57 protein-coding genes (2 of these 57 only partly in view) are annotated in these 54,949 nt (G+C 70.3%); 25 read left to right on the top strand and 32 right to left on the bottom strand.

What is annotated here, in order from left to right:
- On the top strand, positions 1–379 hold the 3' portion of the coding sequence (locus tag DEIMA_RS13065; protein WP_013557738.1) for a DHH family phosphoesterase. 647 nt of this gene lie to the left of the window's left edge; 379 of the gene's 1,026 nt are visible here — the last part of the coding sequence; its start codon lies beyond the left edge, outside the window; it ends in the stop codon at positions 377–379.
- Positions 380–437: 58 nt separating this feature from the next.
- Here DEIMA_RS13065 and DEIMA_RS13070 read toward each other — a convergent pair whose 3' ends face one another.
- The 4 genes from DEIMA_RS13070 to DEIMA_RS13080 all read right to left on the bottom strand — a co-directional run bounded on the left by DEIMA_RS13070 (position 438) and on the right by DEIMA_RS13080 (position 3,209).
- The gene (locus DEIMA_RS13070) at positions 438–1,070 is read right to left on the bottom strand and encodes a Crp/Fnr family transcriptional regulator (RefSeq protein ID WP_013557739.1); all 633 of its coding nucleotides are present in this window, start codon (positions 1,068–1,070) and stop codon (positions 438–440) included.
- Positions 1,071–1,291: 221 nt separating this feature from the next.
- Positions 1,292–2,191, bottom strand: a complete 900-nt coding sequence (locus tag DEIMA_RS13075) for a histone deacetylase family protein (protein WP_013557740.1) — start codon at positions 2,189–2,191, stop codon at positions 1,292–1,294.
- Between the two features lie 65 nt (positions 2,192–2,256).
- On the bottom strand, positions 2,257–2,430 hold the full coding sequence (locus DEIMA_RS18305; RefSeq protein ID WP_013557741.1) for a hypothetical protein: 174 nt from the start codon (positions 2,428–2,430) through the stop codon (positions 2,257–2,259).
- Positions 2,430–3,209, bottom strand: a complete 780-nt coding sequence (locus DEIMA_RS13080; RefSeq protein WP_013557742.1) for an inositol monophosphatase family protein — start codon at positions 3,207–3,209, stop codon at positions 2,430–2,432. Before DEIMA_RS13080 ends, DEIMA_RS18305 begins: the two co-directional genes overlap by 1 nt.
- Before the next feature lie 37 nt (positions 3,210–3,246).
- Between DEIMA_RS13080 and purB the strand changes: the two genes are divergently transcribed.
- The gene (purB, locus tag DEIMA_RS13085; RefSeq protein ID WP_013557743.1) at positions 3,247–4,554 is read left to right on the top strand and encodes an adenylosuccinate lyase; all 1,308 of its coding nucleotides are present in this window, start codon (positions 3,247–3,249) and stop codon (positions 4,552–4,554) included.
- Between the two features lie 74 nt (positions 4,555–4,628).
- On the opposite strand, the gene DEIMA_RS13090 is transcribed toward purB, so the two are convergent.
- On the bottom strand, positions 4,629–5,210 hold the full coding sequence (locus tag DEIMA_RS13090; protein WP_013557744.1) for a class I SAM-dependent methyltransferase: 582 nt from the start codon (positions 5,208–5,210) through the stop codon (positions 4,629–4,631).
- 138 nt (positions 5,211–5,348) lie between these two features.
- Between DEIMA_RS13090 and DEIMA_RS18440 the strand changes: the two genes are divergently transcribed.
- The 3 genes from DEIMA_RS18440 to DEIMA_RS13105 all read left to right on the top strand — a co-directional run bounded on the left by DEIMA_RS18440 (position 5,349) and on the right by DEIMA_RS13105 (position 7,733).
- A complete protein-coding gene (locus tag DEIMA_RS18440; protein WP_043816753.1) occupies positions 5,349–5,711 on the top strand; it encodes a phage holin family protein in 363 nt (120 codons plus the stop codon).
- Positions 5,708–6,556, top strand: a complete 849-nt coding sequence (gene panC, locus DEIMA_RS18445; RefSeq protein WP_013557746.1) for a pantoate--beta-alanine ligase — start codon at positions 5,708–5,710, stop codon at positions 6,554–6,556. The genes DEIMA_RS18440 and panC overlap by 4 nt, the downstream gene beginning before the upstream one ends.
- A gap of 100 nt (positions 6,557–6,656) precedes the next feature.
- Complete coding sequence (locus DEIMA_RS13105) at positions 6,657–7,733, top strand: PilT/PilU family type 4a pilus ATPase (protein ID WP_013557747.1); 1,077 nt, start codon at positions 6,657–6,659, stop codon at positions 7,731–7,733.
- Positions 7,734–7,831: 98 nt separating this feature from the next.
- Here the strand turns inward: DEIMA_RS13105 and DEIMA_RS13110 are convergent, their stop codons facing one another.
- The 4 genes from DEIMA_RS13110 to DEIMA_RS13125 all read right to left on the bottom strand — a co-directional run bounded on the left by DEIMA_RS13110 (position 7,832) and on the right by DEIMA_RS13125 (position 10,972).
- The gene (locus DEIMA_RS13110) at positions 7,832–8,632 is read right to left on the bottom strand and encodes a polyphosphate kinase 2 family protein (RefSeq protein WP_013557748.1); all 801 of its coding nucleotides are present in this window, start codon (positions 8,630–8,632) and stop codon (positions 7,832–7,834) included.
- Positions 8,629–9,813 (bottom strand): alanine--tRNA ligase-related protein, encoded by a 1,185-nt coding sequence (locus DEIMA_RS13115; protein WP_013557749.1) that lies wholly within the window; start codon positions 9,811–9,813, stop codon positions 8,629–8,631. Before DEIMA_RS13115 ends, DEIMA_RS13110 begins: the two co-directional genes overlap by 4 nt.
- 68 nt (positions 9,814–9,881) lie before the next feature.
- Positions 9,882–10,421, bottom strand: a complete 540-nt coding sequence (gene tsaB / locus DEIMA_RS13120; RefSeq protein ID WP_013557750.1) for a tRNA (adenosine(37)-N6)-threonylcarbamoyltransferase complex dimerization subunit type 1 TsaB — start codon at positions 10,419–10,421, stop codon at positions 9,882–9,884.
- A complete protein-coding gene (locus DEIMA_RS13125; RefSeq protein WP_043816757.1) occupies positions 10,418–10,972 on the bottom strand; it encodes a C39 family peptidase in 555 nt (184 codons plus the stop codon). Before DEIMA_RS13125 ends, tsaB begins: the two co-directional genes overlap by 4 nt.
- A 63-nt stretch (positions 10,973–11,035) precedes the next feature.
- Between DEIMA_RS13125 and DEIMA_RS13130 the strand changes: the two genes are divergently transcribed.
- Genes DEIMA_RS13130 through DEIMA_RS13145 form a run of 4 tightly spaced genes read left to right on the top strand, consistent with a single transcriptional unit; the run spans position 11,036 to position 15,159 of the window.
- A complete protein-coding gene (locus DEIMA_RS13130) occupies positions 11,036–13,369 on the top strand; it encodes a DUF4900 domain-containing protein (RefSeq protein WP_169311942.1) in 2,334 nt (777 codons plus the stop codon).
- Positions 13,366–13,845, top strand: a complete 480-nt coding sequence (locus DEIMA_RS13135) for a type II secretion system protein (RefSeq protein WP_013557753.1) — start codon at positions 13,366–13,368, stop codon at positions 13,843–13,845. The genes DEIMA_RS13130 and DEIMA_RS13135 overlap by 4 nt, the downstream gene beginning before the upstream one ends.
- On the top strand, positions 13,835–14,284 hold the full coding sequence (locus tag DEIMA_RS13140; protein ID WP_013557754.1) for a type IV pilus modification PilV family protein: 450 nt from the start codon (positions 13,835–13,837) through the stop codon (positions 14,282–14,284). Before DEIMA_RS13135 ends, DEIMA_RS13140 begins: the two co-directional genes overlap by 11 nt.
- Before the next feature lie 5 nt (positions 14,285–14,289).
- Entirely contained in the window at positions 14,290–15,159 is an 870-nt protein-coding gene (locus DEIMA_RS13145; protein WP_013557755.1) for a hypothetical protein, read from the top strand.
- Positions 15,160–15,260: 101 nt separating this feature from the next.
- On the opposite strand, the gene DEIMA_RS13150 is transcribed toward DEIMA_RS13145, so the two are convergent.
- The 7 genes from DEIMA_RS13150 to DEIMA_RS13185 form a co-directional block, all read right to left on the bottom strand.
- On the bottom strand, positions 15,261–17,045 hold the full coding sequence (locus DEIMA_RS13150; RefSeq protein ID WP_013557756.1) for an ABC transporter ATP-binding protein: 1,785 nt from the start codon (positions 17,043–17,045) through the stop codon (positions 15,261–15,263).
- 873 nt (positions 17,046–17,918) lie between these two features.
- Positions 17,919–19,490 carry an FAD-binding oxidoreductase gene (locus DEIMA_RS13160; protein WP_013557758.1) on the bottom strand — a complete coding sequence of 524 codons (1,572 nt, stop codon included), beginning with the start codon at positions 19,488–19,490 and terminating at the stop codon, positions 17,919–17,921.
- Between the two features lie 66 nt (positions 19,491–19,556).
- The gene (lepB, locus tag DEIMA_RS13165; RefSeq protein WP_013557759.1) at positions 19,557–20,279 is read right to left on the bottom strand and encodes a signal peptidase I; all 723 of its coding nucleotides are present in this window, start codon (positions 20,277–20,279) and stop codon (positions 19,557–19,559) included.
- Positions 20,276–20,578, bottom strand: a complete 303-nt coding sequence (locus tag DEIMA_RS13170; RefSeq protein WP_013557760.1) for a permease prefix domain 1-containing protein — start codon at positions 20,576–20,578, stop codon at positions 20,276–20,278. The genes lepB and DEIMA_RS13170 overlap by 4 nt, the downstream gene beginning before the upstream one ends.
- A gap of 5 nt (positions 20,579–20,583) precedes the next feature.
- A complete protein-coding gene (locus tag DEIMA_RS13175) occupies positions 20,584–20,904 on the bottom strand; it encodes a PadR family transcriptional regulator (protein WP_013557761.1) in 321 nt (106 codons plus the stop codon).
- A gap of 98 nt (positions 20,905–21,002) precedes the next feature.
- Complete coding sequence (locus DEIMA_RS18880; protein ID WP_013557762.1) at positions 21,003–21,755, bottom strand: LysM peptidoglycan-binding domain-containing protein; 753 nt, start codon at positions 21,753–21,755, stop codon at positions 21,003–21,005.
- Between the two features lie 79 nt (positions 21,756–21,834).
- Complete coding sequence (locus DEIMA_RS13185) at positions 21,835–22,623, bottom strand: enoyl-CoA hydratase-related protein (protein ID WP_013557763.1); 789 nt, start codon at positions 22,621–22,623, stop codon at positions 21,835–21,837.
- A 156-nt stretch (positions 22,624–22,779) separates the two neighbouring features.
- Between DEIMA_RS13185 and DEIMA_RS13190 the strand changes: the two genes are divergently transcribed.
- The 7 genes from DEIMA_RS13190 (at position 22,780) to DEIMA_RS13220 (ending at position 30,875) form a co-directional block, all read left to right on the top strand.
- Positions 22,780–24,708 carry a S9 family peptidase gene (locus DEIMA_RS13190; RefSeq protein ID WP_043816762.1) on the top strand — a complete coding sequence of 643 codons (1,929 nt, stop codon included), beginning with the start codon at positions 22,780–22,782 and terminating at the stop codon, positions 24,706–24,708.
- 7 nt (positions 24,709–24,715) lie between these two features.
- Positions 24,716–25,213 carry an endonuclease V gene (locus DEIMA_RS13195; RefSeq protein WP_280985086.1) on the top strand — a complete coding sequence of 166 codons (498 nt, stop codon included), beginning with the start codon at positions 24,716–24,718 and terminating at the stop codon, positions 25,211–25,213.
- 139 nt (positions 25,214–25,352) lie between these two features.
- Positions 25,353–25,793: a response regulator gene (locus DEIMA_RS13200; RefSeq protein WP_013557766.1), complete on the top strand. Its 441-nt coding sequence runs from the start codon at positions 25,353–25,355 to the stop codon at positions 25,791–25,793.
- Between the two features lie 73 nt (positions 25,794–25,866).
- On the top strand, positions 25,867–27,672 hold the full coding sequence (locus tag DEIMA_RS13205; RefSeq protein WP_013557767.1) for an ATP-binding protein: 1,806 nt from the start codon (positions 25,867–25,869) through the stop codon (positions 27,670–27,672).
- A 232-nt stretch (positions 27,673–27,904) separates the two neighbouring features.
- On the top strand, positions 27,905–29,578 hold the full coding sequence (locus DEIMA_RS13210) for a glycerol-3-phosphate acyltransferase (RefSeq protein WP_013557768.1): 1,674 nt from the start codon (positions 27,905–27,907) through the stop codon (positions 29,576–29,578).
- A 100-nt stretch (positions 29,579–29,678) separates the two neighbouring features.
- The gene (locus DEIMA_RS13215) at positions 29,679–30,209 is read left to right on the top strand and encodes a phosphoribosyltransferase family protein (RefSeq protein WP_043816764.1); all 531 of its coding nucleotides are present in this window, start codon (positions 29,679–29,681) and stop codon (positions 30,207–30,209) included.
- A gap of 126 nt (positions 30,210–30,335) precedes the next feature.
- The gene (locus DEIMA_RS13220; RefSeq protein ID WP_013557770.1) at positions 30,336–30,875 is read left to right on the top strand and encodes a phosphoribosyltransferase family protein; all 540 of its coding nucleotides are present in this window, start codon (positions 30,336–30,338) and stop codon (positions 30,873–30,875) included.
- Between the two features lie 52 nt (positions 30,876–30,927).
- Here the strand turns inward: DEIMA_RS13220 and DEIMA_RS13225 are convergent, their stop codons facing one another.
- From DEIMA_RS13225 to DEIMA_RS13240, 4 genes are all read right to left on the bottom strand, one after another.
- A complete protein-coding gene (locus tag DEIMA_RS13225) occupies positions 30,928–31,323 on the bottom strand; it encodes an inorganic diphosphatase (protein WP_013557771.1) in 396 nt (131 codons plus the stop codon).
- Positions 31,324–31,710 carry a hypothetical protein gene (locus tag DEIMA_RS13230; protein ID WP_013557772.1) on the bottom strand — a complete coding sequence of 129 codons (387 nt, stop codon included), beginning with the start codon at positions 31,708–31,710 and terminating at the stop codon, positions 31,324–31,326.
- A 64-nt stretch (positions 31,711–31,774) separates the two neighbouring features.
- The gene (locus tag DEIMA_RS13235) at positions 31,775–32,461 is read right to left on the bottom strand and encodes a 16S rRNA (uracil(1498)-N(3))-methyltransferase (protein WP_013557773.1); all 687 of its coding nucleotides are present in this window, start codon (positions 32,459–32,461) and stop codon (positions 31,775–31,777) included.
- A 13-nt stretch (positions 32,462–32,474) separates the two neighbouring features.
- Complete coding sequence (locus tag DEIMA_RS13240) at positions 32,475–33,251, bottom strand: 50S ribosomal protein L11 methyltransferase (protein ID WP_013557774.1); 777 nt, start codon at positions 33,249–33,251, stop codon at positions 32,475–32,477.
- An 89-nt stretch (positions 33,252–33,340) separates the two neighbouring features.
- On the opposite strand from DEIMA_RS13240, the gene DEIMA_RS17025 reads away from it, so the two are divergent.
- The 3 genes from DEIMA_RS17025 (at position 33,341) to DEIMA_RS13260 (ending at position 37,219) form a co-directional block, all read left to right on the top strand.
- A complete protein-coding gene (locus tag DEIMA_RS17025; protein WP_052303317.1) occupies positions 33,341–35,827 on the top strand; it encodes an HD domain-containing phosphohydrolase in 2,487 nt (828 codons plus the stop codon).
- Positions 35,828–35,888: 61 nt separating this feature from the next.
- The gene (gene proC, locus DEIMA_RS13255; protein WP_013557776.1) at positions 35,889–36,680 is read left to right on the top strand and encodes a pyrroline-5-carboxylate reductase; all 792 of its coding nucleotides are present in this window, start codon (positions 35,889–35,891) and stop codon (positions 36,678–36,680) included.
- Positions 36,677–37,219, top strand: a complete 543-nt coding sequence (locus tag DEIMA_RS13260) for a hypothetical protein (protein WP_013557777.1) — start codon at positions 36,677–36,679, stop codon at positions 37,217–37,219. Before proC ends, DEIMA_RS13260 begins: the two co-directional genes overlap by 4 nt.
- A 13-nt stretch (positions 37,220–37,232) precedes the next feature.
- On the opposite strand, the gene DEIMA_RS13265 is transcribed toward DEIMA_RS13260, so the two are convergent.
- Positions 37,233–37,895 carry a glycosyltransferase family 2 protein gene (locus tag DEIMA_RS13265; protein ID WP_013557778.1) on the bottom strand — a complete coding sequence of 221 codons (663 nt, stop codon included), beginning with the start codon at positions 37,893–37,895 and terminating at the stop codon, positions 37,233–37,235.
- Between the two features lie 182 nt (positions 37,896–38,077).
- On the opposite strand from DEIMA_RS13265, the gene DEIMA_RS13270 reads away from it, so the two are divergent.
- Positions 38,078–38,755 (top strand): phospholipase A2, encoded by a 678-nt coding sequence (locus DEIMA_RS13270; protein ID WP_013557779.1) that lies wholly within the window; start codon positions 38,078–38,080, stop codon positions 38,753–38,755.
- 97 nt (positions 38,756–38,852) lie between these two features.
- Here DEIMA_RS13270 and DEIMA_RS13275 read toward each other — a convergent pair whose 3' ends face one another.
- From DEIMA_RS13275 to DEIMA_RS13310, 8 genes are all read right to left on the bottom strand, one after another.
- Entirely contained in the window at positions 38,853–39,971 is a 1,119-nt protein-coding gene (locus tag DEIMA_RS13275; RefSeq protein ID WP_013557780.1) for a M50 family metallopeptidase, read from the bottom strand.
- Positions 39,968–41,128, bottom strand: a complete 1,161-nt coding sequence (dxr, locus tag DEIMA_RS13280) for a 1-deoxy-D-xylulose-5-phosphate reductoisomerase (RefSeq protein WP_013557781.1) — start codon at positions 41,126–41,128, stop codon at positions 39,968–39,970. The genes DEIMA_RS13275 and dxr overlap by 4 nt, the downstream gene beginning before the upstream one ends.
- Positions 41,129–41,335: 207 nt before the next feature.
- Positions 41,336–42,181: a phosphatidate cytidylyltransferase gene (locus tag DEIMA_RS13285; protein WP_013557782.1), complete on the bottom strand. Its 846-nt coding sequence runs from the start codon at positions 42,179–42,181 to the stop codon at positions 41,336–41,338.
- A gap of 82 nt (positions 42,182–42,263) precedes the next feature.
- On the bottom strand, positions 42,264–42,806 hold the full coding sequence (gene frr / locus DEIMA_RS13290; RefSeq protein ID WP_013557783.1) for a ribosome recycling factor: 543 nt from the start codon (positions 42,804–42,806) through the stop codon (positions 42,264–42,266).
- A 150-nt stretch (positions 42,807–42,956) separates the two neighbouring features.
- Positions 42,957–43,667, bottom strand: coding sequence for a UMP kinase (gene pyrH / locus DEIMA_RS13295; protein WP_013557784.1), 711 nt, complete (start codon positions 43,665–43,667; stop codon positions 42,957–42,959).
- Between the two features lie 132 nt (positions 43,668–43,799).
- Complete coding sequence (gene tsf, locus DEIMA_RS13300; protein ID WP_013557785.1) at positions 43,800–44,597, bottom strand: translation elongation factor Ts; 798 nt, start codon at positions 44,595–44,597, stop codon at positions 43,800–43,802.
- A gap of 90 nt (positions 44,598–44,687) precedes the next feature.
- Positions 44,688–45,458 (bottom strand): 30S ribosomal protein S2, encoded by a 771-nt coding sequence (gene rpsB, locus DEIMA_RS13305; protein WP_013557786.1) that lies wholly within the window; start codon positions 45,456–45,458, stop codon positions 44,688–44,690.
- A gap of 216 nt (positions 45,459–45,674) precedes the next feature.
- On the bottom strand, positions 45,675–46,832 hold the full coding sequence (locus DEIMA_RS13310; protein ID WP_013557787.1) for a tetratricopeptide repeat protein: 1,158 nt from the start codon (positions 46,830–46,832) through the stop codon (positions 45,675–45,677).
- A 285-nt stretch (positions 46,833–47,117) separates the two neighbouring features.
- On the opposite strand from DEIMA_RS13310, the gene coaE reads away from it, so the two are divergent.
- The gene (gene coaE, locus DEIMA_RS13315) at positions 47,118–47,738 is read left to right on the top strand and encodes a dephospho-CoA kinase (RefSeq protein WP_148234964.1); all 621 of its coding nucleotides are present in this window, start codon (positions 47,118–47,120) and stop codon (positions 47,736–47,738) included.
- Here coaE and trpS read toward each other — a convergent pair.
- Together trpS and DEIMA_RS13325 are read right to left on the bottom strand one after the other, a co-directional pair.
- Positions 47,675–48,724 carry a tryptophan--tRNA ligase gene (trpS, locus tag DEIMA_RS13320; protein ID WP_013557789.1) on the bottom strand — a complete coding sequence of 350 codons (1,050 nt, stop codon included), beginning with the start codon at positions 48,722–48,724 and terminating at the stop codon, positions 47,675–47,677. The two genes, coaE and trpS, sit on opposite strands and share 64 nt — an antisense overlap.
- Before the next feature lie 204 nt (positions 48,725–48,928).
- On the bottom strand, positions 48,929–50,545 hold the full coding sequence (locus DEIMA_RS13325) for a CTP synthase (RefSeq protein WP_013557790.1): 1,617 nt from the start codon (positions 50,543–50,545) through the stop codon (positions 48,929–48,931).
- Positions 50,546–50,690: 145 nt separating this feature from the next.
- Between DEIMA_RS13325 and DEIMA_RS13330 the strand changes: the two genes are divergently transcribed.
- The 4 genes from DEIMA_RS13330 to DEIMA_RS13345 all read left to right on the top strand — a co-directional run bounded on the left by DEIMA_RS13330 (position 50,691) and on the right by DEIMA_RS13345 (position 53,926).
- Positions 50,691–51,803, top strand: coding sequence for a serine hydrolase (locus DEIMA_RS13330; protein ID WP_013557791.1), 1,113 nt, complete (start codon positions 50,691–50,693; stop codon positions 51,801–51,803).
- A 122-nt stretch (positions 51,804–51,925) separates the two neighbouring features.
- The gene (locus tag DEIMA_RS13335) at positions 51,926–52,624 is read left to right on the top strand and encodes a CoA transferase subunit A (protein WP_013557792.1); all 699 of its coding nucleotides are present in this window, start codon (positions 51,926–51,928) and stop codon (positions 52,622–52,624) included.
- 61 nt (positions 52,625–52,685) lie between these two features.
- On the top strand, positions 52,686–53,156 hold the full coding sequence (locus tag DEIMA_RS13340; RefSeq protein ID WP_013557793.1) for a transcription elongation factor GreA: 471 nt from the start codon (positions 52,686–52,688) through the stop codon (positions 53,154–53,156).
- 95 nt (positions 53,157–53,251) lie between these two features.
- Positions 53,252–53,926, top strand: a complete 675-nt coding sequence (locus DEIMA_RS13345; RefSeq protein WP_013557794.1) for a 3-oxoacid CoA-transferase subunit B — start codon at positions 53,252–53,254, stop codon at positions 53,924–53,926.
- A 52-nt stretch (positions 53,927–53,978) separates the two neighbouring features.
- Here DEIMA_RS13345 and mnmA read toward each other — a convergent pair whose 3' ends face one another.
- Positions 53,979–54,949, bottom strand: the 3' portion of a protein-coding gene (gene mnmA, locus DEIMA_RS13350) for a tRNA 2-thiouridine(34) synthase MnmA (RefSeq protein WP_013557795.1). The gene runs 190 nt beyond the window's last position; the window shows 971 of its 1,161 coding nt (coding positions 191–1,161); the start codon falls outside the window, past its right edge; the stop codon is at positions 53,979–53,981.

Genomic DNA, 54,949 nt, shown 5'->3' on the forward strand with positions numbered 1-54,949 from the left:
GGAGGTGCTGGGCACTGTGGCGTTCCCCGCGAACCTGGGCGGGCTGGTTGTGACCGCCCGCGTGGACGACGCGATGCTGGCGCGCGCCGGGGCGGCCTGGGAGGACGTGGAGTCCATGGTGGGCCTGATCCGCTCGGCCGAAGGCACGGAGCTGGCCGCGCTGTTCAAGGATTACGGGGACCGCGTGAAGCTGAGCCTGCGTTCGCGCGGGCGGGTGAGTGCGCAGCGCATTGCGGTGGCGTGCGGCGGGGGCGGGCACGTGGCGGCGGCGGGCGCGACGGTGAATGCGCCGTTCGCGGAGGCGTACGCGCGCTTCGAGCAGGAGGCGCGCGGGGCGCTGAGCGCGGCGGGCTTCGATCCGGACGCGCCGCTGGCCTGAGCGGGCGTCCATGGGGAGGGCGCGCCGGTGGGTCACCGGCGCGCCCTCCCCGTTGGGGTTACTGGTCCTGCAGGCCGGCGAGGGCGCGTAGGGCGGGTTCGTTGATGAGGCTGATGCAGCGGTACGCGGGGCTCAGCAGGCCGTCGTCGCGCATTTCGCCGATGAGTTTGCTGACGCTTTCGCGCGTGGCGCCGGTGCCTTCGGCGATGAGTTCGTGGGTGGCACGCACGAAGCGGACGCCGTCGGCATGCTGCCCGCCGAGGCTGCTGGTGCTGAGGTTCAGGAGGTAGCGGGCGATGCGTTCGCGCAGTTCGCCGTCCTGAATGTGCACGCCGTCGTTCATGACGCGCTGGAGTTGCGCGCTGAGGCTGCGCGTGACGTTCCAGAGGTCCTCGGGCGTGAGGTGCTGGGTGTAGATAGGCGTGACGATGGCGTCGGTGAGCGCGACGACTTGGTGGCTGCGTTTGATGCCGTGCAGCGCTTCCTCGCCGAAGATGTCGCCGGGGTGGATGTGGCGGACGGTGAGGTTGCGGCCCTGCGGGGTGAGGCGGATGGCGCGCAGCAGGCCGCTTTCGAGGCGGTAGAGGCTCTGGCTGCCGTCGCCGGTGTAGTAGAGGGTGTCGCCGCGGCGGACGGGGCGGCCCTGCGCTTCGGAGAGGTGAGCGGTGGTGCGGGGGGTTTGCAGGGTCATGGAGCGCTCCTTCGGACCGGCGGGGCGAGGGGGGGCGCGCCGGGCGGCGCGCGGCATGCGAATACATCGCGAGTGTACAAGGCTTGTACAGGCCAAAAGCCGATGGAACCACAAATCCAAACGATTTAAAGCTCAGATGAAGGTACTTTCGCGCCAGACTCCCCTCAAAGGTTAGACAAAGCCATATCACTCCTGAACCGCAGGCCCGGAACCACCGCCCGTCAAGCTCTCGAGAACACCTCCAACCCCACCTCCACCACCGACGCGTGCCCCGCCACCGTCAGGTCCCGGTCCAGGTTGTACCCCCCCGCCATGGTGCTCACCACCGCCACGCCCGCCGCCCGGCACCACGCCAGCACCCGCCGGTTGCGTTCGCGTACGCCGTCCAGCGTCAACTGAAACCGCCCGAACCGGTCCCCGGCCAGCACGTCCGCCCCCGCCAGGTACACCACCACGTCCGGCCGGAACGCCTCCAGCGCCGGACGCACCCGCTCATCCAGCACCCGCAGGTACTCGGCGTCCGTCACGCCGTCCGGCAGGCCGATGTCCAGGTCGCTCGTCTGCTTCCGGAACGGGTAGTTGCGCTCCCCGTGCACACTCAGCGTGAACGTGTGCGGCACGCCGCCCAGCAGGTTGGCCGTTCCGTCCCCCTGGTGCACGTCCAAGTCGAGAATCAGCACGCGCCGCGCCAGGCCCTCGTCCAGGGCGTAGCGCGCGACCATCGCGGCGTCGTTGAGCAGGCAGAACCCGCCCGCGCGGTCCCGGAACGCGTGGTGCGTCCCGCCCGCCAGGTTGATGCCCCAGCCGACGCGCAGCGCGTCATGCAGCGCCGCGAACGTCCCGCCCGTCGCGCGGCGCGCCCGCTCCACCACGCCCTCGCTCCACGGCAACCCGAACTCGCGTTCCTCGCGGCGCTCCACCGCGCCCGTCCGCCAGCGCGTCAGGTACGCCGGGTCGTGCGTGCGCTCCGCCAGCGCCCACTCCACACCCGGCGTGTCCTCCACCGGCAGCAGGGGCGCCAGGCGCTCCGCCACGGCCGCGTACTTGTACGCAGGGAAGCGGTGCCCCTCGGGCAGCGGAAAGGTGTACTTCGCGGGCGTGAACGCGCGGTAGGGCGTCATGCGCGGCAGTGTACGCCGCGCGTAGGCGCGCGAACCGTCAGCGTCCGCGCGATGTGCCGCGCCGCTCAGCGGTCCCGGAGCTGGCGCAACAGCCAGAAGCTCACGGCGTCCAGCAAGGCCAGTTTCAGCAGGGTCTCCAGCGCGCCGCCCGCCGCGGCGCCCTTTGTGAGCGTCAGCGCGACGCTGAACAGCCCGCCGATGTTCACGAGCGCCAGGGCCAGCACCAGCAGCCAGTACATCAGCCGTTCAGGACGCCCAGCAGTTCCGCGTGCAGCTTCCCGTTCGTCGCGACGATCAGGGGCGCGTACGGCGTGCGCTCCCCCGCGCCGTCCGTGACGAGGCCGCCGGCCTCCTCCACGATCAGGCTCCCGGCCGCGCTGTCCCAGCGCTTGAGGCCCAGTTCCCAGTACGCGTCCATGCGGCCGCACGCGACGTTGCACAGGTCCAGCGCCGCCGCGCCTGGGCGGCGCACCGGGACGCCCACCGCGAGCAGCTTGCGCAGCAGCCCGAGGTTACGCTGGTCGCGGTCCACGTCATACGGGAACCCGGTGGACACCAGCGCGGGCGAACGCAGTTCCGGCGTGTCCGACACGCGGATCGGCCGGCCGTTGAGGTGCGCGCCGCCGCCGCGCGTGGCCGTGAACAGCTCGTCACGCGTCGGGTCGTACACGGCGCCCGCCACGCGCTCACCTCGCAGCTCCAGCGCGATGGACGCGCAGAACACCGGGTAGCCGTGCGCGTAGTTCACGGTGCCGTCCAAGGGGTCCACGACCCATAACGCGTCCGCGCCCTCCCCCACCAGGCCGCCCTCCTCACCGAGGATCGCGTGGTCCGGGTGGGCCTGCAGGATGAGGTCGCGGATGACGCGTTCCGCTTCGGCGTCCACCTCGGTCACGAGGTCACTGAAGGTCGTTTTGGTCTGCACGGCGTGGGTGCGGCCCAGGCCGGCGAGGTGCACGGCCCCCGCTGCGCGCGCCGCGCGCACGGCCACGTCGAGGAACGCCTGATCTTGGCTCATGCCACCAGTGTATAGGGGGTTTGTTAGGCTGCACTTCGTGATTGACCGTTACCTGACTCCGGAAATGCGCGCCCTGTGGAGCGAAGCCAACAAGTACCGCGCGTGGCTGAACGTGGAACTCGCCGCGATGGAGGCGCAGACGGCGCTCGGTGAGGTGCCCGAAGGGCCGCACGCGGACCTCGTGGCGCGCGCCGAAACCGACCCGCTCGATGAGGGGTTCGCGACGCGCGTCGCGGACATTGAGGCCGTCACGCGGCACGACATCGTCGCGTTCACGACCGCCCTCACGGAACGCTACGGTGAGAACGCCCGCTTCATTCACCACGGCCTGACCAGCACGGACGTCGTGGACACCGCCCAGAACCTCCTGCTCGACGAGGCGCTCAGCATCATCCTGAATGACGTGCGCGCCCTGCGGGACGTGTGCCGCGCGCAGGCCGTGCAGTACAAGCACACGCCCACCATCGGGCGGACGCACGGCATCCACGCCGAACCCATGACGTTCGGCCTGAAGTTCCTGAACTGGATGGCGACGCTGGACCGCGACCTGGAACGCCTTGAAGCGGCCCGGAAACGCATTCAGGTGGTCATGCTGAGCGGCTCGGTGGGCACGTACGCGCACGTCAGCCCCGAGGTGGAGGAGCGCGTCGCGGCGGCGTGGGGCTGGCAGGCCGCGCCGGTCACGAACCAGACGCTCGCCCGTGACCGGCACGCCGAGGTGCTTTCGGCACTCGCCATCTACGGCACAACCGTCGAGAAGATCGCGGTGGAAATCCGGCACCTGCAGCGCAGCGAGGTGCGCGAGGCGATGGAGCCGTTCGGGAAAGGGCAGAAGGGCAGCAGCAGCATGCCGCACAAGAAAAATCCCATCCTGACCGAGAACGTGACGGGCATGGCGCGGCTGCTGCGCGGGTACCTCACGACGGCGCTGGAGAACGTGCCGCTGTGGCACGAGCGGGACATCAGCCACAGCAGCGCTGAGCGCGTCATCTTCCCGGACGCAACGGCCATCGCCAGTTACGCCACGCGCCGCCTCACGGGCGTGCTGCGGGACCTCGTGGTGTTCCCGGAGCGCATGCTGCGCAACCTGAACGACCTGGGTGGGTTGGTGTTCAGCCAGCGCGTGCTGCACCTGCTGATCGACGAGCGGGGCATGGCGCGCGAGGCGGCGTACGCGGTCGTGCAGCGCAACAGCCTGCGCAGCTGGGAGACTGGCGAGGGCCTGCGCCACCTGCTCGCCGCCGATCCGGAGAACCCGCTGAGCGCCGAGGACCTCGACCGCGCGTTCGACCTGCAGTGGTACCTGCGGAACGTGGACCACACGTTCGCGCGTTTCGGCCTGTAACGACCGGAGAGGCCCGTGCCAGCGCGGCACGGGCCTCCGCTTTCAGGGGCGCGCCGCGATGCTGCACGTGGCGCCTAGGGCACACGGGGGTCGTGGACGGCGCCCGTCAGCACGAACCCGGCGCCGTGCCGCGCCGCGCCGAGGGCCTCGTCGGTATCCAGGCGGAGGCCCGGGGCGCCGTTCAGGGCGTGGGCGGGGTGATACCCGAGCAGCAGGTGCCCGCCCGGCCGGAGCACCCGCCGAAGTTCGCTGAGCGCGCCGTGCCGGTCCGCCCAGAAGTCCAGGGCGTCCACGGACAGCGCGGCATCGAACGTACCGTCCGGGTATGGCAGGGCGGCCAAGTTGCCCTGCCGTACGTCCACCCGCCCGGCGAGCACTGCGCAGCGGCAGCGGCGACGTGCCTGGGTGACCATCAGCGCCGAGTGGTCCACGCCCACCACGCAGTGGCGGGCCGAGTCGCGGGCGAGGCGCGCGAGGGTCCGGCCAGTCCCGAACCCCACTTCCAGCACGCGCTCCCCGGTGCCGCCCCGCAACTGGCGGCACACAAGGGCGTTCAGGTAGCGGTTCTCCCAGTCCATCAGGAGCCCGGTCAGGCGCTCCAGCAGGCCGGTCGGGTGGCTGAACGACGAACTGGCCCGCCGGTTCAGGTGGCGCACGGGGCGTTCTCCGGGCGCGCCGTGGCGGCTGAGCAGGCATGGCCTTCCACCTTACTTGCCGGGCAGAACAGGCGGCGGCGAACATCACCGGCGCGCCGAGGGCCCTCCTGGGCGGCGCGCATGCCGTACGCTGGGCGCATGGTGAATCTGCTCGTCAAGGTGGGCGTGAACGCGCTCGCCCTGTGGCTCACGACGCTGCTGTACAGCGGGGTGTACTTCGCGCGCGGCGGGAACCCCTGGGACGCCCTCGTGGCCGGGCTGGTGCTCGGCCTCGTGAACGCCCTGATCCGTCCGGTGCTGCTGCTGCTCAGCCTGCCCGTGAACGTCCTGACGCTCGGGCTGTTCACGCTCGTCGTGAACGGCGTGGTCCTGATGATCGTCTCGGGCCTCACGAGCCTGGAGGTCCGTGGGTTCGGCGCGGCCGTGGTGGGCGCGCTGATCCTCGCGGTGATCAGCTGGGCGCTGGACCTGGTGCTGCACCGCCGCGAGGGCCACAAGTGATCAAGGTCACGACCGTGGCGGCCCTGCGTGAGGCGCTGGCGGGTGCGCGCCGCGTGGGGTTCGTGCCCACCATGGGCTACCTGCACGAGGGGCACGCGACGCTGGTGCGCCGCGCGCGGGCCGAGTCGGACCGCGTGGTGGTGAGCGTGTTCGTGAACCCGCGGCAGTTCGGTGCGAACGAGGACCTGAGCCGCTACCCGCGCGATCTGGAGCGCGACACGCAGGTGGCGGCAGAGGCGGGCGCGGACGTGCTGTTCGTGCCGGACGTGGGTGAGGTGTACCCCCACGGGTACGTCACGAACGTGCAGGTGGGCGGCGTGAGCGCCGGGTTCGAGGGCGCCAGCCGGCCCGGCCACTTCGATGGGGTGGCCACGGTGGTCCTGAAGCTCCTGAACATGGTGCAGCCCGCGCGTGCGTATTTCGGCGAGAAGGACTGGCAGCAGCTCGCGGTGGTGCGCCGTATGGTTCGGGACCTGAACGTCCCGGTGGAGATCGTGGGGGTGCCGACCGTGCGCGCGGCGTCCGGCCTGGCCCTGAGCAGCCGCAACAGCTACTTCACGGACGAGGGGCGCGCGCAGGCGACGGCGTTGTCCGCGGCGCTGCGGGCGGTGCAGGCGGCGTACGCGAGCGGCACCCGGGACGGGGACGCGCTGCGCGAAGTGGGCGCGGCCGCCCTGGCGCGCGAGGCGGCCTTCACGCTTGATTACCTGGACGTCGTGGACCCGGACCTGCAGCCTGTCGGTGCCGTTACAGAGGAGGTCGCCGTGGGCGCGCGGATCGTCGCGGCGGCGCGGATTCATGGGGTGCGCCTGATCGACAACCTTCCGCTCGTTCCGCAGGACTGAGCGCCCCGCCGGAGCGGCATGGCGTGTGAGGCATCTCACACGCCATGCCGCTCTGGTCACATCGCCGCGCAAAGACACAACGTACACTGAAGGCCGACTCATGACCCTCGATGAACTTCTGCGGCAGATGGTCGCCAAACGCGCCAGCGACGTCCACATCCAGGCGGGCAGCCCCCCCATGGCCCGCATTGACGGCGTGCTCGTGCCGTTCGGCACGGAGCCGCTCATGCCTCCCGACACGCAGGTGCTCGCGCAGGCGCTGCTCACCACCGACCAGTGGGACGACTTCGAGTACCGCAACGAACTGGACTGCGCGTACTCGCTGAGCGGCGTCGCACGCTTCCGCTGCAACGTCTTCCGGCAGCGCGGCGCGGTCGGCATCGTCATGCGCATCGTCTCGGACGTTATCCCCAGCTTCGAGGCGCTCGGCCTGCCCGTCGAGACCATGCAGCACCTCGCCAGCCACGCGCGCGGCCTGATCCTCGTGACCGGCCCGACCGGCAGCGGCAAGAGCACCACCCTCGCCAGCCTCGTGGACCACCTGAACCGGTCGTTCCCGTACAACATCATCACCGTCGAGGACCCCATCGAGATCCTGCACCGCAACCGCAAGAGCATCGTGGTGCAGCGCGAGGTCGGCAGCGACACCCGCGACTTCCGCAGCGCCCTGAAGTACGCCATGCGCCAGGACCCGGACGTCATCATGATCGGCGAGATGCGCGACAAGGAAACCGTCGAGGCGGCCCTGACCGCCGCGCAGACCGGCCACCTGGTGCTCAGCACGCTGCACACGCAGGACGCCGTGCGCACTGTGAACCGCATCATCGACTTCTTCCAGCCGCACGAACGCGACCAGGTGCGGACGCTGTTCGCGGACTCGCTGGTGGGCATCATCAGCCAGCGCCTGCTGCGCCGCGCCGACGGTGTCGGCCGCGTGCTCGGCACGGAACTGCTGCTGAACACGCCCCTGATTCAGGACTACATCAAGGACGAGGACAAGACGCCGCTCATCAAGGACGCCCTCCTCGAAGACAACGTGCGCGGCATGCACACCTTCGACCAGAAGCTGGTGGAGCACTACAAGCACGGCCTGATCTCGCTGGATGAGGCGCTGGACGCCGCGACCAGCCCGCACGAACTGCGCCTGATGATCACCCGGCAGGGCGTCAGCTTCTGAGGCGCAAGGGAGGGGGCGCCGCGGCGTCCCCTCGCAGCGAGACTCAGTCGACCAACTGGCCCCCTGAGCGGGGCCGCCCCAGGGTGGCCCCGCTGGGTTCATTTCAGACGGATCTTGCTCGCGTCGAACGTGGGGGGCGGGAACTGCGGATCGAGGTCCTCCAGCGTATCCACCAGCAACTGCGACACGACCAGGTTCCGGTACCACTTGTGGTCCGAGGGGATGACGTACCACGGCGCGCGTTTCGTGCCGCTGCGCTCAATGACCGTTTCGTACACGGCCGTGTACTTGTCCCACAGCTCGCGCTCCGCGAGGTCCGCCGGGTCGAACTTCCAGTGCTTCTGCGGGTCGTCCAGGCGCGCCTGCAGACGCTGCCGCTGCTCTTCCTTGCTGATGTGCAGGTACGCCTTCACGACGCGCGTGCCGCTGTCATGCAGCAGGGCCTCAAACGCCACGAGGTGCTCCAGGCGGCGCCGCGCGCCGCGGCCGTCCAGCAGGCCGTGCACGCGCGGCACCAGCACGTCCTCGTAGTGGCTGCGATTAAACACGCCGATGAACCCGGCGGGCGGCGTCTGCGCGTGCACGCGCCACAGGAAGTCATGCGCGCGCTCCTGCAGGGTGGGCGCCTTGAAGCTCGTCACGCGCACGCCCTGCGGGTTCACGCCCGCGAACACGTGCTTCACAGTGCCGTCCTTCCCGCCCGCATCCCGCGCCTGCAGGACCAGCAGCACGCTGCGTTTCCCCTCGGCGTACAGGCGTTCCTGCAGCTCCGCGAGGCGCGCACCCAGCGTGACCATGCGCGCCTCGGCGTCCGCGCGGGTCAGGCCGCCGTCCGCGTCCGTGGGAATGTCCGCGAGGCTCACCTTACCGCCCGTGAACCGGTACGCTTTCAGGTTCATGCCTCACCGCCCAGGTGCGTGCGCGCGGCGCGCAGGAAGGCGTCCACGTCGGGCGTCTGCCCCTGCGCGCGGTCCGGTCGGCCGCCGCCGCGCCCGCCGCTCGCGCCGAGCGCGACCTTGAGGGCCTGCCCGGCTTGCACGTCAGCACGGGCGCTGCCGACGCCCACCCGGCCGTCCGGCGCGAACGCCACGACGACCTCCTGCGCGGGCGTGGCCTCCAGCACGTCCGGCAGCAACCGCGCGTCCGGCAGCGCCACGAAACGCACCGGCGCCCCATTCAGCGACTCCGGCGTGACCTGAAGGGTCAGGGCCGCGGCCAGCTGCGTGCGGGCCTGCTTCAACTCTGCGCTCAGGGCGTCACGTTCGGCACGCAGGGCCTCCACGCGCTCACTCAGGCCCTCTACGCCCGTACTGAAGGTGCCGGCCAGCGCGCGCGCGTCGCGGTACACGCCGCCCAGGTACGCCTGCGCCTCCTCGCCGGCCATGAACACCACACGCGTCAGGCCGCCCCGCACGCGTTCCGTGCGCAGCACCACCACTGGCGCGACCACCGCCGCGCGCGGCACGTGCGTCCCCCCACACGCGCTCACGTCGAACAGCTCACCCGCTTCATCGCGGAACATCACCAGGCGCACGTCCCCGCGCACCTGCGGGGGCCGCCGCAGCGGGTACGACCCCAGTTCCGATTCCGGGACCGTCACCGTCTCCAGCCGCAGGTCCCGGCGGATCACCTCCCGCAGGAGCGCCTCGGCCGCGCGCACCTCCGCCTCGGTAGGATCGCCCTCCAGGTCCAGGGTGCACTCGGCACTGCGCATACTCACGGCCGCCACCCTCAACCGCGGGTGAATCCGCACGAACGCCTGCGCGAGCAGGTGCTCACCGCTGTGCCGCTCCATGTGCCGCCAGCGGCGCCCCGCCTCCACGCGGCCCATGACCGCCTCCCCCACCGCCGGCGCCGGGCCGTCCACGCGGTGCCACACCACGCCCGCTTCGCGCTGCACGTCCACGACGCGCACCTCACCGCCCGCCCACGCGAGCGTGCCCGCGTCCGCATTCTGCCCGCCACCCTCAGGGTAGAAGCACGTGCCGTCCAGCGCCACGGCGCCATCCCGCACCTCCATGACGCGCGCATCGAACGTCAGGCGCGTCGGGTCGTCCCGGAACCACAATTCCGTCGTCATGCCCCAGACTGTACCGGAAGGCCACCCACACAACCGCCGCGCCGTTCAGGCAGCCCCCAAGCGCCCGCCTACAGGTACGACAACGCCCAATCCGTCACGCCATGCGCCGCGCCGTTCCACGCGAGCGCCACCGGATCCGGCGCGCCGTCCCGCACCCACACGCCCCCGCCAGCCACCTCTCCGAACGCCTCCAGCGCGAACTTCGCAGGTGGGACCGGCACGGCCCGCACCACGCCGCCCTCCACGTCATACACAGCGCCGTACACCTGCCCCTTGCGGGCATCGAGCGACACCGCCACGCGCCCCTCATGCCCCCCCACGAGGGCTTCCAACGTGCTCACGCCCCGCACCGGCACGCCCCACGCGCGCGCCACGCCCAACGCGTAACTCGCGCCGACCCGCACGCCCGTGTACGACCCCGGGCCCGTCCCGATCACCACGCCGTCCGCGCGCATCGGCACGCCCGCCTCCTCGAACGCGGCCTGCACCGCCCCCGCCAGGCGCTCCGCGTGCGCGCGCTCCACGCGCTCCACCCGCGCCACCCGCACACCCTCACCAACCAGCGCCACCGCCAGGAACGGCGTGGCCGTCTCCACCGCCAGAATCACGACGCGAACCCCAGCAGCGCGTCCACACGCGCCTCCCAACCCGCCGGGAACACCGGAATGAACTCCTGCCCGTACACGCCCCACAACCGCGCGAACTCCGCATAACTCACGACCACGTTCGCACCATACAGGGGATCATCCAGGTAGAACACGCCGCGCGCATCGTCGTACCCGCGCACCACCCGGAAATGCGGAATGCCGCCCACGCGGTCCAGCCACTGCAGCACGATCACCGGCACACCCGCCGCCACCAGGCGCCGCAGGTGCTCGGCATTCCCCGCCCGGAAGCGCGCCGCGCGCAGCCCGTACTGCGCCACGAACGGCGCGATCACGTCCGCGCGCATGTACCCCCCTTGCGGACGCAACGCCCGCGCGACCGCCGCCTGATCCGCGCGCGTGCCGTAATACCCGAGCACGCTCACGATCGCTGCCGGCCCGCAATTGTTGTACGACTGCGCCACGTGCGTCAGCCCCCCCAGGTACGCCGACGCCGGACGCGCCTGCGCGCCCCCCAGCAGCAGCGCCGCGCACACCACCCAAACGCCCTTCACGCCCCCATTCTACCCCCCGGAGAGGGGATGGTCTGCTGGCGCCCGAACGCCCAGAATGAGAACGTGAAAAGGATTCAACGCGAGCAAGGCATCACTCTCGTGGCGACCGTGCTGCTCGTCATGGTGGTGTTCATCAGCCTGCTGCTGCTCACCACGAACGTCGTGTTGGGGTCACGCAAATCGACAGGTGACACCCGGCAGGGGTCCCGCGTGCAGTACGCCGCGGAATCTGCCGCGTCCGTGGCGCGCGCGCAGGTGGCGCAGGCCGCAACCCTTATTCAGGGAATGTACTTCCCCTATACAGTCGATCCCATCGAAGTGCAGAACACCCTCAAGACCAACCTCTGCGGCAGCGTAACTGCGCCGAGCGTGACCGCCCAGACGCCCAGCGCGGCCAACCGGGCGTCACAGCGCCCCACTCTTCCTGTGTTCTGTGATGTGAGCGGGTTGGCGTACAACCCCGCCTCCGGAAATGCCCCTGTTGATACGCCCGATGCGCGCCTCATTAAGAGCAAGCGCCAGGCGGCTTTCCTGGCATCGCTCATTCTGCCCAGCGCGGCCGGAACAACCATCCCTAACTATCTGAGTGCGCAGGTCGTGAGCGCGTCTGATGACGCGAACACCGTGCTGCAAAAAGCCGCGAAGTACTGGATGACGATGTTTTATGGGAAGGAACTGCGGACGTATGCAGGGAACTACCAGAACATCACTGTCGCTGACGTCAACGCCGCGCCGCCCATTACGCGGACGGTCACGGCGCAGGATGGGAGTACGGTCACGATGACCGTACGGGGCGCCACGCTCACGGATCTTCCGAACGCGGCCCTTCCCAACGATGACTCTGGCCTGTTCCGCATCCTGGATGTCCGCGAATCTGCTCCGAACAGCGGGAGCTTCATCCTGCGTTACGAGATCCTGCCTGCCGTGGCGACAGCCACCGTCACCAAAAACAATCAGGTGATTGCCCAGTCCACCATCGTCAGCAACCCTGTTTCCCTCCGTGATGTCGGTGAGATGCAGCTTGCGCAGGACTCGTTCTCGAAGTACGCCCTGTTCACCAACGTCCACCCCAGCACCATCAACTTCACGGGGACGACGCTGTTCGGTGGGCCAGTGCACACCAATCAGAATTTCCGGTTCACTGCCACGAACGGCGCGCAACCCTGGTTCGGCGGGAAGGTCACCTCTGCGGGGTGCACCTTCCAAAGCACCACCACCTCCAATCCCTGCGGGACGAAGACGTCCGGCGCATACTTCGGCTCCGCATCAGGCACCATCACCAGCCCGACGAACATGGGCGGGAACCCGCTGAAGCCCAGCGTGAACGGGAACGCGCCGGTCTTTGACGCCAAAGCACCTGCGGACCTCAAACCTGGCGAACCGCCTGTCGACTGGAACGCCGATTATGTCCAATTACCCAGCGGCTTCGATTACTGCCCGAACGGCCAACCGTACGATGCGACGTCCAACCCCTGCACGTCTACTCAACGTCAGTCGGAACAGCGCGTTGCTGGGTTCCAATCCGGCTTGTTCTTCTCAAGTAACCTTTACAGCCTGACCCTCAAGCAGGACAACAGCACAGGCACGAACTATCAGACGGTCACGTCCTGCACGACTTCCACCACCTGTACGTTCTACCGCTACGGCGAGGACAACCAGATGCAGATCAAGGTCGGCACCTCCTGGGTGAACGCGTTCAAGGCCAGCAACGGTCAGTGGTACGCCGCGAATGCCACACTGCCCAGCGGTGTCACCCTGAGTACCAATTCCACCTTCAATGGCGTCGTCTATGGCGACGGCAGCATTGACCGGCTGACGAACGGCGGCAGTGGAACGGCCATTGCACGTTTCGCCCAACTGACCGTGGCCGGCAAGGGACAGATCCGGATCACCGGCAACCTCACTTATGAAGATCCGCCCTGCAGCGGCACCAACGTGCGCACTTCGAACACGACCGTGACCCCCGCGCCATGCAACAACCAAGCCGCGCAGAACGTCCTTGGGGTGTACTCCGTCACCGACGACGTTCTGATTGGCAACAACAACACGGACACGTCGCTGAACGCTCCCAACGACGTCAACATCCATGCCTCCATCATGTCTGGCACGGGCACCATCGCCGTTGAGAACTACAGCGCAGGTTCGGCACGTGGCGCCGTCAACCTGATCGGCGGCCTGATTGAAAACACGTACGGTGCCTTCGGGACGTTTAACTCCAGCACCGGCGTGAACCAGACCGGCTACACCCGTAACTTCGTTTACGACAAACGCCTCGGTGGCAAGACGCGTCCACCAAAATTCCCCCGCAAGAAGACCCCCTGGGACGTTGATGATACAGATATCAATCTGCCGCTGGCCGTCTTCGGCGGTGTCACACAGCGCGTGGGCAACCCATGAACACCCACCGGACCCAAGGGTTTACGCTGCAGGAACTCCTGATCGTGATGTTCATCGTCGGCATCATCGCCACGCTCACTCTGGGAAGCATGCAGCGCCTGAACCGCACCACTCAGCTCCGCGCGGCAGCGACGCAGTTCGCCAGTGACCTCAACCGCATCCGGAGCGCCGCCACCACCCAGAACCAGAACACCTCCCTGACCCTGAACAGCACCGGCACGGCTTACACAATGCAGTTCGCCGGACAGACCCAGACCGTCAATCTGCCGAGCGGGTTCACCGTTCAGGGTGTACAGGACAGCAGTGGAAGCTGGGTGGCTGCCGCCTCCAGCCAATGGAAAGTCGCCTATAGTGCCCCTTACGGTGAAGTCGACGCCACATCGAACGGATTTCAGTTTCAGGCCACCAGCAACGACCTCACGCCCCGGATTGTCCGCGTGGTTGGCGTGACCGGGAAGGTGCTGAATGGTGAATAAGCGAGATGATGGCTTCACCCTGACAGAAGCGCTGATTGCCATGGCGTTATTCGCGATTCTGATTACGGCCGTCGTGGCTCCCCTCACCAGCTTGTTCCGTGTCCAGAGGGATAGCAACTCGACGCTCAGTGCCACCACAAGCGCGCAGAGCACGCTGGAAGCGATCAGAGACAACTGGACGCCGCAAACCTATGGGCAGAATCTCGATACAGATCCCGCGGTCACGGCCTACACCGCAGCAAGCACTGGCGTGACTATTCCCAGTGGCCTGACCTATACGTGCCGCAATCTCGACAACAACGGTGCTGATACCGCACCCTGCAGCGGCAACGAGACCCCTCAACCTGCAGCGCGCCGCATCCGGCTCCAGAAGACCAACGCACAGAACGTCGTGGACGTCGATGTCTTCCTTGACATCATCTCTCCGTCCACCCGGTGACTCCTATGCAGACGCCTACCCGCACCGCTGGCCTGACCCTTATTGAACTGCTGATCACGCTCGGTATCGTCGGCATGATCCTCAACGTGGTCTTTTTACTGCTCAACCAGGGAATCGGGAGCAGCAACAATCTCGTCGCCCGCGCAGGGATGGTCCAAGACGCTCAGGTGGTGCAGCGCCTGCTCGCAGGACGCCTGAACGAGGCCATCTATGTCTACGGCTATAACGCAGCTGGCAGCGCCGCTTCCAACAGCTTCGCTTTCGGTTCAGGCGTGACCGTCAACGCGGTCGGGTACCGCGGGACCGGCGGGAGCGCTTGGGCGCTTCAGACAGATCCGATCCTGGCCATGATTCTCCCACCCAAAACCCCCGGAGGGGAATGCGTTCAGGACGCCAACACAACGGTAAACCCCGATGGCAGCGATGGGTGCTTCCGCTTCTTCGCGTACTACCCTCTGAAGCGCAACACACTCACGAGTGCCACCCTGAGCCCATCAAACAAGCCTGATATGGACCCTGCCAACGATAACCGCTGGGTCCTTATGGAATACCGGCGCAACCTGTACTGCAGTGGCGTGAATTGGCGGCCCAGCTATAACACGGATGGCAGCTTCAACGCGTCTCTGCTTCCGCCCCGAAGTGGCTGCATTGAAGCGGCAGGGGTTTCCGCCCGTCTGCTGGCGGACTTCGTGCGTCCCAGCGACAACCCGACCACCGGTGGATTTGATGTGGTCGTCAATACGGCGCAGAAGGACGTGAGCTTCACGCTCGCGTTCGAGCGGGCCAGTGGCAGCAGCACGCTGGAGCTGCCGTCCTCGTCCGGGGCGACGCTGCAGTCGTACATCACGACGGTCCGACCGAAGAACTGGTTCTGATCGACCAGAGAGGCGCGCCGAGCTGAGTACTCGGCGCGCCTCTCTGGTTTTTGGCGTTGCCGGGTGGGGTGGTCAGGGGGTTCAGCGTTGAAGGCGTGACCTCAGGGTGCGCTGTGGGGTGTCTCGTGTTGTCCCTGGAGGAACTGGCGGGCGTGCAGTTCGGCGTAGAGGCCACCCTGGGCGAGGAGTTCGGTGTGGGTGCCGTGTTCGGCGATGCGGCCGGCGTTCAGGACGATGATGCGGTGGGCGTGGCGGATGGTGCTGAGGCGGTGCGCGATGACGAGGGTGGTGCGGCCGGTCATGAGGCGTGCGAGGGCGGTCTGGACGAGGTGTTCGCTTTCACTGTCGAGGGCGCTGGTGGCTTCGTCGAGGATGAGGACGCGGGGGTCTTTGAGGAGGGCGCGGGCGATGGCGAGGCGTTGGCGTTGCCCGCCGCTGAGTTTGATGCCGCGTTCGCCGACGGGGGTGTCGTAGCCGTCGGGGAGGGCGGTGATGAAGTCGTGGGCGTTGGCGGCGCGCGCGGCGGCGTGGATGTCGGTGTCGGTGGCGTCGGGGCGGCCGTAGCGGAGGTTGTCGCGGACGGTGCCGCTGAACAGCAGGGTGTCCTGGGGGACGAGGCCGATGTGGGCGCGCAGGTCGCGGAGGGTGTGGTGGCGGAGGTCGGTGCCGTCGAGGGTGACGCGGCCGCTGGTGGGGTCGTGGAAGCGGGGGACGAGGCTGACGAGGGTGCTTTTACCGGCGCCGCTGGGGCCGACGATGGCGATGATGTGGCCGGCGGGGACATCGAGGGTGAGGTCGTGGAGGGTGGGGGCGTGGCCGGGGTAGGCGAAGGTGACGTGCTCGAAGCGGAGGTGGCCGGCGGGGTGGTTGAGGGGGGTGGGGGTGGGGGATTCGGGGAGGGTGGGGGGTTCGTCGAGGAGGTCGAAGATGCGGGCGGACGCGCCGAGGGCTTCCATGACCTGGGTGTAGAGGCCGGTGAGGGCGCCGACGCTGCCGCCGACGGTGACGGCGTAGAAGAGGAAGCTGACGAGGGTGCCGGGGGTGAGGTCGCCGTTCAGGACGAGGCGGCCGCCGTACCAGAGGACGAGCGCGAGGGAGCCGAAGGTCAGGAAGCTCATGGTGCCGGCGAGGGTGGCGTTGAGGCGGGCGCGGTGCAGGGCGGCGTTGAGGGCGGCGTGGACGCCGTGGGCGTAGCGGCGCGTTTCGGTGGGCTCGGCGGTGAAGGATTGGACGGTGCGGACGCCGGCGAGGGCTTCTTCGGCGTGGGCGTTGGCGTCGGCGACGCGGTCCTGGACGTCGCGGCTGATGGCGCGGACGCGGGCGCCGACGGTGAAGGCGGTGCCGAGGACGATGGGGATGATGGCGAGGGTGAGGAGGCTGAGGCGGGCGCTGGTGAGGAACAGCAGGATGAGCGCGCCGATAAGGGCGACGGTCTGGCTGAGGAGCTGGGCGACGGCGTTGCTGCTGACGGTCTGGAGGGTGGCGGCGTCGGCGGTCAGGCGGGAGGTGAGTTCGCCGGTGCGGCGCGTTTCGAAGAAGGCGGGGCTGAGGGTGAGGAGGTGCGTGAAGAGGGCGCGGCGGACGTCGGCGACGACGCTGACGCCGACGCGGGCGAGCAGGTAGCTTTGCGTGGCGGCGAAGGTGGCGGCGAGGGCGAAGACGCCGAGGAGGCGCAGGACCATCGCGTCGAGGGGGGCGGTGTCGGTGCTGCCGACGCGCAGGAAGGACGCGTCGATGAGGTGGCCGAACAGGCGGGGGAAGATGAGGTTCAGGCCGCTGCCGATGAGGGTGCAGGTGACGCCGGTGGCGAGGAGGGCGCGGTAGGGGCGTACGTAGGTCCACAGGCGCCGGAGGGGGGTGAGGTCGCGGGGGGGTGGGGCGCGCATGCGCCCAGCATAGGCTCAGGGGTGCAGCGCGGCGGCGAGGGCGGCGTGCAGGTCGTGGGGGTTGGCGTGGTCAGGCAGGGCGGCGACCTGGCCGTCGCCGAGCTCCACGACGCGCCAGGTACGTTGTCGTGACGGGTGGCGTCGAGGGTGAAGAAGGGGCTGGGGATGCGCGCGGCGATGGCGTTCGGCTGCGCCTCGGGGAGGGGGGCGCCTGCGGGGTTGCGGGTCCCTCAGTCGTCGCTGGTGAGGGCGGGCCCTGGATGGAGAAGAGGCGAATTTCGCGGGTGAGGGGTCGGCCGCTTTGCGGGTGCGTGCCGATGCGTTCGAACGGTTCGAAGGCGCGCAGCACGATGCTGCCGGTGAGGTTCGGGCCCTGGCGCTCCGCGAAAGTGCGGATGACGTTCAGGGCGCGCGGTCGCTCGCGTCGGGGATGAAGCAGGCGTCGGTCCATTCGTGCCTGCGGGATTTCACGTCGTCCTTGACGATGATGGGCGCGGCGCCGAAGTGCGTGAGGGCGGCGTGGACGCCGGGCCAGTCGACGGCTTGCCTGTGGAGGGGGATGACCCGCGTGGCGGGGGTGTGGTCGGTGATGAGCGGCAGGTGGTGCGTGAGGCGTACGCGGCGGGTGAGGTGAGCGGCGTGTACCCGCAGTCCATGAGGGCGGCGTGCAGGCGTGCGTAGGCGGGGGTGGGCAGCATCCAGGTGCGCAGTGCGGGCCTCTCCCCTGCGCGGAGGGTGGGGAGGAACCGCAGGGCGCTGTGCACGTCGCCGCTCAGCAGGGCTTCGTCGTCGAGCGGGCGACGCGTTCGCCGTGGTGGCGGGCGGCATAGGTGGGGTCGAGGTCGCGGCTGAACGGCACGGCGGGCATCAGGATCATGCGGGGGTGTCCTGCGCCGGGAAGAGGTTGCCGGGCGCGAGCAGTCCGCGCGGGTCGAGGGCGCGTTTGATGGCGCGCATGTCGTCGATGGCGGCGTCGCCGTAGAACGCGCGCAGGAGTGCCTGTTTGACCTTGTGTTTGCCGACGCCGTGCTCGCTGAGGGGCGCGCCGCCCAGTTCGGTGGCTTTGTGCGCGGCGGCCTGCATCAGTTCGTACGCCACCGGGACGTCCTGCGGGCCGCGGGGGAGGAGGTTTGGGTGGAGGTTGCCGTCGCTGAGGTGGCCCCAGATGAGGACGTCCAGGCCTTGTTCGGCGAAGCCGGCACGGACGAACGCGAGCCATTCGGGGAGGCGGTCGAAGGGGACGATGGTGTCGCCGCCGACCTTGGTGGCGCCGGCCTCGCCGACGCGGCGGTTCGCGCCTTCGGGAACGGCTTCGCGCAGGCGCAGCAGGTCTGCCGCGAACGGGTCGCCGGGCAGGGCGATCTGCGCGTCGTCGAAGGCGTCGTGTTCGAGGAGCAGGTGCACGAGGCGCGTGAGGGGGTGGTCGGGGGCGTCGTCGTCGAAGGCGGCGTCGAGCGCGGCGGCGTACGCTTCGCGGGAGGCGGGGGGCACGTCGAGCTGGACGATGAGGGCGTACCCGGCGCGCGCGGGGACGTGGCGGGTGTGGCCGTCCTCGCGCAGCAGCTGCAGGCAGCGCGCGTCGAGGCTTTCGACGGCAGCAACGTCCAGGCCGTTCGGGTCGCCGCTGGCCCAGGTGGCGCGGCTCGCGTCGCGCAGCGCGCCGGTGAGGGCGAGGGCGGCGGTCTCGTCGCGCAGGGGGAGCCAGAGCGTGAAGGTCGCGCGTTTCGGGAGGGTCCGGAGGCGCACCTGCGTGATGATGCCGAGGGTGCCTTCCGCGCCGATGAACAGGTCCACGAGGTCCATGTGGGGGCGGGCGTGGTAGCCGCCGGCGATTTTCGGGAGGTCGGGCGTGCGGTAGGCGGGGAGGGGCACGTGGCGCGCTCCGCCCGGGCCGTCAATGAGGAAGCTGTCGTGGTCGGCGCTGACCTGGCCGCGTTGCAGGTCGAGGACGTCGCCGTCCGCGAGGACGACGGTGAGGCCCTGCACCCACGCGCGGGTCGGGCCGTACTTGAAGGTGGCGGCGCCGGCGGCGTTGTTTGCGGTGACGCCGCCGACGGTGGCGCCCAGCCAGGTGGGCGTGGCGGGGTAGTCGCGGCCGTGGTCGTGCAGGAAGGCGAGCAGGTCGGTGAGGGGAACGCCGGCGCCGGCGGTGACGGTGCCGTCCTCGTGGAGGGTGAGGCCCGTGAAGTGGTCCATGCGGGCGATGATCTGGCCACTGGCGCTGGCGCCGCCGGTGAGGCTGCTCTGCGCGCCGACGGCGAGGACGGGCCGACCGAGGGTGAGGAGGTGCGCGAGGTCCGCTTCGGTGCGGGGGCGGGCGACGGCGAACGGGGTGCTGCCGAGGTGCGCGGCGTCCTTGCTGGCGCCCGCGAGGGCGATGGGGTCCGTGTCGAGGGTGACAGTGGCGGCGCCGTCGGCGGGGCGGGTGGGGGCGCGGTTCGTCATCGCTGCGAGTGTACTGAAGCGCGCGTGGACGCGCGGGCAGCCCGTCTCGGCAAGTGCCGGGGCCGCTCAGGGGTGCGCGCGGACGTTGAGCGTGAGGGGGCCGCTGAGGTGGACGGCGCGCGTGGCGCTGCATTCGCTGCGGGCGTCACGGTGGCGCAGGAGCGGCCAGACGCTGAGGGCGGCGCGGCCGGCGACGTCACTCAGGGGGACGGGGCCGAACGCGCGCGAGTCGACGCTGCCGCCGGGGGAGCGGTTGTCGCCGAGGACGTACACCGTGCCGGGCGGAACGGTGAGCGTTTCGGTGCCGTGGCCTTCGCCGAGGACGCGGGGGTCGTGGGCGAGGTTCGCGGTGGTGCTGGCGGTGTCCCAGCAGCCCTGGGCGCGCCAGTACGCGGTGGTGTCGGCGTCGCGGGGGACGGGCTGGCCGTTGACGGTGACGACGCCGGCGTGGATGCGGACGTGGTCGCCGGGCAGCGCGACGACGCGTTTGATGAGGTACGGGCGGTACGCCCAGGGAAGGGGGAGGCCGCGCCACGTGCGCGTCCATTCGGCGTCGGCGTCGCGTGGGGGTTTGAAGACGATGACGTCGCCGCGGGCGTACGTGCCGAGTCCGAGGCGGTGCGCCCAGCCTTCGTATTTGGGGATGATCACGAATTCGCCGTGGCGGAGGTTCGGCAGCATGCTGACGCCGTCGACGCGCAGGCCGGTGGCGGCGGCCTGCGTGAACAGGACGACGATCAGGACGCTGCCGAGCCAGGAGTTCCAGAAGGCGTGCAGGCGCCGGTTCATCGGAGGAGGCCCTGGGCGGCGGTGGCGTAGGCGGCGCCGCCCAGGGTGGCGGCGAGCAGCAGGGCGGTGAGGGTGGCGCGCAGGGGGCGCTGGTGGGGGCGGGCGGCGGCGTGGACGGCTTGGGGCGGGCCGAAGTCGTGCAGGGCGGCGGTCCACGCGTCGTGTTCGCTGAGGCCGCGGACGCGGTGGTCGAGCATGGCCTGGTGGAGGTTGGCGTGCAGTTCGGCGCGCAGGCGGGCGTGGCGGGGGCCGGGGGCGGCGCGGTGCAGGTAGGCGGTGACGGGTTCGGGGAGGGGCATGCGGGTCAGCTCCAGAGGGCGCGCAGGGCGGCGTGGAAGGTGTCGTACGCGCTGCGTTTGCGGTGCAGTTCGGCGCGGCCGGCGTCGGTGAGGGTGTAGTAGCGGACGCTGGGGCCGCCGCGTGGGGGCTGGCGTTCCTGGCTTTGAATCCAGCCGTGTTTTTCGAGGCGGTGCAGGGCGGGGTACAGGCTGCCGGCGTTGAGCTGGAAGTAGCCGTCGGTGCGGGTGTTGGCTTCCTTGCTGATGTCGAGGCCGTAGCGTTCGCCGCCTTCCAGGATGCTGAGCAGTACGAGGTCGAGGTTGCCGCGGACGAGGGTCGGGTCCATGGAGAGCTCCTTCGAGTATCAGCTTTCTATATCGGGTTGTGATAATCAAGCGGAAAAGATGAGAGCGGCCCCGCAGGACCGCTCACTCCTCGCCGCGCCTAGCCGCGCGCCGGAATGCGCAGGCGCTGCCCGGCCTGAATGCGGTCCGGGTCGCTGATGTTGTTCGCGTGCGCGATCTGCCGGTACGCATTCGCGTCGCCGTAATACCGCAGCGCAATGGCGCTGAGCGTATCGCCCGCCTTCACGGTATACACGACGCCTTCCTCGTCCCGCTCGCGCGCCAGTTCCCGGACCTGCGCCACAGCCCGCAGGCCACTCACGTCCACGGCCTCCACGCCGCTCACCGCGCGCACCAGCTTCTCCGCCAGGCGCACCTCATGGTCATTGTCCACGGCGCCCCGCAGGATGATCGTCGAACCCCTCTGCAGCACGTCAACCGGGTTGTCCTTCAACTCCGCGTTCGCGCGGAGGGCCGCGTGCGCCGCCTTCGCCAGGCGGCTGCTGCCCTCCACCTCCCCCGCATCCAGCGGCAGGATGCCGGCGTTTCCCAGGTCCACGGTCGACAGGGTGGGCGCCGGAGCGTCCGGCTCGGCCGCTGGCGTCGCCGGGCCCGACGGCGCCTGCGGGGCGGCCGCGCGGGCCGTCACGCCGCTCGTGTCGACGCTCTTGATGCCGTCAATGCCTTCCGCAATCAGCTTCAGCAGGTTGATGACCGCCGGCTGGCTGACCTCGCCGCTGTACACGGCCGTGCCGCCCTGCACCTTGACCTGCACCGCCTCACGCGCGGTCACGTGATTCGCCTGCAACGCCTCCTTGAGGCGGTCCTCGCTCGATTTCCCAAAAGGCCACATGCGCCCACGCTAGGGGTCAGCCCTGCGGGGCGCATGTGACGCGCGGCAAGAGCCGTTCAGGAACCGCTGCGGGCGGCGCTCACCGGCCGCGCCACACGGGCGGACGCTTTTCGAGGAAGGCGCGCATGCCCTCGCGCTGATCCTCGGTGGAGAACAGCAGGTAGAAGTTGTGCCGCTCCAACTCCAGGCCGACTTCCAGGGTGGTGTCGAAGGCGCGCAGGACACTGGTCTTGGCAAGGCGCACGGCGATGGGCGCGCGCGACGCGACGCTCCGCGCGACGCGCAGCGCTTCGTCCATCAGCGCCTCGGCGGGCACGACGCGGCTCACGAGGCCGGCGCGCAGGGCCTCGTCGGCGCTGAGGCGGCGGTCCGTGAGGATCATTTCCATGGCGAGGCTCTTGCCGACGGCGCGCACGAGGCGTTGCGTGCCGCCCGCGCCGGGAATGATGCCGAGGTTGATTTCCGGCTGGCCGAACGTGGCGTTCTCGGCGGCGATGAGGACGTCGCACAGCATGGCGAGTTCGTTGCCGCCGCCCAGGCAGAACCCGGCGACCGCGCCGATGATCGGCGTGCGGACGCGGCGCAGCTCCTCCCACTGGCTGAAGCGGCGGTCGGCGAGCATGTCCGGCGCGGCCTTGCCGCTCATCTCGGCGATGTCCGAGCCGGCCGCGAACGCCCGCTCGCTGCCGGTCAGGACGATGGCGCGCACCTCCGCGTCGTTGTCGAACGTCTGCATGGCGTGCAGCACTTCGGTGATGGTGGCCTGGTTCAGGGCATTCAGGACTTTCGGGCGGTTCAGGCGGATCAGCCCGACGCCGCCTTCGGCACGCTCGACGAGGATGTTCTCGTACGTGGGTTCTGCGGTCATGCGCGCATCATGACGCGCGCCGCGCCGGAACGCCAAACGAGCGTTCGGCCAGCCGGAACGTCGCGGGACAGGCCCACGCGGCAGGTTGATGCCCGGGGCGGGGACGGCCGGGACGTGCAGGTGAACGGCGGGGGGCGCGTATGGTACAACGCGGCGATGGCACAACCTGAGAGTCTGTACGGGCTGCTGTTCCCCAGCGACCCGCAAGTCAGCCCGGACGGGCAGCGCGCCGCGTTCGTCCTTACCGACGTGCATGACACCGGCACCAAGGAACGCCCGGCCATGCGTTACCGCGCTCGCCTGCACCTCGCGGACGGGCACGGCACGCGGCCCCTCACGTTCGGCGACACGGACCGCGCGCCCCGCTGGTCCCCGGACGGGACGACCCTGGCGTTCCTGCGCGGGCAGCCTGCGCAGCTGCATCTGCTGCCCCTGGCGGGCGGCGAGGCGGAAAAGGTCACGGACCTGCCGGGCAGTGTCGGCGACGCGCAGTGGAGCCCGGACGGCGAGCACCTCGCCTTCCTGAGCGGCGCGGGGCGGGACGAACACGCGGACGATGAGGCGCGCGTGGCGGAGCGGCTGTCGTACCGTTTCAACGGCCTGGGGTGGCGCACGGACGTGTGCCGCGCCGTGCACGTCCTGAACGTCCGCACGCGCGAGGTGCGGACGCTGCACATGCCGCCGTTCGAGGTGCGGGACTTCGCGTGGTGGCCGGACGGTCGGGGGCTGCTGCTCGCCACCGCCAGCGACGAGGCGCAGGACGCGCGCGGCCACGCGGACCTCGTGACGGTCACGCTGGACGGCACGCCCGGTGAGACAGTCGCGTGGGGCGGCAGTGTGGGAGCGCTCGCGCCGCACGCGGACGGACGCATCCTGCTGCTGGGCCGCCCCGGTGAGCGCGGCTTCGTGACGGACCCGCACCTGCACCTGTACGAGGACGGCGCGTGGCGCGCGGTGGACGCGCACACCGACCGGCCCGCCGGGAACCTCGTGGGCGGCGACAGCCATGTCGGCGCCATGCCCGGCCGGCCCGCGTGGCTGGACGCGCACACCGTGGCGTTCCTGCAGACGCGCGGCGGGGCCTGCGGCGTCGCGCAGCTCGACGTGCGCAGCGGCGCGATCACGGACCGGGTGTTCCACGCGGAACGCGTCGTCGCGGGCTTCACAGCGAACGCGAACGGAATCGCGCACCTTGACGAGAGCGCCTCGGACTTCCCGGAGGTCGTGCTGAACGGTCAGCGGGTCACGCAGAACGCCGCGCGTCTCGGCGACCTCTCCCCCGTCGCCCCGGCGCGCGTGACCTTCGGGACTGACCTCGGCGAGGGCGAAGGCTGGGTGCTGTCGAGCGGCAACGGCCCGCAACCGGCGCTGCTCAGCATTCATGGCGGCCCTCACACCGCGTACGGGCACGCGTTCATGCATGAATTCCAGGTGTTCGCGGCGCGCGGGTACGCCGTGTGCTACAGCAACCCGCGCGGGTCCGTGGGGTACGGGCAGGCGTTCGTGGATGACCACCACGGCCGCTGGGGCACCGTGGACGCTGCGGACCTCCTGGCGTTCTTCGACGCGTGCCTCGCACGCTTCCCGCACCTCGACCGCGCGCGGACCGGCGTGATGGGCGGCAGCTACGGTGGGTTCATGACCAACTGGCTCACCAGTCAGACGGACCGCTTCCACGTGGCCGTCACGGACCGCTGCATCAGCAACCTCATCAGCTTCCAGGGCACCAGCGACATCGGCCCGTGGTTCTGGCAGGCGGAACTCGGCCTGGACGCCCACACGGCCGCCGACGTTGACCGCCTCTGGCAGATGAGCCCCCTCAAGCACGCCGGGAACGTCCGCACGCCCACGCTGATCATTCATGCAGAAGAGGACCATCGCTGCCCTGTCGAGCAGGGGGAGCAGTGGTTCACGGCCTTGAAGGCGCGCGGGGTGCCCGTGCGGTTCGTGCGTTTCCCCGGCGAGGACCACGAGCTGTCCCGTTCGGGCCGCCCGGACCGGCGCGTGCGGCGCCTCCACGAGTACCTCCGCTGGCTGCACACGTACGTGCCGGCCGGCGCGGACGCCGAACCTGTCGGCGCCTGAGGCCCTGCTGGTCGCGCTGGACGTGGACTACCGCGTTCAGGGCGCGTCGGCGGCGGGCGTCGTGTTCCGGCACTGGACGGACGCGGCGCCCGCGCGGACGTGCGGCGCGTGGGTGGCGCAGGTGGAACCCTACGAGCCGGGCGCGTTCTTCCGGCGGGAACTGCCGTGCCTGCTCGCCGTGCTGGCGGAGGTGCAGGCGCCGCTCCGCACGGTCATCGTGGACGGGTACGTCTGGCTGGGCGAGGGTGAGCCCGGCCTGGGCGCGCACCTGCACCGCGCGCTCGGCGGGCAGGTGCCCGTGGTGGGCGTGGCGAAGAAGCCCTTCCGGGCAGCGCCCGCCGTTCCGGTCGTGCGGGGCGGCAGCCAGCAGCCGCTGTTCGTGACGGCCATCGGCACGGATACCCAGGCAGCGGCAGCGCAGGTGGCGGCCATGCACGGCCCGCACCGCCTGCCCACCCTGCTCAAGCTCGCGGACCGCGCCTGCCGGGACGCCCCCACGCCCTGAAGCCGGGCGCTGGAGGCGTGCGGACCGGCGCTCGTCACTGGCGCGGCGGTGACGCCCGGCGGCTCGTTCATGGCCAACGCCGCAAGGACCATGGAGGGTTGCTCAAGAACCCGCTCACGTTCCTGTGCGACAGTACCGTATGATCCGCGCGCCTACCATCCTCCTGGTTGAGGACTATCCGCTGGACGTCATGATGTTCGAGGAGGCCCTGCGTATCGCCGGCCTGAGCGTCGACCTGAAAATCGCCCGCGACGGTGAAGAAGCGCAGCAGTTCATCGCCGCGGGCAGCGTCCCTGACCTGATCGTGCTCGACCTGAACCTGCCCCGCATGGACGGCTTCGAACTGCTGCAGGAATGGAAGAGCCGCACGCCCACGCGCACCATCCCCATCGCGGTCCTGTCCACCTCGGAAGCGGACGCGGACGTGCAGCGCGCCTACGACCTGCAGGCGAACGTGTACATGGTCAAACCCACCGGCCACCAGCAACTGCACGACATGGCCGACGCCCTCAAACGCTTCTGGTTCCAGGTCGTCAAACTGCCGAACCAGCTCGGCCCGTACGCCGCGTTCTCGCAGTAGCCGCGCGTGAACCGTGTGAACGCCCAGAGCGTCCCCTCACGGGCGGCGCGGACGGACTCCGTATGCTGCCAGAATGCTGCACCCCACCGCTGACCTGAACCTTCGTCTGCAGGCGGTCACTGAAGCGCTCGCTTCCGCCCAGACGGAAGCGGCGGTGTTCGATGTCATCCTCCACCCCGCTGTCGACGCCCTGGGCGCCGCCGCCGGCACGGTCCTGCTCCGTCAGGCCGGCCAGCCGGAGCTGCACCGCGCGGCGAGCGCCGGGTACCCGGCGCTCGCCGCGTCCATCTGGCAGGGCGCGCTGGTCGGCGACGACGGCCCCGCCGCCGACGCGCTCGCGCGCCGCACGCCGCTGTTCTTCGAGCAGGACCGGGCGCTCGCGCGCGCCTACCCGGCTGTGGAGGCGCGCACCGGCACGACCGCGCCCATCGCGGCCACGGCGGGCCTGCCGATGTTCCTCGACGATCACCCCCTGGGCGTACTGGTCCTCGATTTCAGCGAGCCGCACACCTTCACCGCCGAGGAGCGCAGCTTCCTGCGGATCCTCGCGGCGCAGGGCGCCATCGCGTTCGGGCGGGCGCAGCTGCTGCGGAGCCTGGAAGCGCAGGTGGCGCACCGCACGGCCGCGCACGCCGTGGAGCGCCTGCGTGCCGACACCCTCGCGCTGCTGGGCGACGCGCTCATGACCGCCGCGACGCCCGCGCAGGTGGGCCGCGCGACCCTGCAGCAGCTCGGGCCGGCGCTGCGCGCCAGCGGCATGATGATGGTGGAACTGCACGGCGAGCAGATCAGCGCGCCGGTGTGGTGGGGGGAGGTGCCCGCCCCGCTCGCGGGGCTGCTCACCGCGGACGGGCTGCCCCTGGCGGCCCTGCCGGTCCTGCAGCACGCCCGTGAGGAACGCGTCGGCTGCTACCTGCCGGACGACGCGCTGCCTCCCACCCTCACGCCGCGCCTGAGCACCCTCGCGGTCGGCGTGGAGCACACGGCCCTGCCGGACGGCACGCCCGGCGGATTCCTGATCACGTGGCGCCCGCGCGCGCTGGGCGCCTGGACGCCCGGGGAGCGGGGCGTGCTGCGCCGCGCCGCGGCCACGCTCGGACTGGCGCTGGAACGCACGCACACCGCCGAGGCGCTGCACGCCCGCTCGCTCGAAGTGGAACGGCAGAACACCGCCCTTGAAGACCGCGCGCAGGCCCTGCACGCCGCGAACGCCGAACTGGACGCCTTCGCCCTCACCGTCGCCCATGACCTGCGCAGCCCGGTGCGGCACATCATCAACTTCCTCGGGCTGCTGCGCAGCACGCTGGACACCACGGCCACCCCGAGGTCCACGCGGTACCTGGACGTCATCGAGGAAGCCGCGGAGCGCATGCGCACCCTGATTGAGGCGCTGCTGGCCTTCTCGCGCACGGCGCAGCAGCCGCTGCACCTGACGCCCGTCGACCTGGACGCCCTCGTGACGGCCACCCGCGTGGACCTCGCGCCGGAACTCGCCGGGCGGGACGTGACGTGGACCGTGAACGCCCTGCCGAGCGTCATGGCTGACCAGGACCTGCTGCGGCAGGTGATGACGAACCTGCTCTCAAACGCCGTGAAGTACACGCGTGGCACGCCAGACGCCCAGATCGAGGTGCGCGCGGAGGCGCGCGGCGCGGAGTGGGCGGTGACCGTGCGGGACAACGGTGCGGGGTTCGACCCGGCGTACGCGGAGCGCCTGTTCGGGGCGTTCCAGCGGCTGCACCGCCAGGACGAGTTCGAGGGGACGGGGGTGGGCCTCGCGAACGTCCGCCGGATCGTGGAGCGGCACGGCGGGCACGTGTGGGCGCAGGGCCGGGCCGGCGAGGGAGCGACCTTCGGGTTCAGCCTGCCGCGCCACTGACGCGGCGCTCTCCGCGTCCCTGCGGGGGTGCCGGGCGCATTCACCTTCGCGCCGGGCGTTCCGCTTGGGCGGCCACCATTGAGGGCCCAGGGTCCGCCGCCCTCATGTACGGACCCTGAGCGCGTGCACGTCGACTCCCGGCACCCCGCCTCCTTCGCCGGGTCGCCGCGCCCGGCGGTCAAAAGCACCCTCTGTTCCGCTGTGCGTCCCGCCACGTCAGTACAATCCCCGTATGTTGTTTCTTTCGGTGTTGCTCGTGGCCCTGGGATTCGCGGTGGGCGCGCTGCCGCTCGGGTACTGGCTGCTCAGCAACCTCGGCGTAAACGTGCGCCTCGTGAGCGCGCACAACCTCGGCGTGGAAAACGTCCTGCGGCGCGCCGGAACGGGCCCGGCCGTTGCGAGCGCCGCACTGGACGCCTCGAAGGGGTTCCTGGCGGTCCTGATGGCGTCCAGCCTGGGCAGCGTCAGCGTGTGCGTCCTCGCGGGCGTCGCCGCGTACGTCGGCCACCTGTTCCCGCCGCGCGCGCTGGTCGGCAGCACGCCGCCGCGCGGGCGGGGGAACCTCGTGCTGCTCGGCGTCCTCACCGGCCTCAGCGTGGCGGGCGGCGTGAGCGCGTGGCTGACCCTGCCGGCGCTGATCGTGTGGGCGGGCGTGCTGGGCTTCACGGGATTCGTGAGCGTCGCGACGCTGTCGGGCGTGGCGGTGCTGGCGGTCCTGCTGAGCTTGTCGGGCACGCCGGACGCCGTGAAGTTCGGCGCGTGGGCGCTCCTCGCGGTGAGCACGTGGCGCTTCAAGGAGAACATCGGGCGGGTGCTGGACGGCACCGAGCCGCGCGTGGGCGAGGACGTCCCCATGGCCGGGAAGCGTGACGACGTCGTCGTGGCGGCGTTCATGATTCACCCGATGACCCTCAAGGACTTCTGGCAGACGAAGCGGTTCTCGTGGATGCGTCCACTCGTGGAGCGCGGCGTGATCACCGAAGGGACCGTGCGGCGCCTCGCGGCGGAACTGCGCCCCATGAAGGTCGGGGAGTTGCGCGGCATTCGCACGGCGGGCGGCAAGGAGGTCCGCTGCTACCTGCTGTCCAGTCCGCTGCTCCCGGACGTCTTCCGTGACCAGCCGGAGCTCGCCACGCGCCGCGCCATCGAGGGCGCGCAGCTCGCGCGGGAGCTGGGCGCGTCCGTGTTCGGCCTGGGCGCGTTCTGGAGCGTCGTCGGGAACAAAGGCGAGGCGGTGCAGGCGGCCGTGCCGGAAATCACCATCACGAACGGCGGCGCGTACACCAGCGGCACCATCAAGGCCGCCATCCCGGGGATTCTGGAGCACTTCCAGGCCGAAGGGCGGGACCTGCGGGAGGCGACCGCCGCGGTGGTCGGCGCGAACGGCGTCGTGGCGTTTGGGATCGCGCGCACCATCGCGCCGCAGGTCCGCCGGGTCATCATGGTGGGCCGGGACCTGGAACGCCTGGAGCGCAGCGCGAACACGCTGCGCCGCGCCGCGAAGGACACGGAGATCATCACGACCGTGAACGTCGCGGACATCCGCGACGCGGACCTCGTGTTCACGGCGACCAGCGACCCGAACCCGGTGATCTTCGCGCAGCACGTGAAGCCGGGCGCGTGGCTGTTCGACGAGGGCCGCCCGGCCGACGTGGACGAGGGCGTGACGCAGGTGCCGGGCGTGCGCGTCATCCCGGGCGGCGTGGTGCGCCCGCCGGGCAACATGCAGACGCGCGTGGACCTGCAGTTCGGCGAGGGGCAGGTGCCGGCGTGCCTCGCGGAGACGCTGATCATCGCCGCGACCGGCGAGTATGACCGCAAGAGCCTGGGCGCGCAGACCAAAACGGAGAACATCAACTTTTTCGTGGAGGAAGCGGAGCGCCTCGGGTTCCAGGTGGTCGACTGAGGCGCCACAGCGCGGGGCGGCGGGCAGGTCCCGCCGCCCCGCGCTGTGGTGGGCCGTTCGTCCACATGCCGGGGGCGCGCGCCGCTGCTACACTCGGCTGGTGAGAACGTATCAGGTGGATGTGGGCGGCGTGCGCCGCGACCTGCCCATTGTGGAAGTGTCGCCGGGCGTGAGCGTCGCCCTGTTCAACATGCTCGGGGACACTGAAGTGACCGAGTCGGCGGGCGTGGCGCTCGCCCGCAAGCTTCCCGCGGACGTGGACGTGCTGGTCACGCCCGAAGTGAAGGCGCTCAGCCTCGCGCACGTCATCAGCCGCGAGACCGGCAAGCCGTACATCGTCGTCCGCAAGACGCAGAAGCCGTACATGGTGGAACCCGTCGCGCGCGAGGTCGTGAGCATCACGACCGGGAAGCCGCAGCTGCTGGTTCTCGACGGCCTCGACGTGCAGAAGATCCGCGGCAAGAAGGTCGCCATCGTGGACGACGTCGTGTCGAGCGGCGGGACGCTGCGCAGCCTGAATGAGATCATCGCCGGCGTCGGCGGGGAGCTCGCGGCGGTCGTGGCGGTGTTCACGGAAGGTCAGGAGCGCGACGACGTGATTGCGCTCGGGCACCTGCCGCTGTTCAAGTAAGGTGCGCTGCGCGGGCCGGCGTCCTCGGGGCGCCGGCCCGGCGCGTTGGTGCTGGCGGGAAGGTTGCGCGCGGGTCGGCGGGTGGTCTTGACGGGCGGCGGACGCGGACTTGGTACAGTGTGCGTCATGACGCAAGCGAAAACGCTGACGGTGACGCTCGGAGACGTGACGCGGGACCTGCCGACGGTGCGGGTCGGCGCGGTCGGCCGCGTGCCGCTGGTGGAGTTTCTGGGAGACGCGACGTTCACGAACGCGGCGGCGCAGGCGATGCTGCCGCTGATTCCGGAGGGCACCGACGCCCTGCTGACGGTCGTGACGAACGCGCTGCCGCTCACGCACGAATTGTCGGACCGCAGTGGGCTGCCGTACGTGGTGGCGCGCAAGAAGCGCCGCACGTACATGCAGGACCCGCTCATTCAGGACGTGCCGAGCATGACGCTCGGCGTCGCGGAGACGCTGTGGCTGGACGGGCCGCACGCGGCGCGCCTCAAGGGGCGGCGCGTGGCGATCGTGCTAGACGTGGTCGCGTCGGGTGGAACGGCGCAGGCGCTCGCGCGTCTCGTGGAGCGGTCGGGCGGGACGGTCACGGGCGTCATCGCGGCGTTCCGTCAGGGCACGCCGCCCCTGGCCGTGCACGCGCTACAGGAACTGCCCACCAGCATCTGAGGCACCAGAAGGGCGCCGGGGTCAGCCCCCGGCGCCCTTCTGCGGACGCCCGTCAGGGGGCGCGTTTGTCGTGCAGCCACGCGAGCGCGTCGTCCGGGCCGAGCAGGCGCGCGCCGCGCTCGGGCGGGAACCACGCGAGCAGCGGGGCGGCGTGGGTGGTGTCGCCGTACACGACCTTGTGGTCACCGTCGGCGAGGTGCAGCAGGCCGGTGGGCGCGAGGGTGAGGGTTGCCCCTACCGGCGTGGGTGGGCCGAGCAGCACCGCGTCCACTTCGGCGTCGTCGGCGGGGTTGAGGGTGCCGGGCAGGCAGCCGTAGTTCACGGGGGCCGGCAGGGGTTCCGTACGGTACGGCTGGACGTGACCGTCACGCCACACGTAGCGGTCGTGGTCGCCGGCGCGCCACTCGACGAGCAGGGTGGTGCGGGCGGGGTAGTCGCCAGGCTGCATTCAGAACTCTCCGCCTTCGCGCAGGTCGAGTTGCCGCAGGGCCGCGCCGTCCCACAGCAGGGTGGCGCGGTAGTTGCCCTTGTCGGGGGCCGCGAGGCGGAATTCCGCGAGGGTCTGCGCGGCGTCGAGGTAGACGCTGTCGCGGGCGAGTTCGCGGTCGCCAAGGGCCCACACGACGCTGAGGTAGCCGCCGCTCGTGCCGGCCGGGAGGGTGCGCGGGTCGAGGCGGGCGCGCGCCGTGAGGGTGTCGCCGGTGCGGGTGAGGGTCCCTTCGGTGAGGCGCACCGGCATGGTGGCGCGCACCTCGGGGGGGATCAGCGGCACGAACGTGTAGCGGCACCCGCCGAGCGTGACGGCGAGCAGCAGGAGCAGGGCGGTGCGGGTCATGGTGCGTGTATTCTCGCGCGTTCGCGTGAGTGGCGCACCGGGGCCGCCCCGCTCCGCCTCGGGGTTAGACGCCGGTGGCGACGATGGCGCCGAGCAGCGCGAGCGGGGCGGTTTCGGCGCGGAGGATGCGCGGGCCGAGCGTCACGGGCGTGAAGCCGGCGCGTTCCAGGTGCGTGACCTCTGCGTCGGTCCAGCCGCCTTCGGGGCCGCTGACGACGGTGACCGGGGCGTCCCAGGTGAGGTGGTCGGTGAGGCGCGCGTGCGTGCCGGGGTGCGCGATGAAGGCGGGGCCGTCGGCGCGTAATTGCGTGACGGGGATGGGCGCGAGCACGTCGGGTGTGACGGCGCGGCGTGATTGTTTGCTGGCTTCGAGGGCAATGCGGCGCAGCCGTTCGAGTTTCGCGGGGCCGATGTCGGGCACGTCCGCGTAGCGGCTGGTGAGCAGCTGGATGCGGGCGACGCCGAGTTCGGTGGCGGCGCGGGTGACGTCCGCGAGCTTGTCGCCTTTCAGCAGCGCGATGGCGAGCGTGACCGGCTGGGGCGTCTCGGCGGCGCCCTCCACGCTCGCGCCGAGCGTCAGGGTGGCGCCGCCTTCGTGGAGGGCGCTGACGGTCGCTTCGGCTTCGGCGCCGCGCCCGTCGAACACGCGGATGGTGTCGCCGGCGCGCAGGCGCAGGACGCGCAGGTGCCGCCATTCACGCGCGGGAACGCTCATTTCGGGGGTGAGGGCGTCGACTTTCACGCGGTGCATGGGTTGCCTCGCGTTACCCGGCGTTGCGAGCGGTGATGAGGTTCCATTCGCCGTCCTCGCGGACCTGCACGTCCGTGAAGCCTTCGCGGTCCAGTGCGGCGAGCACGAGGGCGCGTTTGTCGGTCAGGATGCCGGTGAGGATCAGGGGGCCGCCGGGCACGAGCGCCTGGGCGTACTCCTCCATCAGGGCGTCGTGCAGTTCGGCGTACAGGTTGCACACGAGGACGTCCCAGGGGCCGCTGTCGAGGACGTCCGTGAGGGTCCCTTCGGTGAAGGGGACGTTCAGGCCGTTAACGTCGGCGTTCTCGCGGGCGATGGGCACGGTGATCGGGTCGAGGTCCACCCCTTCGGCGCGCGCGCCGAGCGCCGCGGCAACGAGGGCGAGCAGGCCGGTGCCGGCGCCCACGTCGAGCACCCGCTGGCCGGTCAGGTCGAGGGTCTGGAGCGCGCCGATGGCGAGGCGGGTGGTGGCGTGGTGGCCGGTGCCGAACGCCATGCCGGGGTCAACGATCAGGCGGATGGGGGCGTCCTGCGCCTCATCCGCGAGCCAGGACGGCACGACCGTGACGCGGCCGACCTGTACGGGCCGCAGGTCCTTTTTCCATTCGGCCTGCCAGTCGCGGTCGGCCTCCTCGGTCCACGCTCCGTCGAGGGGCAGGTCCGCGCGGTCGTCGAAGTACGCGCGGACGAAACCGTCGCGTTCTTCCAGGCCGGTGGCGCCAGCGGCCCACAGGGTGTCGAGGTCCGCTTCGCGGGAGGTGAGGGTGCCAGGCAGGCGGTACACGAGCATGAACGGAGTCTAGCAATCTGTGTCTGCGGCGCGTCCACGCCGTAGGATGGGGGGACACGATGCAAGGTTCGAGCGCTCCTCCAGGTCCGGTGTCGCCGCCCGCGCTCGTGCGGCTGCTGCTGGACCTGCTGGCGGCGACGGGTGCGGGCGGCGCGGGCTTCGCGGAGCGCGGCGCGGACGGCGCGTGGGCGGTGACGCTCCCGCCGGGGCGCTTGCCGGACGGGGAGCGGGTGGTGCGGCGGGCGCTGCTGGACCCGGCGTTGCGGCGCCGCGCGCTCGCGCGCGAGCAGGTGTACGTTCCGGACGCGCACGCGGACGGTCGGGGCGCGTGGGCGGTGGACTGGTCCGGCTCCGCGGACGACGCGCACGCGCTGCTGCTGCTGCCGCTGCACCTGCAGGCGAACGCCGCGGGGTTCGTGCTGCTATGGTCAGCCCGTACGGACGCCTTCCCAGAGTCCGCGCGCGCCGAGGCAACGCGGCGCGTGCAGGCGTTCCAGCGCGCACACCTGCAGGGCGCGGAGCGTGAGGGCGCGCCCGAGGGGCCGGAAGCGACGCTCACCGTCGAGGACCTGATGCACGTGCTGTCGAGCGACGGGGAGCTGTTCGAGCGGTGCGTGGCGCTGGCGCGCGCGCGGGTCCGCGCGGACAGCGCGGTGCTGTCGGTGTACCACCCGGCGGAGGACGCGCTGGAGGTGAAGGCGAGCGCGCAGCATCCGGAGCTGGTGGGGCGCTGGCTGCCGCGCGGGCAGGGCCTGGCATGGCGGGTGCTGGCGACGCGCGACGCCGTGTACGTCCCGGACGCGAGCCGCGTGGCGGGCAGCGTGTTCCTGAATACGCCGCGCAGCCCGTGCGCGTACCTGGGCGTGCCGCTGATCAGCCCGGACGGTCAGGCGCTGGGCGTGCTGAGCGTGTACGCGGAGCACCGTGAGGGCCGCGTGCTGCTCGCGGGCGGCGCGCGGAGCGTGCTGGAGGCGCTGGGCCGCGCGGTGAGTGTGGCGCTGGGGCGGCAGCTGGCGCTGGAGGCCGCGCGGCAGGAGGCGCAGCGCGCACGGCAGCTGGCGGAGTTGTCGTTGCGGCTGGAGGTGCTGCACGACCCGGCGCGCATCAACGCGGAGGCGATGGCGCGGCTGCTGCCGCTGAGCGGGTTCGACGCAGTGGCGTACACGCGCGTGCACGGCGAGGACGTGCGCGCGGACGGCCCTCCGGCGCTCGGGGACCTGCCGGAAGGGCACCTGGAGCGCGCCGAGGCGTACCTGCGCACGCCCGAAGGTCGCGCGGCCCTGCGGGTGCTGCTGCACCGCGGGCGCCCCAGCTACCTGGATGTGCGCGCGGACCGGCGGTTGCGGCGCGCGGGCCTGCAGGCGCTGCGTACGGTGCTGGTGGTGCCGCTGGGGCTGCGGGGGCGCGTGGTGGGCCTGTGGTGGTTCCTGGCGTTCCGTGAGGGCGTGTGGGTGGACGCGGACACCTGGAACCTGATCGAGGCGGCGGCGCGTCGGGTGGAGCACGCGACGGAACGGGCGGTGCAGCGTGAGGCGCTGCAGGCGGAGTCGCGGCGCGTGGCGCTGCTGTCGGACCTGACGAGCGGCCTCGAAGCGCTGCAGGACCCGGCGGCCATCGCGCAGCGCGGCCTGGAGGTCCTGATTGAGTACAGCGGCCTGGCGGGCGGCGAATACTGCGAGGTCCGCGAGAAGCAGGTCGTGACGCGGGCGCTGGCGGGCGTGGCCGCGCCGCTGGACGCGGAGGTCATGTGGCGCGCGGTGCGGGCCGCGCGGACGGTGCAGGTGGACGGCGCGCAGGGCGCCCTGATGGCCACCCCGGTGTTCCTGCACGGGGAGGCGCGCGGCGTGCTGGCCCTGTCAGACACCGGGGCGTGTACGGTGTCTGCGGACGTGCGGGCGCTGCTGGAGGCGGTGGCGCGGCGGCTGGAGCGGGCCATGGAACGCAGCGCACACATCCGCGAGCTGGAGGAGCGGCGCGAGGGGGCGCTGCGGACGCTCGGGAAGATGCTGGAGATGCGCAACAACGAGACGCAGGGGCACACGGAGCGCGTCACGAAGCTGGCGGTGCGGCTGGGGATCACGCTGAACCTGCCGGACGCGCAGCTGCAGCACCTGCGGTGGGGTGCGTACCTGCACGACATCGGGAAGATCGGCATTCCCGACGCGGTGCTGCTGAAGCCCGGGCACCTGACGGAAGCGGAGCGTACACTCATGAACCAGCACGTCCTGATCGGGGAGCGGATCCTGCGGGAGCAGGCGTCCGTGCCGAGCGAGGTGCTGGAGATCGTCCGGCATCACCATGAACGCTGGGACGGCCGCGGGTACCCGAACGGCCTGGCCGGCGAGGCGATTCCGCTGCTGGCGCGCATTTTCGCGGTGGTGGACGTGTATGACGCGCTCACGAGCGAGCGGCCGTACAAGCAGCCGTGGTCGCATGAGGAGGCCATGGCGGAGCTGGCGCGCATGGCAGGTGGAACGCTGGACCCGCAGGTGGTGGCGGCGTTCGCGCGGTTCGCGCCAGGGCTGGACAGGCGCGCGAAGTCGGCCGTGGCGGTGGCCGAACCGGACCTATACTGAGGCGCATGAAGTTAATGTGGCTCGCCTGCACCCTGAAGTTCTCGCTGCGCGGAGGGCTCGCGTGAAGCTGGCGATTGTCGGGGTGGGCAAGCTCGGCCTGGCGCTGCTGGAGGGGCTGGTGCGGCGGGGCGTGCTGGCGCCCGAGGAGATCGGCCTGCTGGACGCGAACACCGTGCGCGCGGCGGAGATCGCGGCGCAGTTCGGCGCGCGCACGCTGTCGGAGTCGGAGGTGTCGCGCGCGGCGCGCGTGGTCGTGAGCGTGCAGCCGCGGGTGTTCCCGCAGTTGATCGAGTGGCTGGCGCAGCCGAACACGGGTTACATCAGCACCATGGCGGGCGTGAGCGTGACGACGCTCACGCGGCGCCTCGGCACGAAACGCGTCGTGCGCGTCATGCCGAACCTCGCGGCGACCATCGGGCGCGCGCAGACGGCCATCACGGGGCCGAAGGAAGCGTCGGACGCGGGCGACCTGGAGTTCGCGCGGATGCTGTTCAGCGCCGTCGGGGACACGTACGAGCTGCCGGAGCACCTGTTCAACGCGTTCACGGGCATGAGCGCGTCGGGTCCGGCATACGCGGCGATTGTCGCGGAGGCGCTCGCGGACGGTGGGGTGCGCATGGGCCTGCCGCGTCCGCTCGCGCAGGAGCTCGCGGCGAAGCTGCTGGCGAGCAGCGGGGAGCTGCTGCTGGAGCGCGCGCACCCGGGCATGCTGAAAGACGAGGTGGCCAGCCCGGGCGGGACGACCATCGCGGGCGTGGAGGCGCTGGAGCGCGCGGGCGTGCGCGGCGGCCTGATCGACGCGGTTGTCGCGGCGACGCGCCGCGCGACGGAACTCGGCAAGGATCAGGAGTGACGCGCGCAGCGCTGCTGGCGTCGCTCGCGGCGCTGGGCGTGGCGGGCGCGGCGTCCACCACGAGCTACTACCCGTACACCGCCGGGAAGCGCTGGGCGTACAGCAACGGGGAGGTGCAGGTGGTGGGCGCGGCCCGCACCGTGCGGGGCCTGCCGGTCACGCCGGTGGCGCATCAGGTGGGCGGCAAGACCGTCACGGAGGACCTGCTGGAGGTGCGCGCGGACGGCGTGTACCTGCGCGGCATCCTGGCGGGCGGCAACGTGAACGCGTGGTACAACCCGCCGCTGCTGGTGTACCCGTCTGGGCCGCTCACGCCGGGGACGCGCTGGGAGAGCGCGAGCGGGCGCGTGCGTCTGGCCGGGCGCGTGATGGGGCAGCAGGCGCTCAGCACGGCGGGCGGGCGGTACAACACGCTCGTGATCCGCACGGACCTGACGACCGGGGCGGGCACGACGACGCAGTACCAGTATTTCGTGCCGGGCCTGGGCACGGTGCGGTACGCGACGGCGGACGGCAGCAGCATCGACCTGACCCGCTGAGGTGCGCGGGCGTTCAGGGCTGGTCGGGGACGGCCTTGCCGCGTTTGCGGCGGCGGCGGTACCCGAGAATGTCGAGGTACATCTTGGTGCGGTACTTTACGCCGCGCCAGAAGCCGCGCTTTTCCTCTTTCATGACCTGCCGCAGGTTCGAGAGCTCCACGTAGTCCCAGCGGACGCCGCTCTGCTTGAGGGCGTGCGTGATGGCGGGCTCCGGCCAGCGTTCCGAGGCGAGGCCCGGAACCTGCAGCAGCCAGTCGCGGCGGCACGCGCGCTGCCCGCTGAGGTGCGGGGTCATGCGGTTCCCGAAGTCGGTGGCGAACCCGCCGCCTTCGAAGACGCCGACGGCCATGTCGAGGTCGCCGCGCACGACGGGTTCCAGCAGCGTGTCGAGGTGCGCGCGCGTGAGGCCCACGAGGTCCGCGTCGAGCAGGATGACGTACTGCGCGTCGGTGGCGTGCAGTCCGGCGTACAGGGCGGGGCCTTTGCCGGCGTTCTCGGGCAGGTCGACGACGCGGGCGCCGGCGCTCAGGGCGGCGCGGGCGGTGCCGTCGGTGCTGCCGTCGCTGACGACGACGACCTCGTCCGTGAGGGTGCGGGCGGCGTGGATGACCGAGGGGACGGTCTGCTCCTCGTTGTAGGCGGGGATCACGACGGCGACGCTCGCTGGGGACCTCATGCTTGCGTTCAGTGTAACGCAGGCGCCGGGCACTTCAGTGGCGGGCACTGCTGAACTTCCGGGGGTGGGGCTGCGGGGCGGCCACGTGGTCTAACCTGATGCGCCATTGACGTTTCACTGCTGAATTTATAAGGTGAACTGCACCGACAGTTCAAAACGACGTCCATTCCTAGGGGGGAATTATGCGTGGAATCCCAGTGTTGGGTCTGCTCACCGTTTCGCTGCTGGCCGCCTGCGGCCAGCCCATGACCAGCGCGCCCGCTGCGGCGCAGCCGCCCACCGCGGCGACGCTGGGCGAGCGCGCGCAGTGGCTCGCTGACCGTCCCGAACTGCAGGACGCCGACTCGCAGGCGATCATCCGCGCGTACGGGCAGGACCCGGCGTTCGTGGCGTCCGTGGAGCGGGCGTACACCGGTGCGCCGGGAGTGAATGCCGCGCCGTCCGTGGCTCGCCCGGATCTGCTGCACCCGCAGGACCTCGCCAGCACGCGCCTCGCGTTCATCAAGAGCGTCGCGTGGGGCAGCGTCGCGAACTACAACCGCGAGTACGCGAACCAGGCATCGACGAACGCCTCCATTCCCGGCCTGGACTGGAGCCGCGACGGGTGCAGCGCGCCGGACGGCCTGGGCCTCGGGTACCGCGAGGACTTCCGCCCGGCGTGCAACGTGCACGATTTCGGGTACCGGAACCTCAAGGTGTACGAGCGGACCGACGCCAACCGCAAGGCGACCGACGAGGCGTTCCACACGAACATGGAGGGCATCTGCGCCGCGAAGTCCTGGTACGCGCGCCCAGCGTGCTACAGCGCGGCGTACGCGTACTACCAGGCGGTGCGGATCGGCGGGAGCGGCAGCTTCTGAGGGTCGCGGGCGGGCGGTTCGGCGGTGCACCCGCCCGCCCGCAACACCAATAGGACGAAGGGGGCCGCTCAGGGTCCCCTCCGTCCTATGTAGGGTTTCAGAAGAAGCGGGTGAGGTCGCGGAGCACCACGAACACGGTCAGGAGCATCACGAACGCGAACCCGGCCAGGGTGATGCCGCCTTCCTGCCGCGCGCTGAGCGGCCGGCCGCGCAGCACGCCCACCAGGATCAGCAGGATGCGGCCGCCGTCCAGACCGGGAATCGGCAGCAGGTTGAAGAAACCGACACTGAGGTTGATGGCGGCGGCGATGCCGACCAACACCCACGGGCCGAGGCGCGCCGCCTCGCCGACGACCTGCACCGTTCCCACCGGGCCGACCACGCCGCCGTCCGTGGCGAGGTCCAGGGTGAAGAAGCTGCGGAACAGCCGCGCGAACGCGTCCAGCACCGCCGGGACGGCGCTGATGACCGTGCGGCCCGCTTCCGTGAAGGCCTGCGGGAGGGTCACGGCGCGCGTCGTCTGCTGCGGGCCGTAGCGGATGCCGAACGTCTGACGCGCGCCGTCCCGGAACGCCACCCACTGGAAGGCGATGGTGCGTTCGGCCGCGCCGCGCCGCACGGTCAGGGTGTGCCGGCCGTCGCTGGACAGCGTGTCGCGGACCTTCAGGTACCCGGGGCGGTCCTCGTTGTCCACGCGGTACGAGTTGGGCAGCGGCTGCCCGTCCAGACGCACGATCACGTCGCCGGTGCGCACGCCGGCCCGCTCGGCGGCGGACCCGGCAATGACCTGCCCAACGACGGCGCGGTCCGTGCGGACGTCCGTGAGGCCCTGACCGGTATTCACGGCGGTGAGCAGCAGCAGCGCGAGCAGCAGGTTCGCGAGTGGCCCGGCGAGCAGGATGGCGATCTTGCCCCACGCGGGCAGCAGGGTGTACCCGCGCTGCGGCGGCTCGTCCTCGCCGGGGTCGGGGGCCATGCCGTCAATCTGGACGTACGCGCCGATGGGCAGCAGGCTGACGCGCCAGTCGGTGCCGCGCCACGTGCGGCGGAGCAGCACCGGCCCCCAGCCGATGCTGAACGCCGTGACCTGCACGCCCTGCGCGCGCGCCGCCCAGTAGTGCGCGAACTCATGCAGGATCATCACGGCGCCGATGATCAGCGCGGCCCACAGCAGCCCCGCGCCGCTGAGCGCCCCGACGAGTTCCTGCAGGTTCATGCAGGCACCCGGCACAGTTCGCGCGCGCGCGCGCGCGCCCAGGCGTCCGCGTCGGGAATGGCGTCCCAGCTGAGCGGCCCGCCCGGCGTCTCGTCGAGGACGCGCTCAATGACGCGCGGAATGTCCAGGAAGCCGATGTGGCCGTCCAGGAAGGCGTCCACGGCGATCTCGTCGGCGGCGTTCAGGGCGCACGGGGCGAGGCCGCCCACATTGCCCGCGCGGTACGCGAGCGCGAGGCACGGGAAGCGCGCCAGGTCCGGGTCGCTGAAGCTGAGGTTCCCGGTGAGGTGGTAGCCGAGGTGCCCGTGCACTTCCGCGCCGCGCCGCGCGCCGCTCACGTCACCCGGGCGGGTCATGCCGGTGGGCGCGGCGTCCATGGCGTACGCGATGGCGAGGCGCATGTCGGTCGGGCCCAGCTGCGCCTTGAGGTTCCCGTCGCGGTACCGCACGAGGGCGTGCACGACGCTCTGTGGGTGCACGAGCACGCCCACGCGGCTGAGCGGCAGGCCGTACAGGCCGGCGCACTCCATGACTTCCAGGCCTTTGTTCATCAGGGTGGCGCTGTCGAGGGTGACCTTGCGGCCCATGCTCCAGTTCGGGTGTCGGAGGGCCTGCTCGGGCGTCACGCGGCTGAGGTCCTCGGGGCCTTCGCGGAACGGTCCGCCGCTCGCAGTGAGGATCACCTCGGCGACGTCGTCGAGGTGTTCGCCGGTGAGCGCCTGGTACACGCCGGTGTGTTCGCTGTCCACAGGCACGATGCGGCCCCCGCCCTCACCCGCGGCGTCCCAGATCAGGTGTCCGGCGACGACCATGGCCTCCTTGGTGGCGAGCGCGACGGCGCGGCCCGCCTGCAGCGCGGCGCGGGTGGGCTCCAGGCCGTGCAGGCCACTCATGGCGCCCACGAGGACGTCCGCGTCGGCGGTGGCGATCTCGCGGTTGTCGCTGATGACGCGCACGCCACCCAGGCGGGCACGCGCTGCACCCAGGGCCTCCGGGGCGACGCTGACGACGCCCGGGCTGAATTCGCGGACCTGCTGTTCGAGCAGGTCGAGGTTCCGTCCGGCGGCGAGGGCCGTGACCGTCCAGCCGCGCTCGCGCGCCACGTCGAGCGCCTGCGTGCCGATGGACCCGGTGCTGCCCAGAATGGAGATTCGCATTGCGCTCACTCTGCCGCATGCAGCGCGCACGGTCTAGGACAAACGTGACAGGTGGTCAGGTGCGGGCCGCGCGCGATAGACTCAGAGGCGCTGCCGGCACAAGCAGGAACCATCAGGCGGGCGCTCCGCCGGGCGCGTGCGGGCACCTCCCGGGTGAGGTGGCCCTCGCGGCACGTCTGCCCGCTGCGGCGCCTTCCTCGCGTGCGCTCAGAAGGGGCCGTAGTGCAGGAAGAGGTACGTGATGGGCACGGCGAACAGCAGGCTGTCGAGGCGGTCGAGCAGGCCGCCGTGGCCGGGCAGGCTGGTGCCGCTGTCTTTGGCGTTCAGGGCGCGTTTCAGCAGGCTTTCGCTGAGGTCGCCGAGCTGCGCGGCGCTGGACACCATGAGGCTGTACAGCAGCGCGTCCGGGAGCATGCTCATGCCGCGAATCTCGAACAGGCGCGTGAACGTGAACACCACCACGAAGCTCACGATCAGGCCGCCGATGGCGCCCTCGACGGTCTTGGCGGGGCTGACTTCCGGCGCGAGCTTGCGCCGGCCGAAGAAGTACCCGATGAAGTACGCGCCGATGTCCGTGGCGAACGTGGCGAGCAGCGGCAGCGCGAAGTACAGGAGCCCGAGGGTGGCGTCGCCGTCGTTGTAGCGCAGCAGCAGGAAGTACCCCAGCAGGAACGGGATGTACAGCAGCCCGAACAGCGTGTACACGATGCGCTCCAGCGGGCGCTCGCCCGGGCGGATGACCTCCAGCACCAGGAAGTACCCGACGCCGAACGCGAGGACCGCCTCGCGCAGCGTGCCGCTGTGGTGCCCGAGCCACGCGGGGATTTCCGCGGCGGGGTACGCGGCGAGGACCATCAGCACGCCGAAGAAGTACAGGCTTTTGCGGCGCACGTCGAGGTCGTTGCGGTCGAGCATGCGGATGTACTCGCGCAGGCCCAGCAGGCTCAGCAGGATCAGGGCGAGCAGCATGGCGCGCCAGCCGATCCACACGACCGCCGCGACGATGCTCACGCCGATCAGGGACGTGAGGACGCGGGTGCTCAGGGTTTCCACGCGGCACTCCGGGCGGCGTGGAAGGGCGCAGGCCGCCTCCCGGGGCGGCCTGCGCGTTCGGGGTGGGTGTCGCGCGTGGCGCTCACCCGAGGATGTCCTGCTCCTTGCGGTCCAGCACGTCATCGACCTTCTTGATGTATTCGTCGGTGATCTTCTGGATTTCCGCTTCGCCGCGTTTGATTTCGTCGTCGCCGACGCCTTCGACCTTCTTGATTTCGTCGAGGGCGCTCTTGCGGACGTTGCGGATCGCGACGCGGCCTTCCTCGGCGTAGCCTTTGGCGTTCTTGATCAGGTCCTTGCGGCGCTCCTCGGTGAGCGCGGGAATGCTGATGAAGATGCTGTCCCCCTTGTTGTTGGGGTTCAGGCCGAGGTCGCTGTCGCGGATGGCCTTCTCGATGGGGTTGATGGCGCCGCGGTCCCAGGGCTGAATCACGAGGGTGCGCGCGTCGGGCGCGGTGATGCTGGCGACCTGGTCGATGGGCATGGTGCTGCCGTAGTACTCCACCTGGATTTTCTTGAGGATCCCGGGGTTGGCGCGGCCGGTGCGCAGGACGCTCATGCTGTTTTCCAGCGCTTCGATGGCTTTGGTCATGCGCGCGCGCGTGTCAGCGAAGATTTCTTTCATGCTCTTCTCCTTCGGGGCTGAGTGGGCCGGGATCGCGGCGGCGTCCGCGGGGACGCCGGGTGCGCGGCTCACTTCACATGCGGTGATTCTACTGGACGGGCCGCGCGCACACGCGGTCTTCGCGCGTTCACGCGAACTTCACGGCGACGTTCAGGCGCTGGTGATGAGCGTGCCGACGCGTTCGCCGGCGAGCAGGCGCTGGAGGTTGCTGGGCTCGAAGATGTCGAACACCACGAGCGGCAGGTGCTTGTCCATGCACAGCGTGATGGCCGTCATGTCCATGACTTCCAGGCCGCGGTCCACGACGTCGCGGTGCGTGAGCGTGTCGAAGCGCGTCGCGTCGGGGTTCTTGCGGGGGTCACTGTCGTACACGCCGTCCACGTGGCTCTTGGCCATCAGCACGACCTGCGCGCCGATTTCGAGGGCGCGGAGGGTGGCGGTCGTGTCGGTCGTGAAGAAGGGGTTGCCGGTGCCCCCGCCGAAGATGACGATGCGGCCTTTTTCGAGGTGCCGGACGGCGCGGCGGCGGATGTACGGTTCGGCCACCTGACTCATCTGAATGGCGGTCATGACGCGCGTGGGGCAGCCCTGGCGTTCCAGGGCGTCTTGCAGGGCCATGGCGTTCATGACGGTGGCGAGCATGCCCATGTAGTCGGCGGTGGTGGCGTCCATGCTGGCGCCGTTGCGGGTGCCGCGCCAGAGGTTGCCGGCGCCGATCACGATGGAGAGTTCCACGCCGCTCGCTTCGCGCGCCGCTTTGATTTCACGGGCGAGGTTTTCGGTGGCTTCGGGCGCGATGCCGGTGCCGCCTTCGCCTGCGAGGAACTCGCCGGACAGTTTCAGTAGCACGCGTTGGTACATGTTCCCTCCTGGGGGTGCGCGTCGGGGTGGGTGGTCAGCAGGGCGCCCCGTGGCCTGGGTGGCCTCCGGGGCGTCCTGTTCGGGGCCGTGGCCGCCAAAAAAGAAGCGGCGCTGGGCCGCTTCCGGGTGGGTTCAGGCGCCGATCTCGAAGCGCACGTAGCGTTTGACGCTGGCGTCGCCGAGCATCTTGCCCACGGTGACGCTGTTGTCCTTCACGAACTTCTGCTCGGGCAGGACCTTTTCTTCGTAGAACTTGCCGATCTGGCCGTTCACGATTTTCGCGGCGAGGTCGGCGTTCTTGCCTTCGTTGATCGCCTTGTTGGTGAGGATTTCGCGCTCTTTCTCGATGTCCTCGGCGTTGACTTCCTCGCGGGTGAGGTACTGGGGGCGCTCGGCAGCGACGTGCAGGGCGACGTCCTTGGCCTGCGCTTCGGTGCCGCCTTCGAGGCTGACGAGCACGCCGATCTTGCCGTTGCTGTGGACGTACCCGGCGACGTTGCTGCCTTCGATGAAGGCGACGCGGTTCAGGACGAGGTTCTCGCCGATGCGGCCGGCAGCGGCGGCGACTTCCTCGGCGACGGTGCTGCCGCTGTCAAGCTGCACGTTCTTGAACGCTTCGAGGTCGTCGGTGCCGGCCTGGAGGGCGGCCTGCGCGAGCTTCTCGACGAGCGCCTGGAAGTCGCTGTTGCGGGCCACGAAGTCGGTTTCGCTGTTCACTTCGACGATGGCGGCTTTGTTGCCGTCCACGACGAACTTCACGACGCCTTCCTTGGCTTCGCGGTCGGCCTTTTTGGCGGCCTTCACGATGCCGCGTTCACGGAGCAGCGCGACGGCTTTGTCTTCGTCGTTGCCGGCGTCCGCGAGGGCTTTCTTGACGTCCATCATGCCGGCGCCGGTGAGTTCGCGCAGCTTCTTGATTGACTCCATCATGTTTGTGTCCTCCTGTGCTGGGGTGGGGTTCGTGAAACGCCCTGACCGGTGTCGGCCTGCGCCCGCACCGATCAGGGCGTCCGGGAAAGCTTAGGCCTGGGCGGTTTCGGCGGCGTCAGCTTCGGTGCTGCCGTCCGCGTCAGCGGTTTCTTCGGTGCTGAGTTCGCTGCTGACGTCTTCGGCGCCGCCGCGCGCTTCGACGATCAGGTCGCCGATGCGGTGCGTGATCAGCTGGATGCTGCGGATCGCGTCGTCGTTGCCGGGGACGATGTAGTCGATGACGTCCGGGTCACTGTCGGTGTCGGCGAGCGCGATGACGGGAATGCCGAGCTTGTTGGCTTCCTGCACCGCGATGACTTCCTTGGTGGGGTCGACGACGAAGATCGCGTCGGGCATGCGGGTCATCTTGCGGATGCCACCGACATAGCGGAGCAGGCGCTCGCGCTCGTTGCCGAGCTGGATGCGTTCGGCTTTGGGGCGGTCGTTGATGCGGCCGCTCTCGAACATGTCGTCGAGTTCGTTGAGGCGGTCGATGCGGGTGCGCATGGTGCGGAAGTTGGTGAGCATCCCGCCGAGCCAGCGGCTCGTGACGTAGGGCATGCCGCTGCGGCGCGCTTCGAGTTCGACGATTTCCTGGGCCTGCTTCTTGGTGCCGACGAACAGGATGGTGCCGCCGCGCTCGCTGAGGTCCTTGATGTAGTCGAAGCTGCGGTCGATCTGCTTCAGGGTCTTCTGCAGGTCGATGATGAAGATGCCGTTGCGTTCCGCGAAGATGAAGCGCTTGAATTTGGGGTTCCAGCGCTTGGTTTCGTGGCCGAAGTGCACGCCCGCTTCGAGCAGTTGTTTCATGCCGATGTACATGGTGATCCTCCGAGCGTTAAGCATTGAGATGGCCGTCCCCGCGCCAGCGACACGTCGTCTCTGTGGCCGCCGCGACGCTCGAGCACGGCAGAGGGAGACACGGGGGGCACCCAAACGAAGACTCTAGCATGCCTGGGCAGCGCACTCAACGGCGGCGGCCACGCTACAGGGCGCGGCCCCCTCACGGTGCGTGAGGGGGCCGCGCGCCTGCAGGATTTACTTGGTGCGGTTCAGGCCGTCCTGCGCGAGTTTGTAGCCGGGCTGCAGCTGCAGCGCGCGGGTGTAGGCGTCGCGGGCTTTGAGGCGGTCGGCGGGGAGGCCGCCGGCGCTGCGCTCGAACGCCTGACCGAGGTACGCGAAGTACTCGGCGTTGGTGCTGCCGAGCGCGGTGGCCTTGGTGAAGTTCGCGCGGGCCTCGGCGAGCTGGTTGCTGTCGAGGCTCAGGCGCCCGAGGTAGTAGTAGAACTCCGGGTAGCGCAGCGGGTCGAGTTTGATGGCGGCGTTCAGCTGCGCGCGGGCGGTGGCGCCGTCCTTGGCGAGGTACGACACGACGCCGTACTGCCCGACGGCGTACGCGCTGTTCGGGGACAGGCGCGCGGCCTGCGCCGCTTCGGCCTTCGCGGCGGTGGCGTTGCCGCTCAGCGCGAGGAGCTTGGCGTAGTACGCGCGGCTGTACGCGTCGCTGGGGTTGGCGATGACGGCGCGCTGCAGGCTGTCGATGGCGGCGGTGAGGTTGCCACTGTCGAAGTACAGCCCGCCGAGGTTGAAGAGGATGGTGGCGTTTTCGGGGTCGTACCCGAGGGCCTTGTTGGCGGCCTCGATGGCGCGGCTCGGTTCGCCGCGCAGGCGGTACACGTACGCGCGCTGGTTCCAGACCTTGGCGAGGTTCAGGTCCTTGTCGGTGCTGGCCTGCGCGACGGTTTCGGCGTTGCTGAGGACCTGCAGGGCCTGGTCGAGGTTGGTCTTGACGATGGTGCGGTCGGTGCTGCCGACGTACTGTTCGACGTAAGCGTCGCTGAGGGCGATGTAGCCGCTGACGTTGCTCTTGTCGGTGGTGGTGAGGCGGCGGAGCGTGTCGATGCCGGGGCCGTAGAGGCGCAGTTTAACCTGCGTGCGGCCGAGGCCGAGCAGGGCGTCGGGGTTGGTGCCCTCAGCTTCGACGGCGGCGCGGAACGCGATGTACGCGGCGTCGTAGTTCTGCTGGCCGTAGTAGTAGCGTCCGAGGGCGATGTAGCTGCTGGTGGCCACGCCGGTGCGGGGTGGGGTGGTGCTGGGCGTGGCGGCCGGGGCGGGGGCTGCGGCCGGGGTCTGTTGCGCCTGGGCCTGGCTCAGGCTCAACGTGGCGAGCAGGCCCAGCATGATCGTTCGCTTCACTCGGAAACCTCCGTGAGGGGCAAGGCGGCGGGCGCCACGGTCGTGGCGGGCAGCGTTGCTCCGGGTCATCCTGCGCATCATAGCGGCTGGCAGGCGGTGCCACGGTGAAGTCAACGTGAGAAAACTGACTTTCTCATGGTCTGTCCTCATTTTCTGTGGTTTGTCAGGCGCCAAAAAACCTCATCAGTCCACAGAAATGATGAGAGTGACCTGACGCCACTCTTCATGTATGAGTCCAGCATGAGGCAGCGCACGTTCTTCTGGCACAGCAGCTACACTGCCCCCATGACGCCCCGACGACTGGGCCTGACCGGCAGCATCGGCAGCGGCAAGAGCACCGTCGCGCACCTGCTGCGCGCCCGCGGCCTGCCCGTCCTCGACGCCGACGCCGCCGCGCACGCCGTCAGCAGCCACCCCGCCACCCTCGCCGAGGTGGCCGCGCAGCTCGGCCCGCAGTACGTCCAGCCGGGCGGGCTGCACCGCCCCGCCCTCGCCGAACTCGTGTTCCGCGACCCGGACGCACGCGCCACCCTGAACGGCATCATCCACCCACGCGTCCGCGCGCACCTCGCCGCGCAGGAAGCGCAAGCTGCCCAGGCAGGCGCCGCGTGGGTCGTGCAGGACGTCCCCCTGCTGTTCGAGGGTGGCCTGGACGCCAGCATGGACGCCACCCTCCTCGTGGACGCCCCACTCGACGTGCGCGTGGCGCGCGTGACCGCCCGCGACGGCCTGCGCGCCGAACAGGTCCTCGCCCGCGACGCCGCGCAGATGCCCGGCGCCGAGAAGCGCCGCCGCGCCACCATCACGCTCGAGAACGACGGCGACCTCGCACACCTCGAACGTCAGCTGGACGCCGCGCTCACGGCGCTGGGCGTCCCGACCACGCCACCGTCCTCCGCAAAGTAGTCGAGCTGCATGGCCGCGCGCACCGCGCCCATGGTGCAGGCCGCCACGGCGCGGCCCCGCTGCGTACCCGCCTGCACGACGCCGCGTACGTACCCCAGGTCCCGGGCGTACTCCGCGCGGCGCGCGCGAATCGGAGCGAGCGTCCCGTCCAGCACCTCCAGCAGACGCCGCTTCACCTTCACGTCACCCAAGCCGCCACGGCGGTAGTGCGCCTTCAACGCGTCCACGCCCGCGCGGTCCGGGTCGAACGCATCGAGGTACGCGAACACCGGGTTGCCCTCCACCGTGCCAGCGTCGTCGGCGCGCAGGTGGTTCGGGTCGGTGTACATGCCGCGCACCTTGCGGGCCACCTCGTCCACGCTGTCCGACAGGAAGATGGCGTTGCCGAGGCTCTTGCTCATCTTCGCGCGGCCGTCCGTGCCAGGCAGACGGGCCGTCTCCCCCACCAGCGCCTTCGTCTCGGTGAGCACCGGGGCGTACAGGCGGTTGAAGCGCCGCACGATCTCGTTCGTCTGCTCGATCATGGGCAACTGATCATCGCCGACGGGGACGAGGTGCGCGCCGAACGCCGTGATGTCCGCCGCCTGCGACACCGGGTACACGAAAAAGCCCGCCGGGACGTTCTCACCAAAGCCCTTCTGCGCGATCTCGTGTTTGACGGTCGGGTTCTGCCGCAGGTGCGACACCGTCACGAGGTTCAGGTACAGCACCGTGAGCTCCGCGATTTCCGGCACCATCGACTGCACCACGAACGTGCACGCCTGCGGGTCCAGGCCCACCGCGAGGTAGTCGAGGGCGACTTGCAGGACGTTCGCGCGGACCCGTTCGGGATGCTCGAAGGTGTCCGTGAGGGCCTGCACGTCCGCAATCAGGATGAAGGTGTCGTACTCGCGCTGCAGGCGCACGCGGCTTTGCAGCGAGCCGACGTAGTGGCCGATGTGCAGCGGGGCGGTGGGACGGTCTCCGGTCAGGATGCGTTGGCGCATACGGTCCTCCTCAGGACAGGCAAAAACAGGCGCGCCCGGAAGACATTCCGGGCGCGCCAGGACAGGCGAAGGTTCCCGGACTCAGCCGGGCCACCACATCGCCGTCACGCGTTGCATACGAGGAGCGTACCAGATCACGCGCGGCGCGCCGTCCGCCATCTGCGCAGGCGGGGGTGCAGGGCCGCGCCTCACCCCCGAGGGGCGTCAGGTGTTCTTGAGGGCCGCCGCGATGAACCCTGCGAACGGCGGGCTGGCGCGCATGGGGCGGCTCTTGAATTCCGGGTGTGCCTGCAGCGCCACAAAGAACGGGTGGCCGGGCAGCTCGATGCTTTCCACCAGGCCCGCGCCGCGCCCCGCCATGCCGGGCGTTACGCCGCTGATGGTCAGGCCAGCGTCCTGCAGCGCCTCCACGTACGCGGGGTTCACCTCGTAGCGGTGACGGTGGCGTTCCATGACGACGCCGCCCTGCGGCACGCCGTACAGCTCCGCGATGCGCGTGTCCGCGCGGAGTTCCATGGGCCAGTCGCCGAGGCGCATGGTGCCGCCCATGCCCGCGACCTCCAGCTGCTCCGGCATCAGGTCAATGACCTTGTGCGGCGCGTACGGGTCGAACTCGGCGCTGTTCGCGCCGGTCAGGCCCGCTTTGTGGCGGGCGTACTCGATCACGGCGATCTGCATGCCGAGGCAGATGCCGAGGTACGGCACGCCGCGCTCGCGCGCGTACTGCGCCGCGCACACCTTGCCTTCGATCCCGCGGATGCCGAAGCCGCCGGGCACGAGGATGCCGTGCGCGCCCTCGAACTGCCCTTCGATGTCGCCCTCGATTTCCTCGGCGTTCACCCACTTCACGTTCACGCGCGCGCCGTTCGCGACGCCCGCGTGCGTGAGGCTTTCGAGCAGGCTCAGGTACGCGTCCGGCATGGCCGTGTACTTCCCGGCGATGGCGATGGTCACTTCCCGCTCGGGCTTCTTGATGACGTTCACGGCGTTCTGCCACACGCCCAGGTTCGGGTGCGTGCGCTCCAGGCGCAGTAGGTCCTCCACGGCCTTGCCGAGCCCCTGCTCCTCGAGCGCGAGCGGCACCTCGTAGATGTGCGGCACGTCGAAGCTGCTGAACACGCGCTCGCCGCGGACGCTGGTGAACAGCGCGATCTTGCGGGTGATGTCCTGCGGGAGTTTCTCCTTGCTGCGGACCATCACGATGTCCGGGCTGATGCCGTACGAGCGCAGGGCCGCCACGGAGTGCTGCGTGGGCTTCGTCTTGAACTCGTTGCTGGTGCCGAGGTACGGCACGAGCGTGAGGTGCAGGTACAGGGTGTTCTCGTCGCCCTCGTCGAAGCGGAACTGGCGGATGGCCTCCAGGAACGGCAGGCTTTCCATGTCGCCGACGGTGCCGCCGACCTCCACGATCACGACTTCCGCGCCGGCGCGTTCCCCGGCCACGCGGATGCGGCGCTTGATCTCGTCGGTGACGTGCGGGATGACCTGCACGGTCTGCGACAGGTAATCGCCGGCGCGCTCGCGGCGGATGACTTCCTGGTACACCTGTCCGGTGGTGATGTTGCTGCCTTCGGGCACATCGAGGTCGAGGAAGCGTTCGTAGTTGCCGAGGTCGAGGTCGGTTTCCGCGCCGGACGCGGTCACGAACACCTCGCCGTGCTCGTACGGGCGCATGGTGCCCGCGTCGATGTTGATGTACGGGTCGATTTTGACGGCGGTGACTTTCAGGCCGCGGGCGCGCAGCAGCGCTCCGAGGCTCGCGGTTGCCACGCCCTTGCCGAGGCTGCTGACGACGCCGCCGGTCACGAAGATGTATTTCATGCGTTTCCGAGCGCCGCCCCCACTGGCCGGGAGCAAAAAACGAAAAATCGGAAGCGCTCGGCCTCCGGGATTCCAGTATACATGGATCAGCGCTCCGCAACGAAACGCGGCCTTCCGGCCGGTGGGTTCGCGGTACAACCGGGTGATGCCCCTCCCCTTTTTCCTCTCGACGCTGCTGCTGCCGGCGCTGGCGAGCGCGCCCCTGCCGCTCGCGGCGCAGACGCCCGAAATCACCCTGACGACCCTGACGTGCGGGACCGGCCCGGACGTGCCCGAGCCCACGCAGCCCCTGCCGGACCTCGTGACGGGCCGCGTGGCGTTCTACGCAGAACGCTTCGACGCCAGGACGCTCGCGCCCGTCGCGGCCGTGGGCCTCGACGCGGACCGCGTGGTGCCGCTCGCCAGCGCGTACAAGACGCTGGTGGCGTGGAGCGTCCTGCGGGACGTGGACGCCGGCCGCCTGAACCTCAGCACCCGGGTCACGAGCACGCCGGCGAACCGCAGCATCGAAGGGTACTCGCGCGGCACGAACGCGCTCGGGACGCTGCTGGAACGCTCCATCGTGAACAGCGAGAACACCGCCGCGGACATCCTGCACCGCGCGACGGGCGTGCGGGCCGTCGCGGACCTCGCCGTGCGCGCGGGCGGCCCGTGCGTGCGCGTGGAAACGCCGAACAAGGCGTACTGGGCCGCGCAGGCCGGGCAGCTGCCGCAGCTGTTCCCGGCGCTGACCCGCACGGAGTTGCGCGCCAGCGCGGAAGCGCAGTACGCCCTCCCGCGCGACGCGCGCCTGGAACGCTCGCGCGCGCTCACCACCGCGGCCCTGAATGTCGACCCGGACGCGCTGCGCCGCGAGGTGGACGCGTACTTCAAGAGCGACCGGTACGACCCGCAGGTGGACACGCTGCTGTTCAACAACGCCACGCCGCGCAGCTTCACGGACGCGCTGAAGGTCGCGTTCACGCGCAACGACCTGAAGGTCACGACGAACCGGACGTTCCGGAACGTGATGGCGCAGGGCTGCTGCCGCCCGAAAGCGCCCACCCTGAAGTTCACGTACTGGGGCGCGAAAGCGGGCAGCGGGTGGCGCCTGCTGACGCTCAGCGGGTACGTGGAACTGCCGGACGGCGGGCGCGTGGCGTACCTGTACGCGAACACGGACAGTGACGCCAGCGAGGACGCGGAGATCGAGGCGCAGATCCGCCCGGTGGTGCAGTGGATCGACGGGGTCCTCGCGGACCTCGTGCGCGCCAAATGAAGCGCAGGTAGCAATTGCCAAGTATGGGGGCCTGCGCGATTGGCAGGCTCCCGCTTCCACGCCGCCCGCGCTGTGCGCTTCGGCCTTCCCGCGCGCGGGCAGCGCGTGCTCTAGTGAGGACCGTGAACAAGGAGTTCGAGTCCGCGCTCGCCGCGCTGGACGGCCTTCAGGACGGCATGACCATCATGGTCGGCGGGTTCGGGCTGGTCGGCGCGCCCCTCACGCTCATCGACGCGCTGTGCGAACACGGCGCGAGCGACCTCACCATTATCAGCAACAACCTCGGCGAACCCGGCGGGAAGGGCCTGTCGCGCCTGCTCGGCCTGGGGCGCATCCGCCGCGCCATCGGCAGCTACTTCACCAGCAACCCGGAAGTCGTCGCGGCCGTGGAGCGCGGCGAACTGAGCGTCACGCTGCTCCCGCAGGGCACCCTCGCGGAAGCGATCCGCGCGGGCGGCGCGGGCCTGGGCGGATTCTTCACGCCGGTCGGCGCGGGCACCCTGCTCGCCGAAGGCAAGGAGCAGCGCGAGATCGGCGGGCGACTGCACGTCCTCGAAGCGCCGCTCACGGCGGACTTCGCGCTCGTGCGCGCCCGCACCGCCGACGCGTACGGGAACCTGCACTACGCGCGCACGCAGCAGAACTTTAACCCCGCCATGGCGAGCGCCGCGCGCGTCACCGTAGCGGAAGTGGACGACGTCGTCCCCGTGGGCGCCCTTGACCCGGAAGCGGTGCACACCCCGCACGTGTTCGTGTCACGCCTCACGCGCGCGCGCACGCTCATCACGGACGTGAAGAGCGTGCAGGAGATGCTCAAGTAGGTCTTCTGGCGGGGGTGCCTCCCGGCGACGGTGGCCCCGGCGGTATACTGGTGTTTCGCTTATGACCCGAGAAAAAATCACCATGACCCGCAAGGGCTACGACAAGCTCCGCGAAACCCTCGAATACCTTCAGACCACCCGCCGCGAACAGATCAGCGAGTACATGGGCAGCGCCCTCGCGGACGGCGACATCCGCGAAAGCGCCGCGTACGACGAGGCGCGCATGCAGCAGTCCGAGAACGAGGCGCGCATCCTCGAACTCGAAGACCAGCTGTCCCGCGCGCAGATCGTCGAGGAAGGCAGCCAAACCGGCATCGGCCTCGGCGCGAAGGTCCGCGTGAAAGACGCCAAAGGCAACGAGCGCGACATCGAGATCGTCGGCACGTACGAAGCGGACGCCCTCAAAGGCAAAATCAGCGACCACAGCCCGCTCGGCCAGGCCCTCGCCGGACACGGCACCGGCGACATGGTCGTCGTGAACCTGCCCAAAGGGCAGCAGAAGTTCACGGTCATCAGCGTCAAGTACGACTGACGCCCGGGTGAGGTGAACCTCACCCCGAGCGCAGCGGGTCGTCCGCGCGCCACCAACTGAACGCGCGCGACCCACTCACCTCAGGAGGCAGGAACATGACTCAGGCAACGGCACAGGCCAGCACCACGGCGCCCACCATGGGCACGCGCGACGTCATCGCGGCACGCGCCGCGCGGGAATTGCGCGAGCATGACATCGTGAACCTCGGGATCGGCATTCCCGCGCTCGTGCCCCGCTACCTGAACGGCCTGAACGTGTTCCTGCACAGCGAGAACGGCGTGCTCGGCTTCGGCGAGACGCCCACCCCGGACGAGGTCGACCCGGACCTCGTGAACGCCGGGAAGCAGCCCGTGAGCATGCGTGATGGGTGCGCGTTCTTCGACAGCAGCGCGAGCTTCGGCATGATCCGCGGCGGGCACGTGGACGCCTGCGTCATCGGCGCGCTGCAGGTGAGCGCCAGCGGCGACATCGCCAACTGGGCGGTACCCGGCAAGGCCGTGCTGGGCGTGGGCGGCGCAATGGACCTGTGCGCGGGCGCGCGGCGCGTGATCGTCACGATGACGCACACCGAACGGGACGGCACGCCGAAAATCGTGCCCGCGCTGACGCTGCCCGCCACGGCGTTCGGCGTGGTGGAACGCATCGTCACGGAACTCGCCGTGTTCCGCGTGGAAGCGGGCGCGCTCGTGCTGGTGGAACTCCAGCCGGGCGCGACCCTGGAGCAGGTGCAGGCCCGCACGGGCGCGCCGTTCACCGTCCGCCCCGACTGAGGCAGACCAAGAAAGGAGGCCCAGGCATTCGCCTGGGCCTCCTTTCTTGGTGTTACGGCGCCGCCACCGCGACGGGCCGACGCTTTGGCAGGCGCACGGCGGGCAGGTCCCGCACGTGATCCTCGATCAGGCCGCCGCCGAGCAGGCGCGTGCCGTCGTACAGCACGGCGCTCTGCCCGGGCGTCACCGCGAACTGCGCCTCCGCGAACGCCAGCTCGAACCCGTCCTCGTCAGCGCGCAGCACCCGCGCGCGCACGGGCTTCGTGCGGTAGCGGACCTGCACGTCCACTTCCTGCGGCAAGTCCGCGACGTCCAGCAGGTAGTTCGCGCCGCGCGCCCGTACGCCCGTCCACTGGCAGTCCACCTGATCGCCGACCCACACGATGTTCGTGTCCGGGTCGAGGTGCACCACGAAGCGCACCTCGTGCGTCTTGTACAGCCCCAGGCCCTTCTTCTGCCCGAGCGTGTAGAACTGCGTGCCCAGGTGCTCGCCGACCACGTCGCCCGTGTGGATGTCCACGATGTACCCGGTGCGCTGCGGCACGAACTCCGCCACGAAGTCCTTCACGGCGCCCGGCACGAAGCAGATGTTCTGACTTTCCGGCTTCTGCGCCGTGAGCAGGCCGTGCTCCTCGGCGATCTCGCGCACGCGGGGCTTCTCCATCTGCCCGACCGGGAACAGGATGTACTTCAGCGCGTCGCGGGGCGTGCCCCACAGGAAGTACGTCTGGTCCTTGCGGGGGTCGTCGCCGCGGTGGAACTGCACCTCCACGCCGCCGTCCGCGGTGGGCACGTCCTCGCGGCGCACATAATGGCCGGTCGCGACGTACTCGCAGCCGAGCATGCGGGCCTTCTTGACGAGCGCGTCGAACTTCACCTTGGTGTTGCAGTTCACGCAGGGGTTCGGCGTGCGGCCCCGCGCATAATCCTCAAGGAACGGGTCCATGATGTTGCGCTTGAACTCGTCACGGTAATCCAGCAGATAGAACGGCACGCCCACCTGGTCCGCCACGCGGCGCGCCT

Source organism: Deinococcus maricopensis DSM 21211 (assembly GCF_000186385.1).
Taxonomy (GTDB): domain Bacteria; phylum Deinococcota; class Deinococci; order Deinococcales; family Deinococcaceae; genus Deinococcus_B; species Deinococcus_B maricopensis.

Excerpts from the sequence above, each read along its gene's own strand:
- DEIMA_RS13345 (WP_013557794.1), top strand. The coding sequence starts at position 53,252 with ATGACTCAGGCAACGGCACAGGCCAGCACCACGGCGCCCACCATGGGC.
- DEIMA_RS13075 (WP_013557740.1), bottom strand. The coding sequence starts at position 2,191 with ATGACGCCCTACCGCGCGTTCACGCCCGCGAAGTACACCTTTCCGCTG.
- DEIMA_RS13150 (WP_013557756.1), bottom strand. The coding sequence starts at position 17,045 with ATGCGCGCCCCACCCCCCCGCGACCTCACCCCCCTCCGGCGCCTGTGG.
- DEIMA_RS13270 (WP_013557779.1), top strand. The coding sequence starts at position 38,078 with ATGCGTGGAATCCCAGTGTTGGGTCTGCTCACCGTTTCGCTGCTGGCC.
- DEIMA_RS13340 (WP_013557793.1), top strand. The coding sequence starts at position 52,686 with ATGACCCGAGAAAAAATCACCATGACCCGCAAGGGCTACGACAAGCTC.
- dxr (WP_013557781.1), bottom strand. The coding sequence starts at position 41,128 with ATGCGAATCTCCATTCTGGGCAGCACCGGGTCCATCGGCACGCAGGCG.
- DEIMA_RS13220 (WP_013557770.1), top strand. The coding sequence starts at position 30,336 with ATGACGCAAGCGAAAACGCTGACGGTGACGCTCGGAGACGTGACGCGG.
- tsf (WP_013557785.1), bottom strand. The coding sequence starts at position 44,597 with ATGATGGAGTCAATCAAGAAGCTGCGCGAACTCACCGGCGCCGGCATG.
- DEIMA_RS13190 (WP_043816762.1), top strand. The coding sequence starts at position 22,780 with ATGGCACAACCTGAGAGTCTGTACGGGCTGCTGTTCCCCAGCGACCCG.
- DEIMA_RS13145 (WP_013557755.1), top strand. The coding sequence starts at position 14,290 with ATGCAGACGCCTACCCGCACCGCTGGCCTGACCCTTATTGAACTGCTG.
- DEIMA_RS13170 (WP_013557760.1), bottom strand. The coding sequence starts at position 20,578 with ATGCCCCTCCCCGAACCCGTCACCGCCTACCTGCACCGCGCCGCCCCC.
- DEIMA_RS18880 (WP_013557762.1), bottom strand. The coding sequence starts at position 21,755 with ATGTGGCCTTTTGGGAAATCGAGCGAGGACCGCCTCAAGGAGGCGTTG.
- DEIMA_RS13140 (WP_013557754.1), top strand. The coding sequence starts at position 13,835 with ATGGTGAATAAGCGAGATGATGGCTTCACCCTGACAGAAGCGCTGATT.
- DEIMA_RS13070 (WP_013557739.1), bottom strand. The coding sequence starts at position 1,070 with ATGACCCTGCAAACCCCCCGCACCACCGCTCACCTCTCCGAAGCGCAG.
- rpsB (WP_013557786.1), bottom strand. The coding sequence starts at position 45,458 with ATGTACATCGGCATGAAACAACTGCTCGAAGCGGGCGTGCACTTCGGC.
- pyrH (WP_013557784.1), bottom strand. The coding sequence starts at position 43,667 with ATGTACCAACGCGTGCTACTGAAACTGTCCGGCGAGTTCCTCGCAGGC.
- DEIMA_RS18305 (WP_013557741.1), bottom strand. The coding sequence starts at position 2,430 with ATGTACTGGCTGCTGGTGCTGGCCCTGGCGCTCGTGAACATCGGCGGG.
- DEIMA_RS13325 (WP_013557790.1), bottom strand. The coding sequence starts at position 50,545 with ATGAAATACATCTTCGTGACCGGCGGCGTCGTCAGCAGCCTCGGCAAG.
- DEIMA_RS13185 (WP_013557763.1), bottom strand. The coding sequence starts at position 22,623 with ATGACCGCAGAACCCACGTACGAGAACATCCTCGTCGAGCGTGCCGAA.
- lepB (WP_013557759.1), bottom strand. The coding sequence starts at position 20,279 with ATGAACCGGCGCCTGCACGCCTTCTGGAACTCCTGGCTCGGCAGCGTC.
- DEIMA_RS13135 (WP_013557753.1), top strand. The coding sequence starts at position 13,366 with ATGAACACCCACCGGACCCAAGGGTTTACGCTGCAGGAACTCCTGATC.
- trpS (WP_013557789.1), bottom strand. The coding sequence starts at position 48,724 with ATGCGCCAACGCATCCTGACCGGAGACCGTCCCACCGCCCCGCTGCAC.
- frr (WP_013557783.1), bottom strand. The coding sequence starts at position 42,806 with ATGAAAGAAATCTTCGCTGACACGCGCGCGCGCATGACCAAAGCCATC.
- DEIMA_RS13230 (WP_013557772.1), bottom strand. The coding sequence starts at position 31,710 with ATGACCCGCACCGCCCTGCTCCTGCTGCTCGCCGTCACGCTCGGCGGG.
- DEIMA_RS18440 (WP_043816753.1), top strand. The coding sequence starts at position 5,349 with ATGGTGAATCTGCTCGTCAAGGTGGGCGTGAACGCGCTCGCCCTGTGG.
- DEIMA_RS13240 (WP_013557774.1), bottom strand. The coding sequence starts at position 33,251 with ATGCTCGTGTACCGCCTGCCTGGCACCCTCACCTCCCGCGAAGCGGAC.
- DEIMA_RS13275 (WP_013557780.1), bottom strand. The coding sequence starts at position 39,971 with ATGAACCTGCAGGAACTCGTCGGGGCGCTCAGCGGCGCGGGGCTGCTG.
- DEIMA_RS13205 (WP_013557767.1), top strand. The coding sequence starts at position 25,867 with ATGCTGCACCCCACCGCTGACCTGAACCTTCGTCTGCAGGCGGTCACT.
- DEIMA_RS13210 (WP_013557768.1), top strand. The coding sequence starts at position 27,905 with ATGTTGTTTCTTTCGGTGTTGCTCGTGGCCCTGGGATTCGCGGTGGGC.
- DEIMA_RS13080 (WP_013557742.1), bottom strand. The coding sequence starts at position 3,209 with ATGAGCCAAGATCAGGCGTTCCTCGACGTGGCCGTGCGCGCGGCGCGC.
- DEIMA_RS13105 (WP_013557747.1), top strand. The coding sequence starts at position 6,657 with ATGACCCTCGATGAACTTCTGCGGCAGATGGTCGCCAAACGCGCCAGC.
- DEIMA_RS13225 (WP_013557771.1), bottom strand. The coding sequence starts at position 31,323 with ATGCAGCCTGGCGACTACCCCGCCCGCACCACCCTGCTCGTCGAGTGG.
- DEIMA_RS13200 (WP_013557766.1), top strand. The coding sequence starts at position 25,353 with ATGATCCGCGCGCCTACCATCCTCCTGGTTGAGGACTATCCGCTGGAC.
- DEIMA_RS13175 (WP_013557761.1), bottom strand. The coding sequence starts at position 20,904 with ATGGACCCGACCCTCGTCCGCGGCAACCTCGACCTCGTACTGCTCAGC.
- coaE (WP_148234964.1), top strand. The coding sequence starts at position 47,118 with ATGACGCCCCGACGACTGGGCCTGACCGGCAGCATCGGCAGCGGCAAG.
- DEIMA_RS13110 (WP_013557748.1), bottom strand. The coding sequence starts at position 8,632 with ATGAACCTGAAAGCGTACCGGTTCACGGGCGGTAAGGTGAGCCTCGCG.
- DEIMA_RS13265 (WP_013557778.1), bottom strand. The coding sequence starts at position 37,895 with ATGAGGTCCCCAGCGAGCGTCGCCGTCGTGATCCCCGCCTACAACGAG.
- DEIMA_RS13115 (WP_013557749.1), bottom strand. The coding sequence starts at position 9,813 with ATGACGACGGAATTGTGGTTCCGGGACGACCCGACGCGCCTGACGTTC.
- DEIMA_RS13160 (WP_013557758.1), bottom strand. The coding sequence starts at position 19,490 with ATGACGAACCGCGCCCCCACCCGCCCCGCCGACGGCGCCGCCACTGTC.
- DEIMA_RS13330 (WP_013557791.1), top strand. The coding sequence starts at position 50,691 with ATGCCCCTCCCCTTTTTCCTCTCGACGCTGCTGCTGCCGGCGCTGGCG.
- DEIMA_RS13235 (WP_013557773.1), bottom strand. The coding sequence starts at position 32,461 with ATGCACCGCGTGAAAGTCGACGCCCTCACCCCCGAAATGAGCGTTCCC.